Source organism: Candidatus Thiodictyon syntrophicum (assembly GCF_002813775.1).
GTDB classification, from domain to species: Bacteria; Pseudomonadota; Gammaproteobacteria; order Chromatiales; family Chromatiaceae; genus Thiodictyon; species Thiodictyon syntrophicum.
The window spans coordinates 2,861,208-2,918,422 of record NZ_CP020370.1; the positions used below are offsets into that span (position 1 = coordinate 2,861,208).

46 protein-coding genes and 1 pseudogene (1 of these 47 only partly in view) are annotated in these 57,215 nt (G+C 68.7%); 23 read left to right on the forward strand and 24 right to left on the reverse strand.

The genetic code is table 11. The features are described 5' to 3' along the window. A protein-coding gene (locus tag THSYN_RS12065; protein WP_100919368.1) for an alpha-2-macroglobulin family protein crosses the window boundary here: on the forward strand, positions 1–2,453 show its 3' portion. It extends 3,238 nt beyond the left edge of the window; only the last 2,453 of its 5,691 coding nucleotides appear in the window; the start codon falls outside the window, past its left edge; it ends in the stop codon at positions 2,451–2,453. 163 nt (positions 2,454–2,616) lie between these two features. Here the strand turns inward: THSYN_RS12065 and THSYN_RS12070 are convergent, their stop codons facing one another. The 4 genes from THSYN_RS12070 to THSYN_RS12085 all read right to left on the reverse strand — a co-directional run bounded on the left by THSYN_RS12070 (position 2,617) and on the right by THSYN_RS12085 (position 4,277). Beyond that, positions 2,617–3,054: a type II toxin-antitoxin system VapC family toxin gene (locus THSYN_RS12070; RefSeq protein ID WP_157817616.1), complete on the reverse strand. Its 438-nt coding sequence runs from the start codon at positions 3,052–3,054 to the stop codon at positions 2,617–2,619. After that, the gene (locus THSYN_RS12075) at positions 3,051–3,308 is read right to left on the reverse strand and encodes a prevent-host-death protein (protein ID WP_100919370.1); all 258 of its coding nucleotides are present in this window, start codon (positions 3,306–3,308) and stop codon (positions 3,051–3,053) included. Before THSYN_RS12075 ends, THSYN_RS12070 begins: the two co-directional genes overlap by 4 nt. 549 nt (positions 3,309–3,857) lie before the next feature. Continuing rightward, positions 3,858–4,040, reverse strand: a complete 183-nt coding sequence (locus tag THSYN_RS12080) for a hypothetical protein (protein ID WP_157817617.1) — start codon at positions 4,038–4,040, stop codon at positions 3,858–3,860. 15 nt (positions 4,041–4,055) lie between these two features. Then, positions 4,056–4,277, reverse strand: coding sequence for a hypothetical protein (locus THSYN_RS12085; RefSeq protein ID WP_100919372.1), 222 nt, complete (start codon positions 4,275–4,277; stop codon positions 4,056–4,058). 56 nt (positions 4,278–4,333) lie between these two features. Here THSYN_RS12085 and THSYN_RS12090 point away from each other — a divergent pair, with 56 nt between their 5' ends. From THSYN_RS12090 to THSYN_RS12100, 3 genes are all read left to right on the forward strand, one after another. Beyond that, positions 4,334–4,573: a hypothetical protein gene (locus THSYN_RS12090; protein WP_100919373.1), complete on the forward strand. Its 240-nt coding sequence runs from the start codon at positions 4,334–4,336 to the stop codon at positions 4,571–4,573. A 422-nt stretch (positions 4,574–4,995) separates the two neighbouring features. Then, positions 4,996–5,367 (forward strand): hypothetical protein, encoded by a 372-nt coding sequence (locus THSYN_RS33750; RefSeq protein WP_157817618.1) that lies wholly within the window; start codon positions 4,996–4,998, stop codon positions 5,365–5,367. Next, on the forward strand, positions 5,367–5,546 hold the full coding sequence (locus THSYN_RS12100; RefSeq protein ID WP_100919375.1) for a hypothetical protein: 180 nt from the start codon (positions 5,367–5,369) through the stop codon (positions 5,544–5,546). The genes THSYN_RS33750 and THSYN_RS12100 overlap by 1 nt, the downstream gene beginning before the upstream one ends. 252 nt (positions 5,547–5,798) lie before the next feature. Here THSYN_RS12100 and THSYN_RS12105 read toward each other — a convergent pair whose 3' ends face one another. The 9 genes from THSYN_RS12105 to THSYN_RS12150 form a co-directional block, all read right to left on the reverse strand. Then, positions 5,799–6,905 (reverse strand): PP2C family protein-serine/threonine phosphatase, encoded by a 1,107-nt coding sequence (locus tag THSYN_RS12105; protein WP_100919376.1) that lies wholly within the window; start codon positions 6,903–6,905, stop codon positions 5,799–5,801. A 184-nt stretch (positions 6,906–7,089) separates the two neighbouring features. Next, positions 7,090–8,631 (reverse strand): FHA domain-containing protein, encoded by a 1,542-nt coding sequence (locus THSYN_RS12110; RefSeq protein WP_100919377.1) that lies wholly within the window; start codon positions 8,629–8,631, stop codon positions 7,090–7,092. A gap of 46 nt (positions 8,632–8,677) precedes the next feature. Continuing rightward, positions 8,678–9,115, reverse strand: coding sequence for a DUF29 domain-containing protein (locus THSYN_RS12115; RefSeq protein WP_100919378.1), 438 nt, complete (start codon positions 9,113–9,115; stop codon positions 8,678–8,680). 372 nt (positions 9,116–9,487) lie between these two features. Continuing rightward, positions 9,488–11,572, reverse strand: a complete 2,085-nt coding sequence (locus THSYN_RS35870) for an SUMF1/EgtB/PvdO family nonheme iron enzyme (protein ID WP_236848875.1) — start codon at positions 11,570–11,572, stop codon at positions 9,488–9,490. A gap of 102 nt (positions 11,573–11,674) precedes the next feature. Next, on the reverse strand, positions 11,675–12,268 hold the full coding sequence (locus THSYN_RS12130) for an FHA domain-containing protein (RefSeq protein WP_100919379.1): 594 nt from the start codon (positions 12,266–12,268) through the stop codon (positions 11,675–11,677). 260 nt (positions 12,269–12,528) lie between these two features. After that, positions 12,529–13,833, reverse strand: coding sequence for a transposase (locus THSYN_RS12135; protein WP_100919380.1), 1,305 nt, complete (start codon positions 13,831–13,833; stop codon positions 12,529–12,531). Between the two features lie 333 nt (positions 13,834–14,166). Continuing rightward, entirely contained in the window at positions 14,167–14,892 is a 726-nt protein-coding gene (locus THSYN_RS12140) for a PP2C family protein-serine/threonine phosphatase (protein WP_100919381.1), read from the reverse strand. Then, on the reverse strand, positions 14,889–16,232 hold the full coding sequence (locus THSYN_RS12145) for a trypsin-like peptidase domain-containing protein (RefSeq protein WP_100919382.1): 1,344 nt from the start codon (positions 16,230–16,232) through the stop codon (positions 14,889–14,891). The genes THSYN_RS12140 and THSYN_RS12145 overlap by 4 nt, the downstream gene beginning before the upstream one ends. Beyond that, positions 16,229–17,620, reverse strand: coding sequence for a polysaccharide deacetylase family protein (locus tag THSYN_RS12150; RefSeq protein ID WP_100919383.1), 1,392 nt, complete (start codon positions 17,618–17,620; stop codon positions 16,229–16,231). The genes THSYN_RS12145 and THSYN_RS12150 overlap by 4 nt, the downstream gene beginning before the upstream one ends. Before the next feature lie 264 nt (positions 17,621–17,884). Between THSYN_RS12150 and THSYN_RS12155 the strand changes: the two genes are divergently transcribed. The 3 genes from THSYN_RS12155 to THSYN_RS12165 all read left to right on the forward strand — a co-directional run bounded on the left by THSYN_RS12155 (position 17,885) and on the right by THSYN_RS12165 (position 24,490). Continuing rightward, positions 17,885–19,690: a hypothetical protein gene (locus tag THSYN_RS12155; RefSeq protein WP_100919384.1), complete on the forward strand. Its 1,806-nt coding sequence runs from the start codon at positions 17,885–17,887 to the stop codon at positions 19,688–19,690. Beyond that, a complete protein-coding gene (locus THSYN_RS12160) occupies positions 19,683–23,831 on the forward strand; it encodes a DEAD/DEAH box helicase (RefSeq protein ID WP_100919385.1) in 4,149 nt (1,382 codons plus the stop codon). The genes THSYN_RS12155 and THSYN_RS12160 overlap by 8 nt, the downstream gene beginning before the upstream one ends. Positions 23,832–24,163: 332 nt before the next feature. Next, complete coding sequence (locus THSYN_RS12165) at positions 24,164–24,490, forward strand: RpnC/YadD family protein (RefSeq protein WP_172965267.1); 327 nt, start codon at positions 24,164–24,166, stop codon at positions 24,488–24,490. 224 nt (positions 24,491–24,714) lie between these two features. Here THSYN_RS12165 and THSYN_RS12170 read toward each other — a convergent pair whose 3' ends face one another. The 3 genes from THSYN_RS12170 to THSYN_RS12180 all read right to left on the reverse strand — a co-directional run bounded on the left by THSYN_RS12170 (position 24,715) and on the right by THSYN_RS12180 (position 28,195). Further along, on the reverse strand, positions 24,715–25,023 hold the full coding sequence (locus THSYN_RS12170) for an MTH1187 family thiamine-binding protein (protein WP_100919387.1): 309 nt from the start codon (positions 25,021–25,023) through the stop codon (positions 24,715–24,717). 190 nt (positions 25,024–25,213) lie between these two features. Further along, the gene (locus tag THSYN_RS12175; RefSeq protein WP_172965268.1) at positions 25,214–26,623 is read right to left on the reverse strand and encodes an SUMF1/EgtB/PvdO family nonheme iron enzyme; all 1,410 of its coding nucleotides are present in this window, start codon (positions 26,621–26,623) and stop codon (positions 25,214–25,216) included. A 270-nt stretch (positions 26,624–26,893) separates the two neighbouring features. After that, positions 26,894–28,195 (reverse strand): hypothetical protein, encoded by a 1,302-nt coding sequence (locus THSYN_RS12180; protein WP_100919389.1) that lies wholly within the window; start codon positions 28,193–28,195, stop codon positions 26,894–26,896. A 337-nt stretch (positions 28,196–28,532) separates the two neighbouring features. Here THSYN_RS12180 and THSYN_RS12185 point away from each other — a divergent pair, with 337 nt between their 5' ends. Next, entirely contained in the window at positions 28,533–29,717 is a 1,185-nt protein-coding gene (locus THSYN_RS12185; RefSeq protein ID WP_100919390.1) for an ATP-binding protein, read from the forward strand. A gap of 96 nt (positions 29,718–29,813) precedes the next feature. On the opposite strand, the gene THSYN_RS12190 is transcribed toward THSYN_RS12185, so the two are convergent. Next, a complete protein-coding gene (locus THSYN_RS12190; RefSeq protein ID WP_100919391.1) occupies positions 29,814–30,764 on the reverse strand; it encodes an NmrA/HSCARG family protein in 951 nt (316 codons plus the stop codon). Between the two features lie 486 nt (positions 30,765–31,250). Here THSYN_RS12190 and THSYN_RS12195 point away from each other — a divergent pair, with 486 nt between their 5' ends. The 8 genes from THSYN_RS12195 to THSYN_RS36830 all read left to right on the forward strand — a co-directional run bounded on the left by THSYN_RS12195 (position 31,251) and on the right by THSYN_RS36830 (position 39,663). Beyond that, complete coding sequence (locus THSYN_RS12195; RefSeq protein WP_100919392.1) at positions 31,251–31,709, forward strand: PAS domain-containing protein; 459 nt, start codon at positions 31,251–31,253, stop codon at positions 31,707–31,709. A gap of 370 nt (positions 31,710–32,079) precedes the next feature. Then, positions 32,080–33,762: an MBL fold metallo-hydrolase gene (locus tag THSYN_RS12205; RefSeq protein ID WP_157817619.1), complete on the forward strand. Its 1,683-nt coding sequence runs from the start codon at positions 32,080–32,082 to the stop codon at positions 33,760–33,762. 102 nt (positions 33,763–33,864) lie between these two features. Beyond that, complete coding sequence (locus THSYN_RS33755; RefSeq protein ID WP_157817620.1) at positions 33,865–36,753, forward strand: hypothetical protein; 2,889 nt, start codon at positions 33,865–33,867, stop codon at positions 36,751–36,753. 45 nt (positions 36,754–36,798) lie between these two features. Further along, positions 36,799–37,224 (forward strand): RpnC/YadD family protein, encoded by a 426-nt coding sequence (locus THSYN_RS12220; protein WP_100919393.1) that lies wholly within the window; start codon positions 36,799–36,801, stop codon positions 37,222–37,224. 1 nt (position 37,225) lies between these two features. Then, complete coding sequence (locus tag THSYN_RS12225; protein WP_157817621.1) at positions 37,226–37,528, forward strand: UPF0175 family protein; 303 nt, start codon at positions 37,226–37,228, stop codon at positions 37,526–37,528. A 31-nt stretch (positions 37,529–37,559) separates the two neighbouring features. After that, the gene (locus THSYN_RS33760; RefSeq protein WP_157817622.1) at positions 37,560–37,763 is read left to right on the forward strand and encodes a PIN domain-containing protein; all 204 of its coding nucleotides are present in this window, start codon (positions 37,560–37,562) and stop codon (positions 37,761–37,763) included. Positions 37,764–37,881: 118 nt separating this feature from the next. After that, positions 37,882–38,574 (forward strand): DVUA0089 family protein, encoded by a 693-nt coding sequence (locus THSYN_RS12235; RefSeq protein WP_100919396.1) that lies wholly within the window; start codon positions 37,882–37,884, stop codon positions 38,572–38,574. 24 nt (positions 38,575–38,598) lie between these two features. Next, positions 38,599–39,663 carry a DNRLRE domain-containing protein gene (locus tag THSYN_RS36830; RefSeq protein ID WP_100919397.1) on the forward strand — a complete coding sequence of 355 codons (1,065 nt, stop codon included), beginning with the start codon at positions 38,599–38,601 and terminating at the stop codon, positions 39,661–39,663. A 214-nt stretch (positions 39,664–39,877) separates the two neighbouring features. On the opposite strand, the gene THSYN_RS12245 is transcribed toward THSYN_RS36830, so the two are convergent. The 5 genes and pseudogenes from THSYN_RS12245 to THSYN_RS37265 form a co-directional block, all read right to left on the reverse strand. Next, the gene (locus THSYN_RS12245) at positions 39,878–40,090 is read right to left on the reverse strand and encodes a DUF4351 domain-containing protein (RefSeq protein WP_100919398.1); all 213 of its coding nucleotides are present in this window, start codon (positions 40,088–40,090) and stop codon (positions 39,878–39,880) included. Between the two features lie 116 nt (positions 40,091–40,206). Then, positions 40,207–40,407 (reverse strand): DUF2283 domain-containing protein, encoded by a 201-nt coding sequence (locus THSYN_RS12250; RefSeq protein ID WP_100919399.1) that lies wholly within the window; start codon positions 40,405–40,407, stop codon positions 40,207–40,209. Beyond that, positions 40,404–40,676, reverse strand: a complete 273-nt coding sequence (locus THSYN_RS12255; protein ID WP_100919400.1) for a DUF4258 domain-containing protein — start codon at positions 40,674–40,676, stop codon at positions 40,404–40,406. Before THSYN_RS12255 ends, THSYN_RS12250 begins: the two co-directional genes overlap by 4 nt. Positions 40,677–40,777: 101 nt before the next feature. Beyond that, positions 40,778–41,425: an Rpn family recombination-promoting nuclease/putative transposase gene (locus THSYN_RS12260; RefSeq protein WP_216644739.1), complete on the reverse strand. Its 648-nt coding sequence runs from the start codon at positions 41,423–41,425 to the stop codon at positions 40,778–40,780. Then, a pseudogene (locus tag THSYN_RS37265) lies at positions 41,418–41,492 on the reverse strand (hypothetical protein); the annotation flags it as partial. The gene THSYN_RS12260 and the pseudogene THSYN_RS37265, both read right to left, overlap by 8 nt. A gap of 395 nt (positions 41,493–41,887) precedes the next feature. Between THSYN_RS37265 and THSYN_RS12270 the strand changes: the two are divergent. Together THSYN_RS12270 and THSYN_RS12275 are read left to right on the forward strand one after the other, a co-directional pair. Continuing rightward, on the forward strand, positions 41,888–43,324 hold the full coding sequence (locus THSYN_RS12270; RefSeq protein ID WP_100919403.1) for a sensor histidine kinase: 1,437 nt from the start codon (positions 41,888–41,890) through the stop codon (positions 43,322–43,324). 88 nt (positions 43,325–43,412) lie between these two features. After that, positions 43,413–44,066, forward strand: coding sequence for a response regulator transcription factor (locus THSYN_RS12275; RefSeq protein WP_172965269.1), 654 nt, complete (start codon positions 43,413–43,415; stop codon positions 44,064–44,066). 14 nt (positions 44,067–44,080) lie between these two features. On the opposite strand, the gene THSYN_RS12280 is transcribed toward THSYN_RS12275, so the two are convergent. Both THSYN_RS12280 and THSYN_RS12285 read right to left on the reverse strand, forming a co-directional pair. After that, positions 44,081–47,158: an efflux RND transporter permease subunit gene (locus tag THSYN_RS12280; protein WP_100919405.1), complete on the reverse strand. Its 3,078-nt coding sequence runs from the start codon at positions 47,156–47,158 to the stop codon at positions 44,081–44,083. Further along, entirely contained in the window at positions 47,155–48,267 is a 1,113-nt protein-coding gene (locus THSYN_RS12285; RefSeq protein WP_100919406.1) for an efflux RND transporter periplasmic adaptor subunit, read from the reverse strand. Before THSYN_RS12285 ends, THSYN_RS12280 begins: the two co-directional genes overlap by 4 nt. 228 nt (positions 48,268–48,495) lie before the next feature. Here THSYN_RS12285 and THSYN_RS12290 point away from each other — a divergent pair, with 228 nt between their 5' ends. The 5 genes from THSYN_RS12290 to THSYN_RS12310 all read left to right on the forward strand — a co-directional run bounded on the left by THSYN_RS12290 (position 48,496) and on the right by THSYN_RS12310 (position 57,147). Further along, on the forward strand, positions 48,496–49,260 hold the full coding sequence (locus tag THSYN_RS12290) for a class I SAM-dependent methyltransferase (protein WP_418219919.1): 765 nt from the start codon (positions 48,496–48,498) through the stop codon (positions 49,258–49,260). A gap of 690 nt (positions 49,261–49,950) precedes the next feature. Beyond that, entirely contained in the window at positions 49,951–52,062 is a 2,112-nt protein-coding gene (ovoA, locus tag THSYN_RS12295) for a 5-histidylcysteine sulfoxide synthase (protein WP_100919407.1), read from the forward strand. A gap of 439 nt (positions 52,063–52,501) precedes the next feature. After that, on the forward strand, positions 52,502–53,677 hold the full coding sequence (locus THSYN_RS12300) for a MalY/PatB family protein (protein ID WP_100919408.1): 1,176 nt from the start codon (positions 52,502–52,504) through the stop codon (positions 53,675–53,677). 311 nt (positions 53,678–53,988) lie between these two features. Then, entirely contained in the window at positions 53,989–54,780 is a 792-nt protein-coding gene (locus THSYN_RS12305) for a Uma2 family endonuclease (protein ID WP_216644740.1), read from the forward strand. Between the two features lie 198 nt (positions 54,781–54,978). Next, positions 54,979–57,147 (forward strand): NACHT domain-containing protein, encoded by a 2,169-nt coding sequence (locus THSYN_RS12310; protein WP_100919410.1) that lies wholly within the window; start codon positions 54,979–54,981, stop codon positions 57,145–57,147. Positions 57,148–57,215 lie beyond the last annotated feature (68 nt).

Consider the following 57,215-nt stretch of genomic DNA (forward strand, 5'->3'; position numbering starts at 1 on the left):
CGGTCCTCTACCGGCCCATGGACCTGGAGGCCCGGCGGATGCCCGGGCGCGCCATCGGCCTGGCCTGGGCCGGGGTGGACCCGCAGGAGCGGCGGCTCGCCATCGAGCTTGCGGTGGAGCCCGGCCAGCGCCCCCGCGGCACCATGCCGGTGCGCGTGGCCGTCACCAATCTGGAGCCCGGCACCGAGGCCTTCGTGACCCTGGCCGCGGTGGATCAGGGCATTCTCAATGTCACCGGCTACAAGCCGCCGGAGCCGGACGCCTGGTACTTCGGCCAGCGCCGCCTGGGGCTGGAGGTCCGTGACCTCTATGGCCAGTTGATCGACCGGATGCAGGGCGCGCCGGGGGTGGTGCGCTCCGGCGGTGACGGCGGTCTCGCCAAGCTCCTGGCCCCGCCCCCCAGCGAGGAACTGATGGCCTATTTCTCCGGCGTGGTGCGGCTCGACGATCAGGGCCAGGCGGTGATCCAGGTCCCGATCCCGGACTTCAACGGCACCGTGCGGCTCATGGCGATGGCCTGGACCGCGGTCGGCGTCGGCCACGGCCTGGCGGACGCCCTGGTGCGCGACCCGGTGGTGGTCAGCGCCAGCCTGCCGCGCTTCCTCGCCCCCGCCGATCGCAGCCGCCTGCTGCTCGGCCTCACCCTGGTCGAGGCCGAGGACACCGCGGGCGCCGCGCCCCAGGGCGGTGAGGTAACGGTCGCGGTCAGCACCGAACATGGACTCATCACGGCCGACCCCGCCGCCGCGACCCAGCGCCTGACCCTGGCCCCCAGCGTGCGGACCGAGGTACAGGTCCCCCTGACCGCCGACACCGTCGGCGACGAGACCATTCTGGTGCAGGTCACGACCCCCGCCGGCCAGGTCCTGACCAAGCATCTCAAGCTCGGCGTGCGCACCAATGCCCCCGCGACCTTCAGCAGCACCGCGCACCTGCTGGCCCCCGGGGCCGCGCCCCTGACGCTGACCCCGGACCTGCTGGGCGATTTCGTGACCGGCACCGGGGCCGTCCTCGCCTCCGTCAGCCGCGCCGGGCGCCTGGACATCGCCGGCATTCTGCGCGGGCTCGACCGCTATCCGCACGGCTGCACCGAGCAGCTCGTGAGTCGCGCCCTGCCGCTCCTGTACCTGGACCAGGTCGCCCTGGCCGCGGGCTTGAGCGGCGATCCCGCCGTGCCCCCGCGCATCCGCGAGGCCGTCACCCGGGTCCTGGCCAATGCCGGGGCGGACGGGCGCTTCGGCCTCTGGGCGCCGGGCGGTGAGGACCTGTGGCTGGACGCCTTCGCCACCGACTTCCTCACCCGGGCGCGGGAGCGCGGCTTCGAGGTCCCCCAACCGGCCCTGGACGCGGCACTCGATAACCTCAAGAACGCCGCCGCCTACAGCACCCCGACGCCCTCCGATGTCTATGCGCTCTATGTGCTGGCCCGCAACGGCCGCGCCTCCATCGGCGACCTGCGCTACCTGGCCGACGAGCGCCTGAAGGACCTGGGCAGCCCCATGGCGAAGGCGCAGGTGGGTGCCGCGCTGGCGCTCTACGGCGACCGCACCCGGGCGGACGCGGCGCTCACGGCCGCCGCCGCGGACCTGGACCGCTCGGTCCCGCTGGTCGGGGCCGGGACCTGGCGCGCCGATTACGGCTCCACGCTGCGCGACGCCGCCGCAGTGCTCGCCCTGGCGGCGGAGTCCGGCAGCGACTCCGTGGATCTCCGCGCGCTCGCCGGCCGGGTCCAGGACGGTGTCGCCCGGGCGCGCTACCGCAGCACCCAGGAGGACACCTGGCTCCTGCTCGCCGCGCAGGCGCTCAACAAGGGCAAGGACGGCCTGCGCCTGGAGGTCGACGGCAAGCCGGTCGAGGGCGCCTGGTTCGGCCGCTTCGACGCGGCGCGCCTCGCCGCCGCCCCGGTCCTGATCCGCAACCTGGGGACCAAGCCGGTGGACGCCATGGTCGCGGCGCTCGGCGTGCCGCGCGTCGCCCCGCCCGCCGGGGGCAACGGCTATGTCATCGAGCGCGCCTACTATGACCTGGACGGCAAGCGGGTCGAACTGACCGAGGTGCCCCAGGGCAAGCGGCTGCTTGCGGTGGTCACGGTGCGGGCGGACGCACAGGGTCAGGCGCGGCTCATCGTCGATGACCCCCTGCCCGCCGGGCTGGAGATCGACAACCCCAACCTGATGCGCTCCGCCGATGTCGCCCGGGTCCCGGGGCTCGACCTGCTGGAAAACCCCGCCCACCAGGAGTTCCGCAGCGACCGCTTCGTCGCCGCCATCGAGCGCGACGCCGATGACCCGGCCGAGTTCCAACTCGGCTACCTGATCCGCGCCGTCACCCCCGGCACCTACGCCCAGCCGCCCGCGTCGGTCGAGGATATGTACGACCCCAGCCGGCGGGCCTGGACCGAGGCCGGGAGTGCGAGCGTGGTGGGGAGCGTGGGCGTCCCGCCCGCGCGGTAAAGGTGGTACTCGTGACACCGCTCCAGCGGTGTCACGTCTGTGTCAGGCGCTGTGCGCCCTGAGGCTAAGGTGCCGACCGAACCATGGCGGGCGCCGCTTCGCCCGGGCCGCACAGCGGCCAACACATGGGTGACACCGCTGGAGCGGTGTCACCAGAACCCAATCACGCCGAACCGGCACCCCCGATGTCCCCAAGAACGACGAGGCTCAATCCCGCCACACGGTCGAAACGCTTGTCGTTGGTCAGGAACAGGCAGCCGCCTTCCGGCACGGCCAGGGCGCAGGCGGCCTGAATGGCGTCCGGGGTGCGCAATCCAGTCTGGGAGCGGACGCGCAATGCGGCCTCGATCACTTCGGGCGTGATCTCCACGAGGCTCAGATCGCGGGCTGCGAAAAAGGCCCGATAATCGTCGATCAGACCCTGGTCGCCGTCACGTAGTGGTTTGACCAGACATTCGAGTACGCTCAGACGGGACATCGCAAGCCGCGCCCGCGGATGGCGCTCATGAGCCTGGCGAAGCGCCGCGACCACCTGACCGTGAAAAGGCTCCTTGGCCTCGATGAGATAGATCAAGGCGCAGGCGTCGAGAAAGATGGTCACGGCGTCGCGTCCCAGGCATCACGCTCAGCGCTGAGGTCCGCGTCGATGGCCGATTTGTCCCGGGTGGCGCGGCTCGGCCGTTCGAGCCAATCCCAGGCGCTGGGGCCTGCGGTCAGGCGCTCATAGTCCTCGGTGCTCAGGACGACATAGCGTGCGCGTTGGTTCTCTATGACCTGAACCGGGCCTTGTCGGAGCAGTTCGTCCACGGCAGACATGCCGCGGCGCTGGATTTCTTGTGCGGGGATGCTGTTCATTGTTCCCGACTCGTTGGGGGCGGTCGCCCGAAGTGACCTGTCGCTACGAGGATACCAGATACAACCCGTCCTTCCTGGTCACCAAGCGCCGATGCGTGCGATCCAAACCGATGTGGTCGCTCGAACGCCGTAGGATGGGCAAAGCCCGCGCGCAATGGTTGGGTTCGGCATCGACGTTGCGCGGGCGGGCCCATCCTGCCCGCGCCGACGCCTGGAGGATGGGCACGCTGCGCTTTGCCCATCCTACAATCTTGGCGTCACGACTGCTGATTGTGGGTTTATTGTGGTACGTCCCCTATTTCGCACCTGACCTTGCAGTACCCGATCACCTACAACGGCGACACCCTGGAGGTGCTGACTCGTCGGAACTGCTGGACCTGGAGGTGCAGGAGCTTTTGGCCTGGCACGCGCAGGCGCGGCGCCTCGCGGCGGCCGGGCGGCGCTAGAAGGGGCCGAACCAGAGGAACAGCAGGCCGGCGATGAGCAGGATGGAGACGCAGGACAGGAAGGAGTTGAGGGCGTCGAGCAGGGTCATGTGGGGTTCATCCTTCAGCGGGGCTTCCACCTCGTGAGGGCGTCGCCGATGATTCCGGCGAGGCCGATGAGGAGCGCCAGGAGGCCGGTGACGACGCTCACCAGGACAACCATGCCAACGGCGTCCCCCAGGCCGCGCGCCTGCGGCAGGTGGTGGGCCAGTGGGACCAACCAGAAGATCGCTAAACCGTACCGCATGAACTGCCGCATGAATCACCCTTTGGACGAGGGATGTTGGAACACGGGGCGCGACCGTCCGCGGCGCCAGAGTAGACGCGCCACCCCGGCAGCCGCGCGCAGGTAGAGGCCAAGGACGCCCACGAGCAGCAGGCCCAGGAGCACGGCCTGCCAGGAGATCAGATAACACAGGGCCAGGGTCGCCGGGACGGCGCCCCAGAGGGCGAGCGACGGGCTGTTCATCCAGGCGTGACGCATGGTCGCGCTCCTCTTTCACCGACCCGCGGCGCGGGTCCCGATCCTGAGTATAGGCGATGTCCGCGGCCCTGAATCTGGCGGTAGTCCTGACCCTGACAGACCAGCTATCGGCGGGTCTGCAGGGTATCAGTGAGCGCTTGACGCAAGTGGGCGTGGCCGGAGCCGGGATGCTGGCGGCGATGCGGGTGCCGATCACGGCCTTTGCGGAGGCTGAGGATTCGATGACGCGGCTGAAGGTCGCGATGATGCAGGCGGGCGGGGTGGTGCCCAAGGTCTTCGCCGACATCAGCGCGTAGGGCGGAACGCGATAGCGGTTCCGCCTTTCGACGTGCGGGGAAGGCAGAACCGCCTGCGGCGTTCCGCCCTGCGGACCTACAACAGGCGGGGCTGATCGACTACAGTTATCGTCTGGACCCCGGGCGCGCGGCCTTCCTTACCAGCGAGGCCGGGCCGACCGCCGCCATCGTCAACGCCATCGCCGCCGCTATCCGCCGAAACCTATGATTCTTATCAGCCCACCAGAAATCGCCTCCGGCTTGCCCGCATGGAAGGCCTTCCTTGTCCGGCTGGACGCGAAGCCGTTGCCCGAAGACCAAGGATGGCGCAAGGCCAGGGCTGATGCGGTCGACAACATCGCATGGTTCGAGTCGTTGCCACCAGACGCGCCCGCGTGGCTACGGCTGGGGCCGACCGCGGTCGCGCCATTTAAGGGTGGAGTATGATCGAGCCACCAGGCTCGGGGCTGCTGATCGTCATCGACGGGATCGATGGTGCCGGCAAGCCCGCAGGGCGATCCGCTATCCCCGACGCAGGGGATAGCGGAACCGCCTGCGGCGTTCCGCCCTACGGACCTGGCCAACCGCAACCTATGACGACGATTCGCATCAGTCTCAGTGAGAACCCGGACGGCAGCATCCACGGCTATGGCGGGTGGGTTGAGATGGACGGGGTACGCTACCGCGTGTCCTGGGACGTGGGACCGGATCACCGGCTCCAGGATGGCGTGACCTTCGAAGCGTTGCTGGCGGCGGCCCGCGCCGGGCAGTGGCTGTATGTCGATGATGACAACCACTGGCGGATCGGCGACTGATGTCCGGCGCCGGCATCCGCATCGATGTCACGGTCCAGGACCAGGCGCTGCGCGCGGCGCTCGCGGAGCTGATCGCGAAGGTCCAGGACCCGGCCCCGGCGCTCCTGGAGATCGGCGAGGAGCTGTTCATCTGGAGCGCAGCGAAATCCAGGTCTTCGCTGCAACTCGCCGATATCTGATGTGTCCGCGAGGCCGCCCTCGGATTCCGCTGCGCTCCATCCGGGCTACGGCTTGGTCATTCTTCCGGCCACCTTTGCGGGTGTTGCCCGTCGCGGCCGGGGGGCCGCTCCTACGCCGTAGGAGCGGCCCCCAGGCCGCGACGGGTTGCCGCAAGGGCGCGTGGCCGCAGTGATGATCGAGGCGCGAGTCGGCCTTGATCACAAGTCCGGCCATCCCGTGAGACGAGAGGTCGGCGGTCCGCGCAGCGGACCCTACGGGTGGGCTCTGCGCGCGGAGGTTCCGCCGGGCCTGGGTTCCGCGGGACCAGCGGCGGGTCTTTCAGTCGGCTGATCCGGCGTCGCTGGCGACAACGCCGGATCGGCGGCTGACCCACTGGTCTTGGGCTGACCCTCAGCCTGGGGCGGATCAGACACCGCGCCCGGGGCGGCCGGCTGGAGATACTTCCACCCGAGAGAGAGGCCGAGCAAGGCAGCGAGCAGGAGCGCCAGGAGCGCCGCGATCACCGGGCGTCTGCGCCATGCCGGGCGGGCGCCGGTGGCCGGTGCCGCCGGGCGCGCCGGGCGGCCGGGCGCGCTCCCGCGCTCATGCCCATCCTCTGCCAGCCCCAGCAGCGCGGCGGTGGCGTTGTCCTGCTCGGGCCGGGCCAGGGCCCGAACCGCCTGGATCAAGGCGTCGGCGGCGGCCTGCGGGTCTTGCCGCACCAGGGCCTTGAGGTCGGCCTCGGGCAACACGCCGTAGACGCCGTCGCTCACCAGGAGCAGCCGGTCGCCCGGGGCCAGGTGTACGGGGTGCAGGTTGCGGTCGATCGCCGGGATCTGCGCAAGCCCCAGGAAGCTCGCCAGGGCCTGGCGGTCGGGGTCCCCGGCCGCCGCCTCCGGGCTCAGGGTGCCGGCCGCGACCTGGCGTAAGAGTTGGTTGGCATAGGTGTGGTCATCCGTGCATTGGATCAGGGTGTCGTCCGCGGCCCGATAGTGATAGAGACGGCTGTCGCCCACCCCCACCCAATGCAGTTCGGCCCCGCGCGCGACCAGGGCCACCAGGGTGGTGCCCACCTCACCCTCGCCCTCGCGGGCGCAGGCGAGTGCATAGACCGCCTGGTTGGCGGCCTGCAGCGACCGCTCCAGGGCCCGGGGGATGGACTCGTCCGCTTGCTTGGCCCCATAGGCGGCCATCATCCGCTCCACCGCCAGACGGCTCGCCTGGCGCCCGCCGCTCATGCCGCCCATCCCGTCCGCCAGCACCAGCAGGACGCCGCCATGGGCACGCAGGGCGGGGTGGTCGAAGCCGAGGAAACCAAAGGCGTCCTGCTGCTCGTCGCGGGTCCCTTGCCATTGCGCGTTGCCGGGTTGGATGTCCATTGGATGTTTGGGTTAAACCTGGTAAAGAGCGGTTATCCACAGATGGACACAGATTATCACAGATTATTCATTGACTTACACTTGGCCGGGGGGCTCATCTTGTCGGTGATCGTGCCATCAGCGATAAGCGCATGACAATTCAAAGAAAATCTGTGCTCATCTGTGTTCATCTGTGGATTTTAGGCTAGAGCGCGACGCGCAGTTCGGTCTGGCCGATGCCGATGACATCGCCGTCGCGCAGTGGATGGGCGGTCTCGATGGCGATGCCATTGAGCCGGGTGCCGTTGGTGGAGCCGAGATCGCGCAGCACCAGACGGCCGTTCGCCAAGACCTCGATCTGCGCGTGCCGGGAGGACACCTCCGCGTCCTCGGTCAGGATCAGGTCGCAGCCGGGGACGCGCCCGAGCACGGCGCCGGGGGACGCCGTCAGGGTAACCTGCTGGCCGCGCCGCGGGCCGGTCATGAAGGTGGCGCGCAAGGTGGCACGCGGTACGGGCGGTGCCATGACCGGCGCCGCGACCGGGGCCGGATCGGACGGGGGCCGGGGGCCGCCGTCTTCGATCTGCGGGGGCAGCGGGGCGGCGTCGTCGATGATGGGCGCGGGCGCGACCTTGCGCCGCCGTGCGAGCACCCAGGCAAGGGCCAACACCGCGAGCAGGGCCGCGCCGCCGGCGAGAGAGGGCCAGGGGAGCCTTGCCGCCGGTTCAGGCGGGGCCGGGGTTGGTACCACGGGCGCGGGCTCTGCGGGCGGGCCCGGGGGCGGCGCGGCGACAGGGGCGGCGGGTTCCGGCAACAGCCGCAGGTCGGTGCCCGCGGTCAGGGTCAGGCCCGCGTCGCGCAGGTCGATCTGAAGGCGATGGCGGTTGCCGTCCAAGGGGCAGTCCGGGCACTGGAGCTCGGCCCGATAGACCTCCGCGATGCGTGTGCGCATCGCCGCGAAGGCCGCGCCCGGGTCCTCCCGGCCGCCGTCGACGAAGACCCCGCCGGAGCGGCGGGCGAAGCCGCCCAGGGCGTTGAGCCCCGCCTCGCGGCGGGCGCGGTCACTGACGCTGCTGAAGCCGACGGCATAGATGGGGATCGGGCCTTCCGCGAGTGCCGCGTAGACCTCCTCGGCACTGATCCCGCCGGGGGCGTCGTCGATCCCGTCGCTCAAGGTCACGATGACCCGCCGCTCCGGCAGGCCCGTTGCCTGTTGCCGCCCCAGCGCTACGGCGCGGGCCAGGGCCTGATGCAGCGCGGTATGCCCATCGGCAGGCGCCAGACCCGCGATGGCGGCGGTGAGCGCCGCGGTGTCGGCCGTCGGTGCGACCAGGACCCGAACCTGGTCGCCGAAGCCGATCAGGGCCGCCCGGTCCCCGGTCCCCAGGGCGCCGACCCAATCCTTGAGCGCCTGGCGGATGCGTGCGAACCGCGGCGCGGACAGGGAGCGCGAGAGATCGACCAGGAACAGATAGACCACCCCGGTCGGTGCCGCGGCGAAGGGGGTCAGGGTGCGCACCTGGGCCGCGTGCGCGCCGACGGTGGCGTGAAGTTGCCCGGCATCGATCCCGGCCACCGCCGCCCCCGCCTCGTCGCGGACATCCAGATAGACGCGGATCTCCCGCCCGGCGGCCACCGCCTGGGAGATATGCAGGCTCGCCGGCGGCCCGGCCGCCGCGGTCTGGGCAAGCAGTGCCGCGAGCAAGAGTGCGCAGCCAATCAAGAGCAAAGGTCGGGCGGCCGGCATTTGGGGTGTTCTCCGTGTCTCCGTGAGAGGCATTCTTGGGTTCCTATTAAACGGGCCAGAAATCCCGGCCCAGGATCTCCTCGGTCGAATAGGGGCAGGCGCTTGGAAAGTCCTCGTCTGCCAGCCCCGTTTCGTCCGCCGCCCATTCCACGGCATCCGGATAGGCCTGCGCCAACTCATCGCTCAGAAAGCGGCGCAGGCTGGGGGTCTCTCTGAACAACCGCGCGAGGTCGTTGCGCTGGATGCGGATCGTCCCCCGCCAACTGTTGCAGCGCCCCGCGGGTTGGAATTGCCATTTCAGCAAATGGGCGACCAGCACCCGCAGGCGGCGATAGAGTTCCCGGCGTTCATTGCCCATCTCGGACTCCAACTCCGCGATCAGGTGCGGGACGTCCAGCGCGCCGAGATTGCCGGCTTTGAGCAGGCGCGCCTGTTGTTCAAGCCAGGCGAAGCGGTCGACCTCATGCAGGATCACGGCAGTCATCGCGTCAGCCTCAGTTACAGTAAACCTAAATCCGGCAGTTGCTCACGCCAAGGCGCCAAGCTCGCCAAGAAATACAATACGGCAGTCAGGTCGGGTGGACAAGCCAGGTAGGGTGAAAAGCGCAGCGCAGTCCACCAGCCACCGCGCGGTGCTCGCCAAGAAAGCCCATACGGCCGCCTGGCAATTCCAAGTTTGGGCGGTATCGCGTACACCTGGACGCGGAGCGCCCGCTCGACACTCCCACGCTGGAGCGTGGGAGCGAGACGGGCGCCCCCGGGTGGTTGCGGGGGGTGGCGGTGCCCGGCTGGAAACCGCCCCGGCTCCGCCCGGGGCGTTTCCAGCCAGGCCCCGCCACCCCTGCCTGCTTGCCGATTACTGGCCCCGGCCGGGCGGGGAAGACCCTCGGGACAGCCGAAAGCCGAAGAAGTCGTAGCGGCGGCCGGGATCGTCGCCGCCGCGGATCGCCGACCGGCAGCTCCTGCCGTCGCTGGTCCAACCGCCGCCACGCAGCACGCGCTCGCGGCCCCCAGCGTCCTCCCAAGCACTGCCATCGCCCGGTGCACCCTGATAATTGGTGTGCCAAGAATCCTGCACCCATTCAACGGCGTTGCCGTGCATATCGTAGAGGCCCCAGCGATTGGCCGGGTAGCTGCCGACCGGCTGGGTCTTTTGCAGCCAGACGCCGGTCTTGGCGCCGCAATCGGCATAGTCGTAGTTGCCGTTATAGTTGGCCTGTGCGGTGGTGATGCAGTTGCCGGTGCTGAAGGGGGTCGTGGTCCCCGCCCGTGCGGCGTATTCCCATTCGGCCTCGCTTGGCAGGCGGTACTGCTTGCCGGTCTGGGTGCTCAGCCACTTGACATACCCCTGTGCATCGTCCCAGGAGACGTTGACGACCGGGCGGGTGCCGCGGCCCCAGCCTTGGTCCTGGGGTCGGTGCGTGCAGCCGCCGGCGCTGACGCAGGCATCCCATTGGTCGAAGGTCACCTCGTATTTGCCCAACTCGAAGGCCGGGACCTGCACGTGGTGCTGCGGGCCTTCGTTATTGTCGCGCTCCGGTTCTCCCCACGGTGAGCCCATCAGGAAACTCCCCTCGGCAATGCGAACCATCTCGGGCTCGAAGGGGAGCCGCGCGGGCGGGTCCGGCGCGATGGATTCGGGGGTGACCACGGGTGCGGGTGGGATTAGCGCCGGTGCCGACGTGTCTGAGTTCGGTGCGGCCACTACCGGGGCCGTGATCGGCGCGACCGGCCCGGCATCGCGCGAGGCGACATAGGCCACCGCGGCGATGCCGGCGAGCCCGAGGGCGCCGCCGACGACCCAGGGCCAGGGTCCGGGACCGCCCGACGGCGGCGGTGAACGGCCGGTCTTCCCGCCCTGTCGAGGCGGAGGCGGTAAGCGGCCGGTCCTCCCGCCCGGACGAGGCGGCGCGGGCGGCGGCGGGGTCGGCCCCGGCCCTTTCTCCACTGCCACCCTGCCCGCGGTCCCGGCCAATGCCTGCTGCAAGGCCGCCACGCTCTGCGTCCGCTCGTCGGCCGCCATCGCCAGCGCCCGATCGAGCGCGGCGCTGACCGGGGCACTGATACCGAACGCCGCCGCCGGGCGCAGTGGCTCGCCCTGGGTCCGGTCATGGGCGTCCGGCGGCGTGGTGCCGGTGAGCATCCGGTAGAGCACCGCGGCGACCGCGTAGACATCAGTCCAGGGGCCTTGATGGCCGCGGCGGCTGTATTGCTCCAGTGGGGCATAGCCCGGGGTCAACAGCACCGACAGCGAGCGGCTGCGCTCGCCGGCGACCTGGCGGGCGGCGCCGAAGTCGATCAGCACCGGGCGGGCGTTGCCGCCGCGGGTGGCGGCGAGATAGATGTTCTGGGGCTTGATGTCGCGGTGTAGCAGGCCTTCTGCATGGACCGCGCGCAGGCCGTCGAGGATCTGCTGCATCAGGGCGAGCGCCTGGGCCTCGGGCAGATGGCTGCCCGGTTGACGGTCCAAGTGCTCGGCGAGTGTCAGCCCGGGGTAATACTCCATCACCAGATAGGCGGTGCCGTGGGCGGCGAGGACCTGGTGGATGCGCACGATGTTGGGATGGTCGAGCCGGGCCAGGGTGCGGGCCTCGGTCTGGAATTGCTCCAGGCCGTGCCGGAAGTTCTGCGCGTCGTCCGTCGAATCGGGGCTGACGGTGGTGCGGTCGGTCTCGCGCCCGGCGATGTCGCGCGGGAAGTATTCCTTGATCGCGACCCGCCGGTGCAGCCCGAGATCCCAGCCGAGATAGGTGATGCCGAAGCCGCCGGGCTTGCCGAGTACCCGGCCGACCAGGAACTGCCCGTGCAGCAGGGTGCGCGGGGCCAGGGTCTTGGCCGGGCGCGGCGCCTGCTCGTCATAGCCGCAGTGGGGGCAGGGGGTGCTGCCGCCGGTCTCCTTGAAGCAGCCGGGGCAGAGGGTCGCCGGGTTGGGGGTCGTCATGCCGCGGTTACTCCTGGTGCATTCGTTTGCGATGGTGGACTGCGCTATCGCTTGTCCATCCTACGGGGTCACGGGGCTTGTCCACCCGCAGGACCGCGGCGCTCAGCCCGCGGCGGGCGGGGCCACCGGCCAGGTGAAGCGCTCACCGCAGAAGGGGACGAACAGGAGCTTGCTGGCGCCGAATTCGATGGTGTCGTAGGGGGCCAGGGGCGCGGCGGCCAGCAGTTCCTCGTCGTTCAGATAGGTCAGGCCGCGGCCGTCGCCGGGGGCGAGGTTGAAGGTGTGACGCTTGGGGTTGTAGCTTAAGACCGCGTGGTTCTCGCGGCTAATGCTGGTGTCGCCGGCGATGACGATGTCCATGGTCGCGTCGCGGCCGATGAAGTTGCGCTCGCCGTGGACGCGGTAGTCGCGGCCCCGGTCCGGCCCCTCGATGCAGACCAGCCAGCCGACCACCGGGTCGAGGCCCAGGCGTTTTCTGAAGATGCCGACGGTTTCTTCCGGGTCGCGCCGCGGGCCGCGGCTGCCGGCGGCGCGGGTCTTGGGGAAGTCCTCGCCGACGGTCTCGGGTGATACGCCGACCGCGTCGGGCGGCCTACCCACGGTTTCCCCGAGATCGATCGGGACGCCGCAATAGGGGCAGGTGGAGTGGGTGCGCTCGTCGTAGAAGTGTCCCTTGCCGCAGGATTTCATGCCCATGGTGTCGCCCCTCGTGTGTCCTGTGTGCCGTGCGTGTTTCTCGCGGGATTTTAGGGGATAGCGGGGGCGGAAGAAAGAACGTCTCTCACGGAACAGCAATTCCCGCTCGGCCGCCGCGAGGTCAACCGGGGCGAGCACGCGGCGGCAGGGCGCACAGCCAGGCACAGCAACCCCTCACCGACGCACGGCGATGTTGAAACGGTTGGCTGACGATCCCCCTCAAGAACGGCGCTTCGCGCACCCGCGGTCACGGCCGGCGCCTACGAGGTGTCGGCGCCCAGGGGGAGCGACGGCGGGGTAATAATGGAGCGGTAGAGGGTTTCCCAGTCGGGGATCAGGCACAGGTCGAAGCGGGTGCGCAGCTTGCGCCAGAAGCGGGTCTTGCTCTTGGCGGCCGTCACCGCAGTCTGGAACAGTCGGCAGCAGCGTTGCTGGATCTGATCGATCAGAAACGCCAGCATCATCAGGTGCATGAGCACGGTGCTGAGGTGCTGTTGACCGTGACCGAAGTTGTGCTCGAAGTGGTAGCCTTGGTTCTTGAGGGTGTTGAAGGTCTCGTTCTCGATCTTCCAGCGTGCGCGGGCACCTCGCATCAGGGTCATGAGGTTGGTCGGCTCGATCCGAATGTCCGTGACCCACGCGAAGTGGGTCACGGTGCCGTCGGGGGCGTGCTCCCAGTACTCAAGGAAGTTCACCTCGAGGTCGAAGTTGGCATCGTTGAGGGGCGCGCCGTTGAGGTAACGGAAGCGGTGGCGGAATCCCTGCCGGTCGGTGAGCGTGGCCTCAGCGGTCTGCGCGGTGGCCTCGACCCAGTCGAACAGGAACGTATGGTCGCCCTGCTTAGCGCCGAGAATAAATCGCAGATCAAGTGCTTGCAGATGACGGATGTGCGGCGCGTTGGAGGCCAGCCCGTCTTCGACGACGATCAGCTTAAGGTGCGGATGCACCCGGCGCAGCTCGCTGAGCAGGCGCTTGGCCGCATTGCGCTCACAATCGTTTTTCGTCGCTCCGTCGGGTTTGAGGATCGGCTCGGGCGCCAGCGGAAAGACCTCCCGGTGATCCGGATGCACCAGCACCGCCCCGAGCATTTGATGGTAGTAGGTCGTGGTGCCGTCGCGGTGATGCTTCTCTGCACACTGCGGGCAGTGTACCTTCTGCGAGGAGAAGTAGCCGGTGCCGTCGAGCGAGAGCAGGTAGTGGCCGTCGAGGTACTCAAACCCCTCCAACCCCTTGCCGCGCTGTAGCTGACTAAACAGGGCCTTGTAGAGCGGACACAGCTCGCTCGGTGCGACCGCATCAAGGCGTTCGCGAAAGCGCGTGTCACACGGCGCGCGTTCGACCCCGTAGAGCGCCCGGAGGTTCGCCCGCGTCGTGACCTCCTGGCGGTCGTGCTCGAACTGCAGCAGGGAGGGGTATTTCAGGCCGAACAGGGCCAGCCCCGACATCAGGTGATCGACCAGCGGGATCGCATGGCCGGGCTCGTCGGGGATTTGGGCAAACACCCGCCGCGCTTCGCGCAGCAGCCCTTCGGCGCTGAGGTGTTTGCGGGAGAACGGCGCACTCATCGATACCTGCCTCGCAACCTGAGGTGTGCGCGGCAGTATACTGATTCGCAGCAGAAAGTTTACGAAAAACTATTTTTCAGGCATTCCCAAGCCTCTGTTGTATCGAAAAATAATCTAGCGGCGGGAATTGCTGCTCACGGAGACACAAAGGCACGGAGAAAGACAGTTCCGGATCTCCGTGGCTCCGTGTCTCCGTGAGAGGCTTCTTCTCAGCCACCGCGAGACTTCGGGTGCGGATCTGCCACTGGCCGGAACGATGATCGAGGGCCGCTCTCGCTCTTGCGCCCCATCTGTTGATTTCGCGGTTAGGGCGGCGCATTCGCTGCTCCTCGGTCAGGCGGCGAAGACGGCCGTGGCGGTGTAGTTGTCGTGGTCCGGCGCAGCCCGCGCCAACAGGCGTGCGGCCAGGGCCGCCAGCCAGTCGTCGGCGCTCGCGCTCTTGGCCAGCAGCACCTCCATCTCCCCCTCGGTGACGTACTCCCAGAAACCGTCCGTACAGAGCAGAAAGGCGTCGCCGGACTCCATTGCCACTGGCGTCTCGAGCACCGTGGGCCGCGCCTCGCCCTCGTTGCCCAGGGTGCGCAGGAGTCGGTTGCGGTCCTCGTGGAAGCGGATCTCGTCGGGGCGGATCTCCCCGGCGCGCGCCAGGGCCTGGGGCACGCTGTGGTCGGCGGTCTGAAACCGCAGGCGACCGCCCCGGAAGTGATAAAGCCGGCTGTCGCCCACATGGGCCCAGCGCGCGCGCTCGCCGTCGCTCACCAGCAGCACTAGGGTGGTGCGCATCCGCTCCAGGCGCGGGTCGCGCGCCTGGTGCTCCTGGATGGCCCGATGGGCGTCCGCGATGGCCTGGGCCAGGGCCGCGCCGCTCGGCAGCGGCGCCCCGGCCAGCGCGCCCAGCACCCGGTCGACGGCGATCCGCGCGGCCACCTCGCCGCCCGGATGACCGCCCAGCCCGTCGGCGATGACCCAGCAGCCGTCGCGGTGGGCGGCGGCGTCCTCGTTGGCGTCGCGGCCGCCGGCGCGGCTCAGGGTGGCGGTGCTCAGGGTCAAGGCGCTCATGTCATCCGGACCTCGAAGGCGACCGCGGGCGTGGCCAGGTGAAAACGGTCGCCGGGCTTCAGCGTCACGCGCGCTCCCGCGGGCAGGGGCGCGCCATTGAGGAAGGTGCCGTGGGTGGACCCGCAGTCTTGCAGGGTGAAGACCCGGCGGGTCCGGTCATAGGCGACCAGGGCGTGACGCTTGCTGACCCGCCCCGCCGCGGGCGGCAGCACCAACTGCACCTGGGCCGGGTCGCGGCCGATGGCGATGGGACCATCGGCCAATGGCAGTTCGACCCCGGCATAGGGCCCGGCAATGCCGCGCAACAGCGGCGTACCGGCGGCCGGCGGTGGTGCCGCCGAGTTGGCCGCTGCGATTACGCGCGGTGGGCGCGACAGAGCCCGGGTCACCCCGTCGCGCACCGCCGCGCGCCCGTGCGGGGTGGCCGCCAGGGCCACCGCGGTACCCGCCAGCAGCAGTAAGAGCCCGAGCGCCGTCACCAACAGCGGCTCACGGTGCCAGAGGTCGCCCAGCGCGCCCACCCGGCCGCGACTGACCTGGTACGGGACGCCGAGCCGGTCCAGCAGCGGGAACAGCTCGTCGGCCGCGACCGCCCAACCGATCCCCTCCCCCAAGGGGACCCGGTCGACCGCGGGCTTGCCGTCGGCACCGACGGTCACCACGACCGCCAATGGTTTTTGGGTGTTGATGCCGATCACGCGGCCGTAGTCGTCGAACAGGGGGCCGCCCGAGTTGCCGGGATTGATACTGGCGCTGTGCTGAATCAGTTGGGCCACGCCGGCATTGGTCGGTCTGGGATAGATGCGGGTGACCACGCCCGGGTTGGCGCTGGCGTCGAACGGGTCGGCACCCGCGGAATCGTCCGCGGCACCCGGAAAGCCGTAGGCCCGCACCGGGTCAAGCTTGGCCACGGTGGCGACGGCGGCGAAGCGCACCGCCGGCCGCCCGAGCGGGCGTTGCACCTCAAGCACCGCCAGGTCGCGGTCGGCGTCGTGGGCCTGGACCCGGGCCTCGATGATATTCGCGTCGCCCTGGCCGAGCAGCACGGCGACCCGGCCGCCCGCCGCGGTGCAGTCCACCACATGCCAATTGGTCGCGACATAGGCGCTGCCCCCGCTACCGACGACGAACCCCGACCCGCTGCCGCTCTTGGCCGTATCGCCGCCGGCGGCCAGGCAGACCACGCGCACGGTCGCGGCGTCCATGTCCGTGCGCCCGCCGGCGGCAACCGGACCCGCGACCAGCAAGGCGCAGGCGAACAGGCTGCCGAGCAGCCCCGTCGGGTGGACCAGCGCAACGCAGTCCACCACCCTGACGGACTGATCTACCCGGCGGGTCATTCGGTCCCCTTCCCGAAGAGCTTGTCATAGCGGTGATTGTCGCCGGGTTTTTCCTCATAGCATTCATCGACCAGGTGCGGGGTGCCGGCAGCGATCAGCTCGCTGACGGTGACGAGGTCGTAACCGCGTTTGCGCAGCGCCGGGATCAGGGTCTTCATGGCCTCCGCCGTGTGCCAGCCGCGGCCGTTGCCGTGGGCGACGACGATGGCCCCGGGCTTGAGGCTGGCCAGGACCCCCCGGACGATCTGCGCCGCGGACTGACCCGCGGCGGGGTCGCCGGTGACGATGCTCCACTGCACCGGATAGAGCCCGGCGGCGGCTACGGCCGCGAGTGAGGTGGCGTTACAGGTGCCATAGGGGTAGCGGAAGGTCTGGGGCAGGACGGGGATACTGTCGTGCCCCGCGGCGGCATGGGGCTGGGCGCAGGGGCGCGCCAGCAGGTCCTCGCGCAGCAGTTCGTATTGGGCCTGGGTCCAGTGGATCTGATCCTCCATTTCCCGACCATCAAGGACGCGCAGGTTGCCGTGGGTCCAGGCGTGGTTGCCGAGCTCGAACAGGGGGTCCGCCATCAACTGCCGGGTGCGCTCGGGGTGGGAGCGCATCCACTTGCCGCCGGCGTAGAAGGTGGCCTTGGCGTTGGCGGCGCGCAGGGTGTCGACCAACTCGCCGTCATAGCCGGTAACCTCGTTCGACTGTTCGCACAGGTCGAAGGTGAGGGCGATGAGCTTGCGGCCGTTGACGGGTGTCACCGAGCGCAGGGAGCGGGCGAACTCGCCCCCGAGCGGCGGATAGGGATGGCGGGCCAGCAGCCGCTCCGGCGGACTGTGGTCGGCGGGCAGCCGCTGTTTGATCTTGCGCTCGCCGGGGCGGCCCTTGAGTTGCTCCGGCGTCCAGCAGGCGGCGAGGATGGCCGCGGAGCCGGGTCCGGAGACGGGTTCTGCGACCTGGCCGAGGGGCGGCGTCACCGGGTCGGGCGCGGGCGCACTCAGGGACTCGGGTGCAGGCACCGCCGTCGACGGCGGGACGGGTTGGACCCTCAGGTCGAGGGACCCCTGGTGCCGCGGGGGTGGGGCCTCGACGAGCGGCGCAGTCACCGTCGCGGGTGCGGGCACGACCGGAACAGACGTAGGTGCGGGCGCCCAAGGGTCGGTCGGGGCGGGGCTCGCGATCGGCGGATCACCCGCGGCGGGCGTATGGCCCGCGACCGCTTGGTAGTCGCTCGCGACGCTCGGGTCATCCGCCGCCATGGCCGGTCCCCACAGGGCAGCCAGGAGCAGGGTCAGGGTTCGGGCGCGTCGGGCCGCCGCGTAGCCGCAGTGGGGGCAGGGGTGCGTGCCGCCAGGGTCGGTGAAACAGCCGGGGCAGAGTGCGTCGGGGGTTGGGTCCATTTCACCGTCCTCATTTCGTTTCGGGTCCGTGGGCTATTGTAGCTGAGGTCCAGTCGCCGTCGGATCGTTGCTGGTCGCGGGGCTGTCGGGCTGGGTTAGAATAGCGGGTTGCCAAGGCCGTTCGCCCGCTCGTCGGGCGGGGTCGTTCGGTCGGCATGAAGGTCGACCTGCACTGCGCAGGCCAGGCGGGCGAGCGGATGACCAAGCCGCCGCCGTGCCGCTCCAGATAACCCCCAGCCCGAAGACCAGCCGGCCGAACGCACAATGAACCTGCACGAAACCCTCGAAATCCTGACGGCGAGCGACCTGAAGCTGCTGCGCAAATTGACCCCGATCGCCGACCGCTCCACGCGCAAGGGGGACTTGGTCGCCGCGCTCGCGCACTACCTGTTGTCCGGCGACCTGGGCCTCGTCTGGGGGCGGCTGTCGGAACTGGAGGTCCAGGCTATCGCCGAGGCGGTCCATTGCTGGGGCGGGTCCTTCGATGCGGCCCGCTTCGGCGCCAAGTATGGGGCGGTGCCGGGGTTCTTTCAGGTGCGCACCTATTGGTCGACCGCGCGGGGGGAGGACCCGGAGCCGCCGAGCGTCCTGCCGCTCTTCTTCTATCAAGGCGAGATCCCGGAGGACCTGCGTCCGCGCCTGGCCGCGCTCACCGCGCCGCCGACGGACCGGCCCATCGCGACCCTGACCAATGCGCAGTTGCCCGCGACCCTCCCGTCAATGACCCGGGACGCGGATGGGTCCGAACCGCTGCGGCGCGTCGATACCGAGGACCTGGTGCGGCATGACCTGCCGGCGGTGCTGCGCCTGATCGGCCAGGGTGCGGTCGCGGTCGGGGCCAAGACCGGGCTGCCGGGCAGTGCCGCGGTGGCGCGGCTGGAGGCGGTCCTGCTCGGCGGCGACTGGTATGCCGCGGGCGACGATCAGGGCACGGAGCGCTGGGCCGGCGGGTCCATCCGTCCGATCCGCCCCTTCGCCTGGCCGCTGTTGCTGCAGGCCGGGGGGCTGGCGAAGCAGGAGGGCGGCAAGTTGACCCTGACCCCCCGGGGTAACAAGGCACTGTCGCAACCGCTCGCGCAGATCGTCCCCCACCTGTTCGAGCGCTGGCAGCTCAAGGGTGCCCCGGACGAGCTTCGCCGTGTGGACCTGATCAAGGGTCAGACCGCCAAGGGTGCGCGGATGAGCGCGCCGGCCGAACGCCGCCAGGTGATCGCCGCGGCGCTGCGCGACTGCCCGGTGGGTCTGTGGATCGACATTGACGAATTCTTCCGGTACATGCAGGCCCGCGGCCACTCCTTCGCCGTCACCGACAACCCTTGGGGTCTGTATCTCTGCGATCCCCAGTACGGCAGCCTGGGGAGGGGATTCGCGATCCTCGAGGCGCGCTATTGCCTGGCCTATCTGTTCGAGTATCTGGCCACCCTCGGTATGATCGACGTTGCCTATACCTTGCCCTATTTCGCGCGGGCCGACTATAGCGGCGCCTGGGGCACCGACGAGTTCCAGTTCCTCAGCCGCTACGACGGGTTGCGATTCATCCGCATCAATCCGCTCGGCGCCTTTTGCCTGGGTTTGGCCACGGATTACCGGCCGGCAGTGCAGGAGCGGCGGCCGCTGTTCACGATCGGTCCGGACCTCGGGCTGACCCTGCTGCGCGCGCCGGAGCCCGGGGAACGGCTGCTGTTGGAGCGGGTCGGCAAGCCGTCGTCGGCGGACCTCTGGGTCCTGGAACCGGACGCGGTGCTGAGCAACAGCGCCGATCCGGCCGAGCGCGACCGGATTCGGGATTTCATCGAGTCCGCGGCGGACGCGGCCCTGCCGCCGCAGGTCCGTCACCTGCTGGACAGCGTCGGGGAGCGCGCCGGCGCGCTTGCCGATGCCGGACCCGCGCGCCTGATCCGGTGCCGGGACCCCGCCATCGCGGCGATGCTGGCGTCCGACCCGGTCACCGCGCCCCACTGTACCCGCGCCGGCGAGCGCTTGATCTGCGTCCTGGAGCCGAAACTCGCGGCCTTCCGCAAGGGGCTCGCTAAGCTCGGCTTTGTGTTCCCGGAGACCGCCCGTGGCTGATCCGCGCACGCGCTACGACGCCTTGAGCCCGGACGAGCAGCGCATCCTGCGTGTGCTGTCGGTGGTTTGCGAGCCGATCAGCCAAACCGTCCTGCAGAAGGTCCTGGACGTCCTGGGCTGGCGCGGCCAGGACCGCGCCCCACTCTCCCGCCTGATGGGCAAGGCCTTGCGCGAACGGCTGCTGGGAGAGGGGCTCATCGAGAAACGCCAGAACAACCTGAGCTGTCACCCGGACCTGCTCGAACCACTGACCCGCGAGAGCGTCGCCGACGGGACCTTCCCTGCCATCGCCAAGGCGGCGGAGCGCAGCGTCCCGATGGGCCCGAGCTGGATGCAGCCGAGCGAGGAGCGCCGCTTGCGCACCCTGCGCCTGGCACTCTACGCCGGGCAGGAGAAAAAGGTGCTGGAGCTGCTCGGGCTCACGGGCAGCGAGTCCGCGAGCCAGGTCCGCTACTCCCAGGTGGCCCTGCTGACCGGGGTCTGCACCCGCGCGGCGGACCCGCAATGGCTCGCCGGGCTGGCGCCCCGGCTCCAGATTCTGGCCCTGTGCCCGTTCCTGCGCGAGGCGGCGTTAGATCTCATCGCCAGCCCCGCCACCGATGCGCTGGCGCAGCGCCTCCTGACCCCCCTGGCCGCGGCCCATCCGGACGCCGCCGCGGCCCTGGTCGAGCAGCGACTGCTGCGCGGCCGTCTCACCGAGGTCCCCGCCCTGCTCACCGGGCGCAGTGACCCCGAGGCCCTGACCCTGCACGGCTGGCTGAGCTTCATGCAGGGCGACTATGCCCAGGCCATCGAGCGCTTCGCGGCCGCGGAACTCGCACTGCGCAAGGTGACCCGCAAGCGCAACTTCTATACCCCGGGCATCCCCGGCGTGCTGTACCTGATGGCGCTCCTGCGGCGGGGTGGGCGGGCTGACTTGGAACTGGTCGGCAAGCAGGTGACGCTCTGTCTGCGGGCCAACGTCACCGATCCGGTTGCCTACGCCTATCGGCTGATCGGCGACCTGGCCGCGGTCCTGGCCGGGCAGATGCGGTTGCAGGAGAGCGTCTGGCTGCGCGATACCCTGAGCGTGCAGGGCGCCTTTCCGATCCTGTGTCAGGCCCTGGTGCTCGGCTGGCTCGGCAAGCCCCTGGCGCCGGAGGCGGAGCCGGCCCTGGTGGCTTGCGCCCAGGCGGCGGCCGGTGCCGGACTGCATTGGTACGCCCATGAGGCCGTGGCGGCACTGCGGACCGGCGGTTACAAGGGCGAACTGCCCGCGCTGGGTGAGCCGCCCGCCGGCCTGGTCCTGATGACCGGACTGCTGACGCCCAAGCCGGCCTGGGAGATCGCGCTGGAGGCCCTCAAGGGGCTCGGCGCCCAGCCGGCCGCGGGCGAGACCGACGCTGGGCCCGCGTCGGAATTCGACCAGCGCATGGCCTGGCTGCTCGATCTGCACCCCGACTGGGTGACGCTGGACCCCCGGGAGCAGAAGCGCATGAAGCGCGGCGGCTGGACCCCGGGCCGGGCCGTTTCGCTGATGAAGCTCACGGAGGAGACGGACGGCTTTGCCTACCTGACCCCGCAGGACCGGGCGATCCTTGCCTGTATCGTCAAGGAGCAGGAGCAGACCTGGTACGGCGGCGCGCAGCGGACCGTCTACCGACTCGACCAGGACCGCGCCCTGCTGGCCGCCGTCGGGCACCCGCTGGTGATCCGCGCGAGCGCCCCCGATACCCCGGTGGAGTTGACCCGCGGCGGCCCGACCCTGGCCGCGGTGCGGCGCAGCAAGGACATCCGGGTCAGCATCGAGCCCTTCCCGCCCGCGGACCGTATGGTCCTGCCGGTGGAGGAGGCGCCCCAGCGCATCCGGCTGGTGGCGTTCGACGCCCGGCACCGGCAGATCGCCCGTATCCTGGGACCCGACGGGCTGCTGGTCCCCAAGGGGGCCGAGGCGCGGCTCCTGGAGGGGCTGACCGCGGTGGCACCCCTCCTGACGGTCCACTCGGACATCGGCGGTGGCGCCGCCGGCAGCGCCGAGACGGTCCCCGCGGACCCGCGTCCGCACCTGCATCTCGCCCCCAGCGATGCCGGCCTGAGCCTGGAACTGCATGTTCACCCCTTCGGTGAGACCGGCCCCGAGCTGCGCCCCGGCCAGGGCGGCGCGACCCTGTTCACCGAGCGTGCCGGCCTCACCGTGCGCTGCACCCGCGACCTCAAGGCTGAGGTGGCCGCGGCGCAGGCCGTGCCGGCGCGCTGCCCGGAACTGGCCGGGGCCGATGGCTGGAGCTGGTATCTGGACGACCCGGAGCAGGCACTGACCGCCTTGGAGCAGATCCATGCGCTGGGCGACGCGGTGGTGTTGGACTGGCCCCAGGGCAAGCGCATCGCGCTCAGCGCCGAGGCCCACCTGGGCCAGATGCGCGTCGCGGTCAAGAAGCAGGGGGACTGGCTCGCCATCGGCGGCACCCTGACGCTCGCCGACGGCCGGGTGCTCGCCATGCGCGAACTGCTGGAACTGGCGGCGGCGGCCCGCGGGCGCTTCGTGCGGCTGGGCGAGGACGACTTCCTGATCCTGAGCAATGCCCTGCGGCGGCGCCTCGAGGGCCTGCGCGGCCTGACGGAGGCCGGGCGCTTCCATCCCCTGGCGGCCCCGGCCATCGCCGAGTTGGTCGAGGGCATGGAGGTCGAGAGCGCACCCGTCTGGAAGGCGCTCCTGGCGCGCCTGGCGGCCATGCGCGACCTGGAGCCGCAGTTGCCCTCGACCCTCCAGGCGGAACTGCGCGACTACCAGGCGGAGGGTTACCGCTGGCTCGCCCGGCTCGCCTACTGGGGCGCCGGGGCCTGTCTCGCCGACGACATGGGGCTCGGCAAGACGGTCCAGGCCCTGGCTCTGATCCTGGCGCGGGCGCCCCAGGGCCCGACCCTGGTGCTGGCGCCGATGTCGGTCTGCGCCAACTGGATCGTAGAGGCGCAGCGTTTCGCCCCGACGCTGCGACCCCAGCGCTTCGGCCCCGGGGACCGCGCCGCGGTGCTGAAGGAGGCCGGCCCCTTCGACCTGATCGTTTGCAGCTACGGGCTCCTGCAGAGCGAGGGCGAGCGCCTGGCCCAGGTGCAGTGGGAGACCATCGTCGCCGACGAGGCCCAGGCCTTCAAGAACACGCTCACCAAGCGCTCCCAGGCCATCATGCGGCTCACCGGCGGCTTTCGCATGATCGCCACCGGCACCCCGATCGAGAACCACTTAGGCGAGATCTGGAACCTGTTCCAGTTCATCAACCCCGGCCTGCTCGGCTCACTGGAGAGCTTCAACCGGCGCTTCGCCAACCCCATCGAGCTGAACAAGGACCAGGGCGCCCGGGCGCGGCTGCGCCAACTGCTGCGGCCCTTCATCCTGCGCCGCCTGAAAAGCGAGGTCCTGGCCGAACTGCCGCCGCGCACCGAGATCACCCTGCAGCTCGAACTGAGCGAGGGCGAGATGGCGTTGTATGAGGCCATGCGCCGCCAGGCGATCGAACGGCTGGAGCAGAGTCCGGAGGCCAACGCCGGCCAGCAGCGGATGCAACTGCTCGCCGAGATCATGCGGCTGCGCCGCGCCTGCTGCCACCCGCAACTCGCCCTGCCCAACAGCGAACTGCCCAGCGCCAAACTCGACGCCTTCGCCGAGATCGTCGAGGACCTGCTGGAGAACCGGCACAAGGCCCTGGTCTTCAGCCAGTTCGTCGACCACCTGCGCCTGATCCGCGCCCACCTGGACGCCCGCGGCATCCGGTATCAATACCTCGACGGCTCGACCCCCGAGACCCAGCGCCGCGCCGCCGTCGCCGCCTTCCAGGCCGGGGAGGGCGATCTCTTCCTGATCAGCCTGCGCGCCGGCGGGGTCGGGCTCAATCTGACCGCCGCCGACTACGTGATCCACATGGACCCCTGGTGGAACCCCGCGGTCGAGGACCAGGCGTCGGACCGCGCCCACCGCATCGGTCAGGAGCGCCCGGTCACCGTCTACCGACTGGTCGCCAAGGGCACGATCGAGGAGCAGATCCTCAAGCTCCATGCCGCCAAGCGGGACCTGGCCGACGGGTTGTTGGAAGGGGCCGGGGACGGGGGGCGGTTGAGTTATGCGGATATGTTGGCGTTGGTGCGGGGGGTGGAGGGCGATGCTTGAGGGCGGGGCCTGGAGGATCGAGCGGACCCGCGGGACCCGGCGGGACGGGGTTTGAAACCCCGTCCCGGACGTTTGGACCCCGTCGCTAACGCCGTGGCGACCCGGAGCGCTCCAAACGTTTCGGACGGGGCGAATGCCCCGTCCGGCCGGAGGTGGGCTTGCAGCAGTGCCAGGTTCGGTGACCAATCAGCCTTGCTCGGGCAACCGGGCCGATGGTGGATGCGCTGCGCTTATCCACCCTACCGACGCAGGGCGATCCGTCGCGGCGCCTGGCGTCCAAACTGGCGCTGACGCGACGGCTGTACCGGCATGGACTGAGTCGCCGTGACGTCGTGAACCTGTATGCCTTTATAGACTGGCTGCTGGTGCTGCCGGAGGCGTTGGAAACGGCGTATCTGGAGGACATCGAGCAGTTGGAGGAGGAGACCAAGATGCGGTACGTAACCAGTGCGGAGCGGATCGGGATTCGCAAGGGGATCGAATTGGGCCGACAAGAGAGTCAGCGAGAACTGTTGGAACACTTGCTGGTCGCGCGGTTCGGGCCCTTGCCGGGGTCCTTGGCGGTCCGGGTGGCGGGGGCGGAATCCGCGCAACTGTCGGCCTGGTTCGAGCGGGCGCTGACGGCTGACTCGCTGGATGCCGTATTCGCGGCTGCTTGAGCGGCGACTTCCTCCAAGGTGCCTTGATCATCGTTGCGGCCGTAGGGTGGACAAGCGCAGCGCAGTCCACCGAATCTCGCGTCGCCGCTGGTGGACTGCGCTGCGCTTGTCCACCCTACTGGCTGCGGTGCCGCATGGCCGGAAAGGTGACCAAGGCCCGCCCGCGCCTCGATACCTGATGTCCCAGGGTGGCCACCGTTGGCAGATAGCGTCCGCGCCGCTGCTCAGTTTTGGTCTGCCAATTTCGCCCGCACGCTGGACAGCTTCTCAGCCATCCGCTGCGGCCGATCAGTGCGTGTCCCGAGCGTGACATTGGTCGAGATGCGCGGCACCCCCATCCCGTGCAGGGTCTCATGACAGCGCTTGATCGCGTCCATGACCGCCTCCCATTCGCCCTCCAGGTTGGTCCCATTGGCGTGCATCTCATAGGTCAGTCCGGTCGCTGCCAGGACGCGTTCGCAGGCTGCGACATAGCCTGACAGCGAGGTGCCGGTGCCGATGGGGATGAGGGTGAATTGGGCGATGACGTTCATTGCTCGGTTCTCGGTGATTGTTTGGTCTTGCTACGGGCGAGATAGGCATGCCGGTCGGGCCTTGAAACCCCGTCCGGAACGTCTCGGCGGCAAATGCGATCGTTGCGGCAATCCAGCGGTCCTGAAGTATTGCGGACGGGGCGACTGCCCCGCCCGCATCGCGGAATGGCCGGTCCTGCGTGAGAAAGAGTCACGGAGCAAGCGTCCTGGCGACACGAAAACCACAGAGGCTATCCCAGGTTAGATGTTCCGACGAACCACGGATCGATGAGCCATTCGCCCACGCTGGACCGCTCCACGCGCCACCGCGAAGCACCTGTCGCTCACATCCCAAATAGCTTCGGTTCGTCAGCCAGGCGCTCCCATCGCCCGGAGCACCATTGTAAGTTTCGTTCCAACAGTCCTCCACCCATTCGCACACGTTGCCGTGCATATCATAGAGTCCAAACGGATTTGCGGGATAACTGCCAACCGGTTGGGTATGGCCTAAGTTCACGCCCGTGTTGGCCCCACAATTGCTGGGATCCGACCAGGTGCCATCGTAATTTGCTTGTTCGGTACTAATGCACTTGCCGGTGCTGAAGCGAGTGCTTGTCCCGGCCCGCGCGGCATACTCCCATTCAGCTTCACTCGGTAAGCGGTAGGGCTGACCGGTCTTCCGAGCGAGCCAAATCAAATACTCCTGGACATCGTTCTGGGAGATATTGAACACCGGGCGATTGCCGCGACCCCAACCGCGATCCTCCGGTATCTTCTTACACCCGCCATCGGCCGTACAGGCATCCCAGTCGGCGAAGGTGACCTCGTATTTACCCAAATCGAAGGCGGCAATCTGGACGCGATGGACGGGCTTCTCCCACGGATCGCATAGATCCTCCTGGCATCCCATCAGGAAGTTTCCGGCGCGTATTCGAACCATGTCGACCTTCACTGCCGCGGTCTTGACCGTCGGCGCCAAGGTCAGACGCGTGCCCGGTACATCGTCCAGCCGGGCGGCTTTGAGCTTCCCATCGGGGGCGAGTTCGAAAAACACGGGATAATTGGGTCCGCCCTGGTAGAGCGTGCGCGCCGCGTCACGCTCCAACCGAACCTGCGGTTCGGTGACATCGGCCAGCCCTCGCGACCAATCCTTCAGCTTCAACTCCACCGGAAACTTACCGGTCTGAATGTCGTAGCCGTCCTTCACCAGGGTCGCGGTTCCGGCCGTAAAGGCCGGATCGCGGGCCGCGGACCGGGTATTGAAGGTCTTAATCAGCGCCTGCCGACGAGCCGCGAATTCGGGCTCGGTCTCGAATGCGTCCCGCTTGGGGTTGAGGTAGGTCTCGGGGCGGTCCTGCTCGGCGATGGGCACCGGGACCGGGATGTCGCGGGCGAGTTGCAGTTCCTTGACGACCATGGCCCCGTCGCCGACGAAGACGGTCTCGCGCGCCGGTTTGTAGCCGGGTTTGCGGGCCTCGAGCTTGTGCTGGCCGGGGCTGACGTGGAGTACCGCCGGGGAGCCGTTGGCCTGGCGATTGCCGTCGATCAAGATCTCGGCGTCGCGCGGGTCGGTCTTGACGGTGACGACGGCATCGGCGGCGAGGGCCAGCCTGGGCAGCATCAGCGGCCAGCCAAACGCGAGGTATGGCAGCAGGGCACAGAGGCAGCGGAGGGTCCTCGGCATGGTTAAGCTCCTGGTTCGGGCGCAGTGGCGGTGGGTCCAGTGGGGGTCATGGATGAGATTTTGGGCGTGACGCGGCGGTGCGGCAAGGTCGCAATCGGCGGCAGACTCGGCAGGGCACGGACCGGGCGGTCCGCTCGCCTCGCGAGCGGGTTAATCGCGGCGGGACGCCGCTCCCACGGGGGCGGAGAATGGCCCGATAGCGAATACCTATTTGCACGGGCTGAAGAAGCCGTAGCGACCTTTGCGGGTCAGTTCCTCGTTGCAGCGCCGCGCCAGGTAGCCCTGTCGGCTCGCTTGTTCCTGGGCCTTGCTGAACAGGCGCTCGTTTTCCCAGCGGGCGTCGGCGGCGGCGCGGTCGATGGCCTGGGTCTGATCGCCGACCGCGCTGCCGATGCGGGCCAGCCCGGCATTGAGGTTGCCGTAGACTTCGGCGAGGCGTTGGTCGCTTGCCTGCTGGACCTGGGCGATCCGCGCGCCGGCCTCGCGCAACCCGGAGTCGAGTGCGCCGCTGACCGATTGCAGGCGCTCGTCCAGCACGCGGTTGTGGTCGGCGATGGCCGACTCCAGCCGTTGGGTCTGGGCCTGCACCCCGACCTCCAGGTGGCGGGTCTGGGCCTCGATGGCACCGATCACCGCAGTGGCGAGGGTGCCGAACGCGGCCTCGACCCGTTGCTGATGGGCCTGCTGGGCGACCTGCCAGTCGAGGCGTTCGGCGCGGTCGAGTTGCTCGGTATAGGCCGGGGTGTCGCGGAACAGGTCCAGGGCGAGCAGGCGCTGCTTGCGGGCGGCGACCAGGGTGTCGCCAGTCTTCTCGGCGCGGCGGGCGTCGTTGAACAGGCGCCGGGCGGTGCGGTCGCGCTTGTCGTCGGTGACGAAGGGCAGGGGCAGCCCGCCCGGACCGGTGTGCAGATCCTGCTCGCAGGCGAGCCGCTCGGCCTGGAAGGCGAGCTCCACTGCCTCCGGGACCTGACGGGCCGCCGGGAAGGCGCGGACATAGGCGTCGTAAACGGCGGGATCGTCGGGCGCACGGGCGCGTGCGAAGGCGATCTCATGGATGCGCAGCAGGGCCTCGACCGACTCGACGCTGCCCGGGAAATCGGCCATGAAGTCGCGGTAGCCCTCAATGGTGTCGAGCTCGCGGCGCAACAGGAAGACGGCGCGCACGGCCACGGCGTTCTGCGGCGAGGCCGGGTCCAGGGTCATGAAGTCCCGGTAAACGGGCTCGGCGTTGCGCGAGCGGGCCTGCTCCCAGGCACCCCGATAGGCGCGGTGGTCGGTATCGAAGGCACGGTAACCGCGGTTCTGATACAGCGCACGCCAGGTCTGGTAATCGTTGGCCCGCTGTGCCTCGGTAAGCGTCAGGGGCCAGGCGGCCTCGTATTCGCCCAGCGCCTCCAGGGAGCGGGTGACCTCGGAATCGGTCAGGGCCAGAGCGGAAGGGGGCTGCGCGACCAACACCACGAAAAGCAGGCAGCCGAATGCCAGGGGATTCCAGGTGCCAGCCAGCATAGCACGGCGGCGCGCGCGAACGCACCAGAGATGGCCGTGGCGGTCAGCTCCGCAAGGCAAGGCAACAGGCCGATGGCGCCGACAGCCGACGAGGCGTTTCTCGCCGATGATTTGCAAACTCGGTTTCCTTCAAGGTTAGTCGCATCAGTCAGGCCGGAAGTCGCGGCTCAGGACTGGGCAAGACCCGGTAAGGTCCCCGCCGCCCCGCCCGAAAACTGTCGAAAGTCCAGTGAAGATTACTCTTTTCCTTAGGTAAGCCAACCTCCTAAGTGCCCCATCGCCTAGAGTTAGAGTCAGTAACTTGATAAATGCAGAATCATCGTGTATTCTGCAATGTATGTATATCAGAAGGCACGCAGAGAACGCGCTTCAGGCCATCCTGGCCGGCGACAAGGTCGGCATCATCCTGGGTGCGCGCCAGGTCGGCAAGACGACCCTGGTGGAGCATGTGCTGGCCGACCAGGGGCCGGGTCAGGGCGCGGTCTTCCTCAACCTCGATATCGAGGTCGACAAGGCGCGGTTCCGCGCCGCCGCCGCCTTGGCGCCCGCCGACGGCCTGCGCTCCCTGGGCAATCCCGCGGTCCTGGCGATCGACGAGGCTCAACGCCTGCCGGAGGCGGCGCGGATCATCAAGGGCTGGCACGACGCGCGGCTGCCCGCGAAACTCCTCCTGCTCGGCTCCTCCTCGCTCAACCTGCTCGATCAGGCGGCGGAGAGCCTGACCGGGCGCAACCGCAAGCTGGTGCTGCCGCCGCTGTTGTTCTCGGAGACCCTGGCGACCCAGGTGTGGGCCGGTGGCGATGCTGCACCGGACCATCTGTGTGCGCATTTCGCGCCGCAATTGCGGGCCTTCCTGATGCAGCGGCTGGCCTTCGGCAGCTATCCCGAGGTCGTGACGAGCGACCGTCCGGCGCAACTGCTGCGCGACCTGAGTTCCGATTATCTGTGGAAGGACGTACTGCAGACCGGCCTGGTCAAGACGCCGGACCTGATCACGCGGCTGCTGCTGTTGTTGGCCCACCAGGTCGGCGCCGAGGTCTCAGTGAGCGAGTTGGCGACCCAACTGCAGATGGCCCGGGCGACCGTGGACCGCTATCTGGAACTGTTGGAGCAGACCTTTGTCATCTTCCGGCTGCCGTCCTTCAGCACCAATCCCCGTAAAGAGATCGCCAAGAGCCGGAAGGTGTTCTTCTGGGATACCGGTATCCGTAACGCCCTGCTCAATGCCTTTTCGACCGACGAATTTCGGCCCGATATCGACGCCTTGTGGGAGAGTTGGTTCATCGCCGAGGTCGCCAAGCGCAATGCCCTGCTCGGCTCACCGGGGGAGCTGTTCTTCTGGCGTACGCGGGCGCAGTCGGAGGTCGACCTTGTGGTGAAACAGGCCAGCGGCCTGCGCGCCTTCGAGGTCAAATGGTCCGCGCGAAGGGTCTCGGGTCGGGCTTTCCGCGATGCCTATGGCGTGGCGGTGGAGCCGGTCGGGCCGGAGAACCCCTTCGTGCTGGACGTCATCAAGGAATAGCAAGGGCGGGTTTGAAACCCGCCCCTACGTGGGCGCGTCGCGGCTGAAGCCGCTCCCACCAGGTTCCGACCTGACTTTCACGGTAGAGGTGTCAGCCTAGGCGGCTGGAATCCGATCCTTGTTGCGCGCAAGCCAGGTGCGAAAGTCCTGCAGCCGCGGGTTCAGGGCGCGGGACAGGACCGGGTCGCGGGCGGCGCAGAAGTCGGTCTCGAAATCGGCCTTGAACTGGAACATGTTGCCGAGATCCTCGGCGCCCGGGAAGCCGAAGCCGCGGAATTGGGCCGGGGTGACGGCGTCATAGACTACCTCCTGGCCCAGGGCCTGACCCAATTCCGCGGCCATCTGGGCGCCGGTGAGCTGCTCGCCGCAGATGCCGAGCGTCTTGCCGATGTACTGGGCGCCGCCCTGGAAGATGCCGTAGGCGCAGCGGCCGATGTCCTCGGCGGCAATGCCGGGGAGTTTTTTGTCGCCCATGGGTAGGGTGAAGGCGAGGCGGCCGTCGGGGCCCGGCTTGGGGCCCATGCCGAAGTGGATCAGGTTGTCCCAATAGAAGGAGGTGAGGAGGAAGGTGGTCGGGACGCCAAGCTCCGTGAAACAGGCGTTGGATTCGCCCTTGGCATCGAAGTGGGGGACCTTGTATTCGCCCATCAAGGTCGGCATCCGGTCATCGTCAAGCGGAACCCAGCGGCGGGTGTCTTCCAGGGTGGACCAGATGACGTGGTTGAGTCCGGCGCCCTTGGCGGCCTGGGCCAGGGCGCGTACCTGGGCCTTTTCCCGCTCCGGGGAAAAGTGCTCCCAGAAAAAGGTGACGAAATAGGCGCCGTGGGCGCCCGCGAGCGCCAGTTCCATGCTTGCGGAGTCGTCCAGGTCGGCGCCGACCACCTCCGCCCCCATGGCGGCGAGGGCCTTGGCCCGCGGGGTGTCCGGGTCGCGGGTGATGGCGCGGGGGGTGAAGCCGCCGTGCGGATCGTCGAGGATGGCCCGGACCAGGCCGCCGCCTTGGGCGCCGGTGGCACCCAGGATTGCGATGATCTTGTGTTCAGACATGGTGGTTTGGCTCTGTGGGTAATTTAACCTAAATCCGGCAATTGCTCTCACAAAGACACAAAGAACACAAAGAAAAACAGACCATTGAAGGCGTTGGGCCGATCGCCGCCCGGGTGCCTCTTCGACCGACATGTCGCTTTGAAGATCTTTGTGATCTTTGTGTCTCTGTGAGAGAACTGCTCTTTCTTAGGTTTAAGGAGGAGGGGGGCGTCGGTGGCCGGCTGCGCGCGGCCTCCCGGGCGCAGAGGGCAAGGCGGGCCCGCCGGGGTGCCGGGGATCTCGGTGCGGCCGGGGCCGAGAACAAGCCGGGTTCCCGGTGCGCGGCGGCGCGGACCGCGGTCGGCCGCGGGCTTTCCGGCCTGCCCCGGCGGTGCTAGTCTCAGCGCCGCCCACCTCAGCGCGACCGGCGTCGGCGGCCACGGGGCCGGCGCGGGTGCCGGTGCGGCGCGATCCCTGCGGTGTCATCAAACTTATTCGGAGACAGTCATGGACTTCCTGTTCGAGAACGAGGTCGGCGAGATTCCCTATGTCATCTCCCAGATCCTCGATACCTGTGTCAACGGTATCACCCTGTCGGACCCCAACCAGCCGGACAACCCGCTGGTCTACGCCAATGCGGCCTTCGAGTTGATCACCGGCTATGACCGGCAGGAGATGCTGGGGAAGAACTGCCGCTTCCTGCATGGCGACGACGTGAATCAGCCGGAGCTCGAGCGCATCCGAGTCGGGGTGCGCGACCACCAGTCGGTGACCGTCACCCTGCGCAATTACCGCAAGGATGGGAGCATGTTCTACAACCGCTTCACCATCCGTCCGCTCTTTGACCGCCAGGGGCGCCTGCTCTACTACCTCGGCATTCAATATGACGTGACCGAGTCGGTGCGCGCCCGGGAGGAATTGGCGAGCCTGAATGCCCAGTTGGAAGCGATGGGGGAGACGCCCTGAGACCCCGTTTCGGCCGTCGCGCTCGCGCCGGCCTTGATCATGGTTCCGGCCCTAGGGTGGACAAGCGCTAGCGCAGTCCACCGAATCCCGCGCCGCCGCTGGTGGACTGCGCCGCGCTTATCCACCCTACGATGCCCGGTGGCCGGAATGATGACCAAGGCCCGCGAGCCGTCACGGCGCGTCGGCCCCGGGGTCCGCCCGCCCGGGCCTTTTGGCCCTTTGGGGTCATAGACGCCGGCGAAACTTTCGCTACGCTAGGGTCGCCAGGGCCGGAGACGCCAGGGCCGCCACGCGGCGGTTCCTGGGGTACCTGACCAAACGACAGGGCCTTGGCCGGCCCGACCCGACGCGCAGCCCAGGGGGCACGACCATGAACGATAGCGATTCCGACACCAAGACGACCGAAGAGCCCGGGGGGTTCACCAGGCGCGAGGCGCTCAAGGTCTCCGGCCTCGCACTGGGGGGGCTCGCCCTGGGCACCCTGGGCGAGCTCGTCCCGGACTCGGTGCAAGCGGATAGCCAGTGCCGTGCGGACCCCACGGATTGCTGCCCCCCGGGTCCGCGCGCCAGCTTCGCCGACAAGGCCAAGGCACAGCGTTACTCGTATTTCGACAGCCTCCCGCCCTTCTACCCCTTTCGCGCCGCCACCGCGGTCAATACGGGCCAGGGGTCGGGCATCGTTCCGCTCGGCGCGACCGAGATGCGCATCACCTTCCTGGGCTCCTCGCTCCCGCCCCGGACCCTCGGCCAGCGGATGATGAGCATCTTCGTGGAGGTGGGCTGGGACAGCACCCGGGGCCAGCCCTTGGACCAGTTCGTCTTCGACTGCGGGTCCGGGGTCGCCGCCAACTATGGTGCCATGAATATCGGGCCCGGACGGATGGACAAGATTTTTCTGACCCATCTGCACGCCGACCACATGAGCGACCTGGTTCACATCTATTGCTTCGGCCCCCCCGCCGACCGCAAGTCGCCGCTCTGGGTGTGGGGGCCGGGCCGCTCGGGGGTGCCCAACCCCGATTATCCGGATAAGAGCAGCACCCAGTATTACGAGGACGGCACCAATGACTTCTGCCAGCACCTGCGCGAGCTCTGCCGCTGGCATTCGGAGAGTATGAGCTTTGAGACGACGGCGTACACGGCATACACGGCGCCGACGAACTGGACCCTGCCCCAGCCCGTGCAGCCAGTGGGCGGGGAGCCGACCAACGATGGTTATTCCATCATTCCCATGGAACTGGACTGGGACCAAGGGCAGAGCGGCGACCAGGTGGCCTACCATAACCCCGACACCGGGGTGACGATCAGCTTCTTCCCGGTGATCCATACCCGCAAGGGGTCCATCGGCTACAAGCTGGAATGGGGCGGGCTCACCATGATCTTCAGCGGGGACACCAAGCCCGAGCAGAACTGCCTCAATCAGGCCATCAATCGGCCGCCGAACGACCCCAATGCCCCCGGGCGGGGCGTCGATGTCTTCATCCACGAGATGGTCCCGGCGCCACAGATTTGGGCCATGAAGTCGAACAACCTGCCCAGTCTCCCGGATGAAAACAGCCCAGGGGTCAAGTCGATGGTGACGGTGCAAAACAGCTCCCATACCCCCCAGGGGGCCTTCGGTTACCTGCTGAGCCAGATCTCGCCGCGCCCGCGCCTGACCGTCGCCACCCATTTCCCGGTGGCCGACGACACGGTCGAGAGCGCGCTGGCCAGCGTCAAGGCCCATTGCAAGGTCTATCGGGGCAACCAGCGGCCGGCGGGCGCCGCGGACGCCGCGCGCCTCACCTGGTCCTTCGATCGGATGGTGATCACGGTCTCGAAGGATCGCATCGTCGAGCAAAAGGGCGTCGCCGATCCGTTTGGGTACAGTGCGAACTACCAGGCGCCCCCGGGGACGGGTTTGGACGGCAGCGGCTTCCTGACGCCTAAGTATTGGTGCACCGACCCAGCGACCGGCACGCCGGTCGGGGACCCTTATGCCCAGATCGACACCAGCACGGAGATCAATCCGTGCGGGACCGATGGGTGCCACTACGCCGTTGACGGCTATTGACCCCGCCGCCAGGCGGCGCCCCCGCCTGGGAGGACCCTTGGCCGCGGGACCGCCCTGGCAGGTACCCGCGGCCCGCGCACGCACCGCTTGAGGCCACCGATCATGTCGACACCACGCTTTTCCGCCTTCCTGGCCGCCGTCCTGGCCCTGGGCCTGGCGAGTACGCCCCCGCTCTTCGCTGTCACCGATAACCAGTTCGGGGACCCCGGCACGCCCGGTACGCCAGGGACCGCCGGCGATCCGGGCAGCACCGGGGGTCCGGGTGGCTCGGGCGGCGTTGCCTCCGCCAGCGCCGTCGGCGCCGATCCGACCAACGGCGCCACCGCCCTTGGTGGCGACGGGGGCTTGGGCGGCGACGGGGGGGGCGGCCTGAGCGCCGACGCTGATGGCGGGGCCGGCGGTGTCGGCGGTCTTGGCGGCGACGCCACGGCCGCGGCAGCCACGACCCTGGGCGCGGGCGATGGGACCGCCGTGGCGCAAGCGACCGGGGGCATTGGCGGCACCGGGGGCGACGGGGGCTCTCCGGCCGGGAGCGGGACCCCGGGTGTCGGCGGGGTCGGCGGGGCCGGGGGTAACGCCGCGGCATCCGGTTCCGTCGCCGCCGAGTCGGGGACGGCCGACGCACAGGCCCAAGCGACCGGCGGGTCCGGCGGACCCGGCGGGCTCGGCGCGACCGACGGGGACGGCGGCAGCGGCGGTGCCGCGACGGCGGGCGCCACCGGCTCCGGCGCGGGGACCGTCGCCGTCGCGGCCCACGCGACCGGCGGCGACGGCGGATTGGCCAGCGGCAGCGGTGCGCGCGGCGGCACGGCCGGCGCCGCCAGCCTGGGCACGGTCGCCGCGACCGCGAGCGACACCGGCAACGCCTCCGTGGCGGCCGGCGCGCTCGGCGGTCAGGGCGGGAACGGGGACTCCGGGGGCACGGGCGGTGCCGCGGGTCTCCAAACCGGGGTCGGATCGGCGACCGCCGCCACCGCCACCGGGTCCGTCTGGGTCGACCTGAGCGTCACCGGCGGCGCCGGCGGGGCCGGATACGCCGCCGCCGGGGGTAACGGGGGCGAGGCCAGGCTCGACCCGGGGCTGATCGGTGGATCATCCACCGGCGGGGGCTCAGTCGGGGTATACGGGAGCGCTCAGGGCGGGGCCGGCGGCTCGGCCAGCGGGCTTGGCGCGGCGGGCAGCGGTGCCTCGGTCACCCTGTCCGACGCGGTGACCGGCGCGACCGGCGGCGAACTCTTGCTCAGTCAATTCGCCTTCGGCGGTGCCGGCGGGGGCGTCGCGGACGGGATCAGCGGGACCGCCGGCACCGCGGCAAGCAGCCTGGGGCGCAGCACCAGTGCCCAATCCCTGACCCTGATCTCGGCCGCGCGGGGCGGCCTGGGCGGGGACCGCACCTCGGCGAGCGGTACCGCGTCTGCCGGCGGGGCGGCCACGGCGAGCGCCGACGCAACCAACGACGCGGGCAGCGCCCAGGCCGGCACCGGCCTGTGGTCGGACGGCGCCCTGGGCGGCGATGGCGGCTCCGGCTTCGGCGGGGCGAGCGGCGGTGTCGGCGGGGCCGCGGTCGACACGGCCGCCGCGGATACGACCGGCGACGCCCAGACCGCCACCGCCTACGGGTACGCGACGGGCGGCAACGGCGGCCAGGTCAATTTCGGAACCGGGGCCACCAGCCTCGGCGGGGCGGGCGGGACCGCGCGCAGCGGCGCCGATGCCGGTGCCACGGGGGACAGCCAGGTCCTGGCGAACGATACGGCCATCGGCGGGCGGGGCGGCGATGCCGCGGGCGGCACCGGCAGCGGCGGCGCCGGCGGGTCCGCGGACTCGACTGCAATCGCCGGCGGCGCGGGGACCCAGCCGGTCGCGGCCGATGCCAGCGCCACCGGGGGCGACGGGGGCAGCGCACTCGCCCCCGACGGGACCACGGGCAGCGGCGGCGTCGGCGGCGGGGCCCAAGCGCAGGCGCAGGGAACCGGCGACGGGCCAGTCGCCGTCTCGGCCGCCGCGGCGGGCGGGGCCGGCGGCTCCGGCAACAACGGCGGCCTCGGCGCGCGGGGCGGGGACGCGGTTGCCGCCGCGACCGGCGTCGCGACCGGCGCCGCACCAGGCACCGTCTCGGTAAGTGCAACTGCCCAAGGGGGAACCGGGCATGGCGGCACTGCCGGCTCGGCCATCGCCACGGCGCAGGGCAGCGGGAACGGCGGAACCGCCAGTGCATCGGCCAGTTCGGCACAGGACAGCGGCCTGGCGCTCAGCATCGCCGGCACCGCCTCGGCCCCGGTGGACGGCCAGGTCAAGGCCATGGCCAGCAGCGCCGTGGGCGGGCCCCTGCCGAGTCCCGACGCTGTGTCCGGGAGCCAGGCGGTCGCCTACGCGACCGGCGCGCCCACCGCGGTCTCCGGGCGCCTGCTCGCCAATCCCACGGTCACGCTCGCCCTGCCTGCCGCGTCGGACATCCTCGCCTACGGGGTCCTCGGCGGGGCCTACGCCACCGGGACCCCGAGCGGCTCGGCGCAGACCTACCAAGGGGAAAGCACCCTGAGCTTCGACACGACCCAGATCGCCAATCCGCCCCAGCACCTCTTGATCGGGCTGCTCGACCCAGTGGGTCTCGGGACGGTGCTCGGGGGTTTCGACTTCGCCATCGTCGAGGAGGGGGCCACGGTATTCCAACGGACCTTTACCGACCTGGCCGCGGCCCTCTGGTTCTTCAACGATCGCGTGCTCGACCTCGGCTCCTGGTCCGATCGCGTCTCCGCCGACGGCGTACTCGATCTCAGGCTGAGCTTCACCCTGCTCGAATCCCAACCGGATTCCGGCTTCTACATGGATTACGTGGTCGCCGACGGCCCGGCCGTACCCCTGCCGTCGGTGGCCTGGTTGCTCGGCGCGGGGCTCCTGGGTTGGTCGGCGGCGACCCGCGCCCGCGCCGGGTCGAGCGCCGGCGGGCCGGCCCACCGCCGGGTCGGCCCCAGGGTCCCGTCAAAGTAGGTTGCGTGGAGGGGCAGGAACGGCGCCCGGCTCAACCTGCCGAGCATGCGCTACGTGCCCGACCGCAAGCTCGCGGTCTACGCCGCGGCCGTCCGGGGCCCGGTCGAGCTTGAGCCAGACCTCGAAAAGAAACTGAAATATCTCGATTTTATAGACATCTACGCGGACCTGGACGACAATGAGCGGGCCAGATACCAACGCGAGTACCCGCAAGAGGCAGCAACCATGGGCACTTTCTCGGAACGCTTCCTCCAGCAAGGGCTGGAGCAGGGGCTCGCGCAGGGCGAGCACATCGGCGTGCGCAAGGGCGAGGCCAGGGTCCTGCTGACCCTGCTGCGGCTCAAGTTCGGGACCGTTTCGGAGGCGGTCGGGGCCCGGATCGACCAGGCCGATGCGGATACCCTCCTGCGCTGGTCCGGGCGCGTCCTATCGGCCGGCAGCATTGAGAAAATTATCGGGAGCGACGGCTGAAATGTTGTCCACCAAAGAATTCGTCGATGCCCGGCTCTATCCGGATGAGCCGACGCTGATACAGGACGCGCTGCGCCACCTGGTGCGGGCGCGGCCGGAATTGCGGATCGACCTGGCCGTACACAAGTATGGCGCGGGCGATATCTCGCTTGCCAAGGTTGCGGAGTTGGCGGGGATCAGTTGGGCGCAGATGAAAGATGTCTTGCTGGAAAAGGGTGTTGCCCCGCGTCTGGGGCCGGATGACACCGATGAAGCCCGCGACGAGGCGGAGGTATTGCGCGCGGCCAGCCGGACCCTGCCGTGAGCGTCATCGTCAATACCACGGTCATCGGGGCTTGATCTTTCTGACCGACGATCGCGCAGCACGCAAGGCGGCGCGACGGCACGGCATCCCCATCTCCGGTTCCCTGGGCTGCCTGGTCGCCTGCGTCGAGCGCGGCCTGGCGGACGCAGATCAGGCCAATCGTTGGCTGAACCGGATGATAGAACAGGGTTTCCGCTCGCCGGTGCGGGATCTCCGAGAGTTGATGGAGAGCTGAGATAATGCGGATAGACAGAACAGCGTAGCCTCTGAGTACACCAGCGACATTTCAGGCTTACCCCGTAATCTTTCATAAGTTATCGGGATCATAATAGATGCGAACGGAGAACGATCTTATGAGACCTTCGCCGCGCCGTTACGCGCTCATTGCGCTGCTGCCGGTCCTATGCGGCCCGGCCTCCGCCGCCTACGTCTTCAGCGGCAACCTCGCCGCCGACGACAGCGTCCGTTTTTTCACCTTCACGCTGTACAACCCCGGGCACGTCCTCGTCGATACTACGGGCTGGTCGTCGAACGGATTCTGGCCGGCCGTCTACCTCTGGAATGCGAGCGGCACGGCCCTGGATGCCGCCATCGGCGGCAATGGCGGCGCCCCGGGCGATGTGCAACTGGATATCGACCTCAGCTTCACGGTGCCCGATCCGACCGGGGTCTATTACCTCGCCCTGTCTGAGTACCCCAACAACTCCGGCGGGGTGGACCTGCCGGGCGGGCTGCCGACGTCGGCGATCTTCGACCATGACGGGCTCGGCAATTTCACCGGCCTGGCCGCGACCGGCTTTTGTTCGGAGGATCGGGCCGGGGCCTTTTACGCGCCGGGTCCGCTGGACTGCGTGCAGGGCTCCGGCGCCTGGGGCCTGAGCATCGCGGTCGCGGGCGGGGCTCTGATCGGCACGGTCAGCCCCTACCCGCTCACCGTGCCTGAGCCCGCCACCCTGGCCCTCGCCATGGGCTGGCTCGCCGGCCTGCCGCTCCTCGTGCGCCGACGCCGGGCCTCACGAGCGCCGGCCTTCCCATTCCCAGCCTAGACACACACCACAGATCGGGAGTCCATGATGAAGGTCGGATGCCACGCACTCCGTGCCGCCCTTTTGGCGGTCCTGTTCCCGGTCGCGGCGGGCGCAGTCAACGCCCCCGTGGCGGCCGACGCTTATGTCCTCGCGACCGCCCCCAACACCAACTACGGGGGCGCGGCCAATGGCACCAGCCTCAAGATCAACCCCGCCGCCCGCGCCTTACTGCGCTTCGACCTCTCCGCGCTGCCGGCGGGGTTCGCCTCCTTCGAGGTCGCCAAGGCGACCCTCTATGTTTGGGTCAGCACCCTGCTGGCACCCGGCGGGCTGGAGGCGCGTGCCCTCGCCGATGCCTGGAGTGAGACCGGGGTGACCTACAGCAATGCTCCCGCCGAGGGACACCCGATCGCCTCCAGCGAACTCGCCGTCGCCCCCGCGGGCCGGTACCTGCGCCTCGATGTCACCGCTCAGGTGCGCAGTTGGGTCGAGACCCCCGAGGGCAATTTCGGGCTCGCGCTCTCGTCCGACCAGAATAGCCCCGAGGCCTCCCTCCTTATCGACGCCAAGGAAAATACCCAGACGAGCCACCCGGCCTATCTCGACATCGCCCTGGCGGGACCGGCGGGGCCCGCGGGCCCCCAGGGCGATACCGGCGCGGCGGGCGCGACCGGACTCCAGGGCCCCAAGGGCGATACCGGTGCGGCCGGCGCGACCGGATTGCAAGGCCCCAAGGGCGATACCGGGGCGACGGGCGCCACCGGACTGCAAGGTCCGGCGGGACTGGGGTACGACCCCTTAAAGATCGGCATGTTGCGGTGGTATAAAGTCGGCATGCCGAGCACCGTTTTTGTAGGTCGGAACCCACAGGCCATCGCCTTCGACGGGGCGAATGTCTGGGTCGCGAACTGGTCGGGTGACACGATCACGAAGCTTAGGGCTAGCGACGGCGCCGTTTTGGGCACCTATACGACGGGGTTGGGTCCGTCCGCCGTCGCCTTCGACGGCGCGAACGTCTGGGTGGCGAACTCGGGTAGGGGAACCGTAAAACTTATAAAAACGGGGCGCCGATCGCTCCGGGAGTTCCGGGGACAGTTTACGCAATAGCGCCGATCTCTCCCAGCCTGAACGCTCAGCCCCCCTGCTTGCCGGGCGGTGCACCTGTACGCTCAGCGCCTCCCGCCGTGCGCTACCTTGTGTACCGCTGCCGCAGTGGACCGCGGGGTCCAGTGGACCGGAGCCAGGTCCTGCAATCAAGCATCGGGGACAGGATGCAAGAATGCATGATTGCAGGATCTGACCGCGGCCCCGCGGATGGCGCTCAGTGCAGCACCGCCTCCACGTCGTCCGCGGTGAGGATGCGCTCAGACCAGGCGAGTAGGATTTCGGGGTCCGCGCTGGCGATCCGCTCACGCACCGACTCGCTCGGCGGGCCGAACTTGCGCTCGACCAGGCGTAGCAGCACTGCGGCTCCACCCTGCTGCTTGCCCCGCTCGACGCCCTGTTCGATGTAACGATCAAGAAAAGTTTGCATGGAGATAAGGGATCAGGCTCAATTAAAGGTTAACGGGCCTCTGAAAGCAAGGGATTGCGACCGATTACCAAGCGGAGCTTGACAAGCGGGCAAAAGAGCCAATCGACTTTACATGGTCAAGCCGCATCCGCGACGACCTGCTCGACCTGCACCGGATAGATGCCGAGCTTGCGGGCATCCAGAATCGTCATTTCTCCGATCCCTTCGGCCGTATAGCCGATATTGACGTTCCAGCTCACCGATTCATCACGTACGATCTCGCCCGTCGTGAACTCGATGAACAGGATGTCGTCGTTCTCGTAATAGACGATCTTCATGCCTCCTCCCGCTCCCGCCAGTTGATCATGATGGTCTTGACGACGATTGCCTGCCGATTCGTGACCGCGGCGCAGACCAGGTTGTCTGCGCGGCCATCGAAGCGGCGAAACAGCCAGCCGTCATCTTTGCCATTGCCAAGGTAAGCGCCCTGCTCGATCAGCACTTCAACCTCCGCGAGTGTGACGCCCCGCTTCTTCATGGCCGCGAGCGCATGGTCGGTTAGCCAGACCCGCTTGCCGAATCTGGCACTTGTGAATACTTCACTCATGGTGGCGTCCGGCTTGCGACAATGGTAGCTCTCTTCGAGAGCTCGGCGGACAGTTTACGAAACATGATTGCAGGACCTGACCGCGGCCCCGCGGATGGCGCTCAGTGCAGCACCGCCTCCACGTCGTCCGCGGTGAGGATGCGCTCGGACCAGGCGAGCAGGGTTTCGGGGTCCGCGCCGGCGATCCGCTCACGCACCGACTCGCTCGGCGGGCCGAACTTGCGCTCGACCTGGCGTAGCAGCACAGCGGCTCCGCCCTGCTGCTTGCCCCGCTCGACGCCCTGTTCAATGTAACGATCAAGAAAAGTTTGCATGGTGGTGTCTCCGACCGGGGTCTCACTCAACAGCGTCCGGACCAGCTCTTCGTCCAGACGGATGTTCGCCTGAACATAGTAACGCAGAAGGGTGGACAGGATTTCAGTCGCCTGGGTCTGGTCGCCGATCTGCCGGATCAATGCCAGAAGCTCCCGCAGCGGCTCGACGGGTTCTTTGCTGTAGATGTGGCGCATCGCCAGTTGCACCAGTCGGGTCAACACCTCGCCCTTGATCTCGGCGTTGGTCCGCGCGGAGATGTCGTGCAGGGCATAGCGAAACTGGGGGACGTAGGGGACCAGAGCCTCCGGCAACGGCTCGACGAGATCGTGGAAGCTGGCCGGCACCCGCCACTGGCGCTCGCCATGGTAGAGCACCAGTAGCGAGGTCGACCTCGGCCAGCAGCGCCGCGGGGAGGTTGTGGAGCAGGAAATCACGGGCGATATCCAGCCGTCCGAAGCTCTCGCGGAAGTAGCGGTCGTGGGGGGTGCCAAGCTCGTCCATGACTGGGCAGGCTAATGCGTCTGCGTTCGTGGGGCAAGTGCCTCAGGCCGATGCCCCCAGTAGGCTCGGTCCCGCGCTGCCGAGACCGGCCGGCGCTAAGCCGACAAGCTGGTCGCGGTCGCGCGCCGGGACGGCAGCCCCGCTTGGGTGCTGGTGCATGTGGAGGTGCAGGGCGAGCCGGAGGCGGCCTTCTACGGACCCCTGCAGGGCCTCGAAGTTGCTCTACGCAACGCCATGCATGGCCAGCTTACCGGGCTCAAAGGGCTACGCGGGAACGCGACGGAGTCCTGGAGTCGGCCCCGTCGGCGTTGCGTTGCCCGCGCGAGCGATCTAGCATCCCGTTCTCCCCGGCCGACTCGCTCACGACTGCAACCCGATGGGGCTCCGATCGCCCGATGATCTTCCATGCCCGCACGGGCTTTCTCTTCGCGAGCATCCTCAGTCTGGTGATCGGGTTGGCGCTGTGGGCGGCCCTGTGGAGCCAGCGGAATGCGGCGCTGCATCACTGGTGCGGCGGCAGTCTCGCCGCCGCGGCGGCGTCCCTGCTGATCGCCCTGCGCGGGTTGGTGCCCGAGGTGCTGGGTTTCACGGTGCCGATCGCCCTGGCGGTCCTGATGCTGTCGCTGAAGCTCCAGGCCATCCGGCTGGAATTGAATGCCCCCGAGCCCGTTCATCGTCCGGCCCTTCTTCTGCTGGCTGCGCTGACGGTGTACGAGCTATTGCGCCAGGGGGGCGACGATGGAGTCGGCCATGGTCTCGGTCATTATGCGCATTCCCTCTTTGCCTTGCTCGTTCTATCGCTCATGAACGCCCGGATTGCCTGGTGGGCAAGTCGCCTGGGGCGTCGGCGAGGGCAGCGCAGCGCGTACTGGATTGCCTGGGCCTTCGGTCTCATGGCCGCCGCGTACGGTTTTCGCCTCGTGAACGGTACTCTGGGCGGCTTCGATCCGAATCCGCTAGGCCAGCAGGGGTACGACGCATTGCTGCTGGGCCTGACCTCGTTCGTCGGCATCATCGTCAGCAATATCGCCTGGCTCAGTCTGGCGCTCGAACGGCTGATCCGAGCCCAAGTGGTGGCCGCGGCCACCCAGGCGCGCGCTGAGGAAAATCGGATACTGAGCGAGCAGATCGTCCAGCTCGAGCGTCAGCGCAGCCTGGGCCTCTTATCGGCATCGCTGGCGCACGAGCTCAATCAGCCGCTCACCGCCATCCTGACCAACGCGCAGGTTGTGCGACGTGGGCTCGGCAGCAAACGCATCGAGCTGACGCAAGCGCTGGAGTTGCTGGACAAGGTTGTGTACAACACCCAGCGTGCCGCTCGCATCCTGGAGCATATCCGCGGGCTCATTCGCCCGTCGCAGATGCGCCGGCAGCCCGTCGATCTCGTTGCGGTCATTCAGGAAGTGGTCGAACTGGTCGCCGCGCAGGCCCGTGCGCAAGCCTGTCGTCTGGACTGTTCCTTGCCGCAGCGCCCGGTCCGAGTCGCGGGCGACCCGATACAGATCTCCCAACTCGTGCTCAATGTATTGCGCAATGCAATCGAAGCCACCGCCCTGAGTGCGAAACGCGAGATCGCGGTCCGGCTTTGGGAGGAGGACGACGGTGCCCGCCTGCAGGTCCAGGATAGCGGCCCCGGTCTGTCGGCCGAGGCACTTCAGAAGGCCGGGGAGCCGTTCTATACCACCAAGGCGCAGGGTCTGGGTCTCGGCTTGTCGATCTCACGCACGATCGCCAGGCACCATCACGGGGAACTGACCCTGAGCAACACGGCCGGGGGCGCGCTCTGCGAGCTCAAGTTGCCGCTGCAATCCATCACATCGCAAACGACCTGAACCGATGCCACCAGTACCACCTGTTCGCCGTACGGTCACCACCGAGGACCTGCGATGGGGCGAGCGCTGCTCCCGTGGACTCGTCCTGGTGGTGGACGACGATTGCGAAATCCTCGCCGCCTTTCGTGCCCTGCTCGAGCTTGAGGGCTATGCCTGTGAGACCTACAGCTCCGCGCTCGCCCTGTTGAAGACGCTCGACCACCCCAGTCCCTGCTTCCCTGGTCCCTGTTGCATTCTTTGCGATGTCATGTTGCCCGAGCTGAACGGGCTGGAGCTTCAGCGCGCGCTCGCGGCGCTGACGGATACACCCATGCTGTTGATGAGCGGCGTCAGCGGCGCCGCGGAAGTGGCCAGCGCGTTTCGCGCCGGGGCCCTCGATTTTCTGATCAAACCCATCGACGCGGAGGTCTTGCTCGACGCCGTTGCGAGGGCTTTGGCGGTCAGTTCCGATCGGCAACGGCAGCAGGCGCGCAAGGGCGAACTGGCGCGGCGCTTTGCGTCGCTCACCAGGCGCGAGCGCGAGGTTGCGCGTCTGGTGGCCCTGGGCCAGCGCAATCAGGCGGTATGCGATGGGCTTGGGATCTCGCTGCGTACCGTCAAGCGACATCGCCATCAGGTCATGGAGAAACTGGCGGTCAGCACGCTCGCCGACCTCGTCCGCGCGATGGACGAGGTGGATGAACCTCAATCCGGCAATTGCTCTCACAAAGACACGAAGACACAAAGAAACACAGATTATTGAAGGCGTTGGGCCGATCACCGCTCGGCGGCCGGCGGCAGTTCCGTCGCCAGCCCGGGTGCGCGATGCACCGCGGGGGAGAGCAGCATATAGAAGGCCGGCACCACGAATAGGGTGAAGAGGGTGCCGATACCCAAGCCCGTGACGATGACGAGTCCGATGTCGAAGCGGCTGACGGCCCCGGGGCCGCTGGCGATCAAGAGCGGCACCATGGCGACCAGCATGGAGACCGTGGTCATGAGGATGGGCCGCAGGCGGATGGTGGAGGCGCGCTCGACCGCCTCGCGCTTGTCCAGGCCCTCGCGCGCGCGCAATTGGTTGGAGAACTCGACGATCAGGATGCCGTTCTTGGTCACCAGGCCGATCAGGGTGATGAGGCCCACCTGCGTATAGATATTGATAGTAGCGAAGCCCAGGAACAGGAAGGCCATAGCCCCGGCGATGGACAGCGGGACCGACATCAGGATGACGAAGGGGTCGCGCCAGGACTCGAATTGGGCCGCCAGCACCAGATAGATGATCAGGATCGAGAGGAAGAAGGTGACCTCCAGGGCCGTGCCCTCGCTCTTGAACTGGCGTGATTCACCTTTGAAGTCGAAGCGCACGCCCTGCGGGAAGATGGCCTTGGCCTGTTCCTCCAGATAGGCGAGGGCCTCGCCCAGTGGCACCCCGGGCGCCTGGACACCGGAGACTGTGATCGAGTTCAATTGCTGGAATTGGGTGCGCTTGGAGGGTTCTACCTCGTTGCGGATCTTCACCAGGGTGCTCAATGGGACCTGTTCGCCGGCGCTGGTGCGTATGTAGTAGTCCTTCAGGTCGGCCGCGGCGTTGCGGAAGCGCTGTTCCACCTGGGGGATGACCTTGTAGCTGCGCCCTTCCAGGCTGAACCAGTTCACATAGTCCTCATTCAACATGCCGGCGAGGCTCGCGCCCAGTTCGGCCATGCTGATGCCCATGGCGCCGGCCAGGTCCCGGTCCACCTCCAGCACGCTGCGCGGGCGCTCCAGCTTCACGTCCTTGGACAGGAACATGAACTTGCCGCTGGCCATGGCGGCGCCCAGGAGCTTGTCCACCAGGCCGTCCAATTCCTTATAGTCGCGGTCCGAGACGATGACGAAGTCCACCGGGATGCCGTTGCCCGGGGTCGGCAGGCTGGGCAGCGGAAAGACCACGGTATTGAGGCCGGTGATCTGCGCGAGCTTCCCCTGCAATTCCGGCAGAATGGCGTCCTGGCCGCGGGCGCGCTCGGTGGCCGGTGTGATCTTGAAGCCGCCGAAGGTGTTGGACTGGTCGCCGCCGAAGCCGGCGACGATGAACGAGTCCGTGTGTTCCGGGATGGACTCGAAGATGGGAAACATCTCCTTGATGTAGTGCACATCGTAGTCGATGGTCGCGGTCTGGGGCGCGGTGGCCATGAAGAACAGGATGCTCTGGTCCTCGGTGGGGGCCAGTTCCTTCTGCGTCATGCTGTACATGGCATAGATGGCCCCGATGACCACCAGGGCGACCAGCAGCGTCAGCGACGGGAAGCGCAGCCAACCATGGAGCATGGCGCGGTAGCCGCGGGCCAGGGACTCGAAGACGTGCTCGACACGCAATTCAAAGCGGGTCTGCTCGCCCCCGGGGCGCAGCACCAAGGCGGAGAGCATGGGCGAGAGGGTGAGCGCCACCACGCCGGAGACCAGCACGGCCCCGGCCAGCGTAAAGGCGAATTCGGTGAACAGGGTGCCGACCAGCCCGCCCATGAAGCCGATGGGGGCATAGACGGCGACCAGGGTGGTGGTCATGGCGATGATGGGCAGGGCCAGTTCGCGCGCCGCGTCCACGGCCGCCTGGACGTTGGATTTGCCCATCTCCAGGTGACGGTGGACGTTCTCCACCACCACGATGGCGTCGTCGACCACCAGGCCGATGGCGAGCACCATGGCGAGCAGGGTGAGCAGGTTGATGGAGAAGCCCATCAGCAGCATCAGGAACCCGACCCCGACGATGGACAGCGGCACCCCCACCGCGGGCACCAGGGCGGCGCGCAGTGAGCCCAGGGACAGGAAGATCACCAGCAGCACCACGAGCACCGCCTCGGCCAGGGTCTTGAAGACCTCCCGGATCGAGGCCTCGATGAACTCGCTGGCGTCATAGGGGACGAAGACCTTGAGCCCCTGTGGGAAATCGGCCTGAAGCTTGGGCAGCAGATCGCGCACCCGCTTGGCCACGTCCAGCGGGTTGGCGCCGGGGGTCTGCTCCACCGCGATGAAGATGGCCGGGTTGCCCTTGTAGAGGGTAGTGGAGTCGTAGTCCGCGGCGCCCAGTTCGACCCGGGCGATGTCGTCCAGGCGCACCAGGGTGTCGGCCTCGGAGCGGATCACCAGGCGGCGGAAGTCCTCGGCCCGGCTCACGTCCGTGGTGGCCGACAGGTCGATCTGGACCAGGTCGCCCTTGAGCTTGCCGACGCCGGAGAGATAGTTGTTGGCGCGCAGGACCCGGGTCACGTCGTCCCCGGTCACCCCGAGCGCGGCCATGCGCGCCGGGTCGAGCCAGATGCGCATGGCGAAGGTCTTGTTGCCGAGCAACTGCGCCTTGGCCACCCCTTGCAGGGCCTGCAATTGGGGCTGGATCACGCGCAGCGCATAGTCGGTGATCTGGGGCAGGTCCATCTCGCGGCTGTAGAGGGCCAGATACATGAGCGCGGTGGAGTCACCGGTGGTGGAGTCGATGACCGGGTTCTGGGAGGTCTCCGGCAGGACGTTGATGCGGCTCGCCACCTTGGCCTGGATCTCGGCAATCGCCGCCTTGGGGTCATAGTTGAGGCGCATGTTGGCCTCGATGACCGAGACCCCGGCGGTGCTGGTGGCGGACAGGAAGTCGATGCCGTCGGCCTCGGCGATGGCCTGTTGCAGCGGGGTGGTGATGAAGCCCTTGACCAGCTCGCTGCTGGCCCCCGGATAGGCGGTGGTGATGGTCACCACGGTGTTCTGGGTCTTGGGGTACTGGCGGACCTCCAGATCGATGAAGGCGCGCACCCCCAGGATGAAGATCAGCAGGCTCACGACGCTCGCGAGTACCGGCCGGTAGACGAAGATGTCGGTGAACTTCATTGCGGCTTGGTCCCGGCCGGTGTCGGCGCCGGCGCCGTGCCCGCGGCGTCCTTGATCTGGACCTCCTGGTCGTTGCTGAGTTTCACCTGCCCGGCGGAGACCACGAGATCCCCGGCCTTGAGCCCGCTCGTCACCGTCACCTCGTCGCCGCGCACCTGGCCGGTCTCGATCTGGCGCCGCTGCGCCTTGGGCTTGCCGTCCTTCGTCTCGACCAGGAACACCGAGTCGCCGTAGGTGTTGAAGGTGATCACCTCCCGCGGCAGGGTCAGCACCCGGTCCTGCGTCGGCAACAGCGTCTCGACCCGGGCGAACATACCGGGGCGCAGTTCCAGCTTCGGGTTGGCGAAGCGGGCGCGCACCTGTACGCTGCGTGTGCCCTTGTCCACCCCGGGGGTGATGGCGGCGATGCTGCCCTGGAAGGCCTGGTCCGGGTAGGCGGCCACCCGCACCCGCACCGGCTGGCCGACCCGGATGCGGCCGATCTCGCGCTCCGGCAGTGAATAGTCGACATAGAGCGGGTCCAGGGCCTGCAACAGGACGATGGGGGTGCCCTCCTTGAGGAACTGGCCCAGGTCGACCTTGCGGATGCCGAGCTGGCCGTCGAAGGGGGCGCGGATCACCTTCTTGTCGATGGTCGCCTGCTTGGCCTTGACCAGGGCGCGGGCCTGGTCCATCTGGGCGGTGGTGTCGTCGACATCGCCCTGGGAGACCACCTTGCCCTTCAGCAGCGAGCTGTTGCGTCCGAGCTTGAGGGCGGCGAGCCGCTCCGCCGCCTTGAGCCCCTCCAGGTCCGCCTGGTCGACATCGTCATCCAGGCGCACCAGGATATCGCCCTGGCGGACCCGCACCCCGGAGTCGAAGCGGATCTCCTGGACCTGCCCGGCCACCTGGTTGCTGACCTCCACGCCCTGGACCGCCTGGACCGAGCCCACCGCGTCCAGGGTCGGCTCCCAACTGGTCTCGCGCACCGGCGCCACCGCGACCACGGGGGCCGGCATGGGCTGCGAAAACATGGCGATCTGGCCCTGGATCTGGCGAAACTTGACAAAGGCCAGGGCGCCGATCACGGCGGCCAGGATCAGGAGTACCAGGAGGAAGCGTCGGAGCATGGGGGGCCTTTGGGGGTCGGTAAATCGCGATGGTCAAAGAACGTCGTGCGGCGAATGAATGCAAACGGGCGCTGAGGCTGGCGCCGCTCTGACCCCCGATTATACGGCCTGGACCTTGCCGGGTCGCCGTCGGGGTTGTTGTCGGCGCAGCACGTCTCGCTTCGGACCGGCCGCGCTGCCCCCATGTTCCTGACTCTGTTATCTGGCTAACGTGTGGAGACCTGTGTGATGACCGACCTGCGGTGCGATCTTGAGGCGAGCGCGATGCGTATCCATCCGGCGGGCGAGTACCGCGCCATGGAGGAACTCGAGGTCATCCGGGAACTCGTGGCGGTGCGCGGCCGGAGGGTCCTGGAGTTGGGCTGCGGGGCGGCCTGGATGACCCGCCTGCTGGTGGACCCGCTGGGGGCGGCGGCGGTCACGGCGACCGAGGTGGACCGCGTCCAGCACGCGAAGAACCTGGCGCTGGGGGACCTGCCGTCGGTCAGCTTCCGCCTCGGCGGGGCCGAGGCCATCGCGGACCCGGACGGGGCCTATGATCTGGTGTTCCTGTTCAAGTCGCTCCACCATGTCCCGCCGGAACTGATGGACCGGGCGCTGGCCGAGATCCATCGGGTGCTCAAGCCGGGCGGCCTGCTCTACTGCTTGGAGCCGGTCTACCAGGGTCCCTTCAATGACGTGATGCGCCTGATCCAGGACGAGAAGGAGGTCCGTGAGGCGGCCTTCGCGGCCTTGCAGCGGGCGGTGGGGCAGGGGCGCTTTGGCCTGGCGGCGGAGGTCTTTTTCGCGTCCGCGGGGACCTTTCCGGATTGGCCGAGCTTCGAGTCGCGCTTCGTCGATGTGACCCACAGCGAGCGCAACCTGGATGCCGCGCGGCGCGCGGTCATCCGCGCTGCCTTCGAGCGCCATTTGACCCCGACCGGTGCCAGGTTCAGCAAGCCGCATCGGGTGGACCTGTTGCGCCGGGAGGGCCCGGGGTGCGATGAGAACTGATGTGGTGACCGAGATCCCGGGTACGTTGTCGTTGTCGTTGTCGTAATCGAATAATCCGACCACGATTACGACAACGACAACGACAACGACAACGACGCCCGGTCCGTGAGAACGTCCGGTAGCGGTAGCTGTAGGGTAAACCGATGCGTACCCTCACGAAGCCCGTGTCCAAGGCATAAACCTCGACCAAATGTATAGTACGGTAGCAGGATGTGGCGCGTAACCCCGGCCTCGATCGTCGTTCCGGCCGCGACCGGCGATCGGCGTAGGGTGCGCCGCGCGCACCTTGTGCTGAGACGCACCGGCATCGCGGTGGCACGGGTGCGCGCGGTGCACCCTACGGGCTTTCCGGCCGGAACGACGAGCGAGGCCCGTGTGACCCCGAACTGCCCCCGCCGCCGGCCCCGCCAGAGGCTTAAGTCACCAAATGCGAGGGGCGAGGCAGCGCCCGCGTCTCCAGACACCAGCCGACCGACCCGCGGCGATCCCCAGACCGCCGCCGCCCGGTTGCGGTGAAGGCCCTCAATCAGCATTATGGGCGGATCGGCGTCGATCATCGCCCCGGCGATCCCGCGAGCGGCGGGGTCCCCGGGCGATTTCCGGAAGGCCTCATACGAAAAGGAGCGCGGGCGTTCCGCCCCCGGTGGTGAAGCCGTCGGGGCGGGACGCCCCGACTCCCAAGGAACCGACATGACCACACCACTGCTGACCCGCACCCCCAGGCTCGACGGCGACGACCCGCAGGCCAAGCGCCTCGAGATTTACGACCATTTCATCGCCACCTTCGACCGCTACGAGTCGCTTTTCGACACCCTGGCGACGGCGGACGCCTACTACCGCAAGCCGATCGCGCTGCGGCACCCGCTGATCTTTTATTTCGGCCACACTGCCACCTTCTTCGTCAACAAGCTGGTCCTGGCCGGACTCCTGGAGCAGCGCATCGAGCCCCGGTTCGAGTCGATGTTCGCGGTCGGCGTGGACGAGATGGGCTGGGACGATCTCGACGAGTCCAACTACGACTGGCCCTCCGTGCAGGCGGTGCGCGACTATCGCAACCGGGTGCGGCACGTGGTCGGCGGGCTGATCGAGCGCCTGCCGCTCACCCTGCCGATCGGCTGGGACAGCCCCTGGTGGCCGATCCTGATGGGCATCGAGCACGAGCGGATCCACCTGGAGACGTCCTCGGTGCTGATCCGCCAGCAGCGCCTGGACCTCGTGCGCACCGACCCGGCCTGGGCCCCCTGCCGGGAAACCGGTGAGCCGCCGCCCAACCAACTGCTGCCGGTTCCCGCCGGCACCGTGCAGTTGGGCCAGGACCAGGCGAGCGACCCCTGGTACGGTTGGGACAACGAGTACGGCACCCACGAGGCGGAGGTCCCGGCCTTCGCGGTGGCGCGGATGCTGGTCTCCAATCGGGAGTTCCTGGCCTTCGTGGAAGCCGGCGGCTATGAGGACGACGGCTGGTGGACGGCGGAGGGCCTGGCCTGGCGTCAGTTCAGCCTGGCCCGCTACCCGAGCTTCTGGGTCCCGGAGCCGGCCGGCTGGCGCCTGCGCCTGATGCTGGAGGAGGTGGCCATGCCCTGGAACTGGCCGGTCGAGGTCAACTATCACGAGGCCCGGGCCTTCTGTCAGTGGCAGTCGGCGCGGACCGGCGCGGCGGTGCGCCTGCCGACCGAGGACGAGTGGTATCGGCTCTATGACGCGGCCGGGGTGGCCGAGGTGCCGACCGAGGGGCCGGGACCGGCCAATCGACACCTGGACCACTGGGCGTCCTCCTGCCCGGTCGATCGCTTTCGGCACGGGGACTTCTGCGATGTGGTCGGGAATCTGTGGCAGTGGACCGAGACCCCCATCTATCCCTTCGCCGGGTTCCGCGTCCACCCGCTCTATGACGACTTCACCACTCCCACCTTTGACGGGCGCCACAACCTGTTCAAGGGCGGGTCCTGGGTGTCCTGCGGCAACGAGTCGCTGCGCAGTGCCCGTTATGCCTTCCGTCGCCACTTCTTCCAGCACGCCGGCTTTCGCTATGTGGTCGGGGAGGCCCCCGGCCTGCCGCCCGCCTCGCACTACGAGTCGGATCGGCAACTCTCCGAGTACGCCGAATTCCACTATGGCGCCGAGTATTTCGGCGTACCCAACTTCCCCAAGGCCGTGGCGGACCTGGCGTTGCGCTGTGTCGGTGACCGGGCGCTGGGCCGCGCCCTCGACCTGGGCTGCGCGGCCGGGCGTTCGTCCTTTGAACTGGCGCGGCGTTGCCCGGACGTGATCGGCATCGACTTCTCGGCCCGGTTCGTCGGGCTGGGCGTGCAGATGGCAGGGGAGGGGGTCTTGCGCTACACCCTGGTGGAGGAGGGCGAACTGGTCTCCTGGCGCGAGGTCCGGCTCCAGGACCTGGGGCTCGAGGGGGTGCGCGAGCGGGTCGCCTTCGTCCAGGGTGACGCCTGCAACCTCAAGCCCCAGTTCGTAGGCTTCGACCTGATCCTGGCCGCCAACCTGATCGATCGGCTTTACAGTCCGGCGCTGTTCCTGGGCAGCGTCCATGAGCGGCTCAATCCCGGCGGACTGCTGGTCCTCGCCTCCCCCTACACCTGGCTCACGGAGCACACCCCGCGGGAGGAATGGCTGGGCGGCTTCAAGCGCGACGGGGAGAACGTGACGACGCTCGACGGGCTCAAGGCGGTGCTGGGCAGCCATTTCCGACTCATTGAAGGGCCGGTGGAGATCCCGTTCGTGATCCGCGAAACCCGGCGCAAGTTCCAGCACAGTCTCTCCGAGGTGACGGTGTGGGAGCGGCGGTGAGCAAAGCGCAATACCGCTACGCTGCGGTGTCGCCTGTGATGGGTTCCGCTGCGCTCTACCCATCCTACGTGTCCAACCGCTTTGTCCCATGCGGGCACCGGCGCCCGCAACCGGCGGCATCCGCAGCCCCGAAGGCGCCCGACATACCAGCCCAGGGCAGCGCCCTCACTGCCGTTAAGTTAAGCCTCACTTGCACTCCGGCCCGACCTGGGAGCGCCGCACCCCAGTGCGGCGCGATCTCGCAGACAACCCCGCCGGTGTGGTTTGAGCAGAGGCCGCGCCGCACTGGGGTGCGGCGCTCCCAGTAGCCGTTGCGGCTTAACTTACTGGCAGTGAGGGCAGCGCCCTGGGTGCGTGGTAGCGGTACGTTCAGCCCTGAAAGGGCGTGACAGCGGCGCCAATTTTCGGGCCTGCGAGGTCAATAATTATAGGATTTGCTATGAGCCATCAGGCCCCTGATTTCGACCAACCGATCAACCGCGAGGGCACCGCCTCGCTCAAATGGGACGGGCGCGCCGGTCAGTTCGGCGACCCCGGGGTGCTGCCGCTGTGGGTCGCGGACATGGACTTTGCCGCGCCGGCGGCGGTCACCCAAGCACTCGCCGAGCGGGCGGCGCACCCGGTCTATGGCTACACGCTCTTCCCGGACGCGCTGTTCACGGCCATGGCGGACTGGCTGCGGGACCGGCACGGCTGGGTCATTGAGCGCGACTGGGTGCTCATGGCCCCGGGGGTGGTGCCCTCGCTCAGCGCAACCGTGCTGGCCCTGACCGAGCCGGGGGAGGGGGTCATCATCCAGCCGCCGGTCTATGCGCCCTTCTTCTCGGTGATCCGCGCCAATGGCCGGCGGGTGGTCGAAAATCCGCTGCGGTGCGAGGCGGGCGGCTACACCTTCGACCTCGAGCACCTGGAGCGGTGCGCCGCCGAGGCGCGCCTGCTGATCCTGTGCTCGCCGCACAACCCGGTGGGCCGGGTCTGGAGCGCGGATGAGCTCGGTGCTGTGCTGGCCATCGCCCGGCGGCACCGCTTGGTGGTCCTGTCCGATGAGATCCACCACGACCTGTGCTTCCCCGGCGAGGTCCACCGGCCCCTGGCCTCCCTCACGGACGAGCCCGCCGCCGTCATCACCGCGCTCGCCCCGAGCAAGACCTTCAACATTCCCGGGCTCGGGCTTTCCGCCATCATCTGCCCGGACCCGGAGCAGCGCCGCGCCCTGAGGCGCGTCTTCGACAGCTTCCATGTGAGTGCGAGCAATCCCTTCAGCGTCGCCGCCTTCACGGCCGCTTACCGCGAGGGTGGCCCCTGGCTCGATGCCCTGATGCCCTATCTCGTGGTGAACCGGGACCTGGCCCTGGACTTCATCGCCCGCCGCCTGCCCGGCATCACGGCCGTGCGGCCCCAGGGGACCTATCTGCTGTGGCTCGACTGCCGCGGGCTGGGACTGACCGACGCCGCCCTGCGCGCCTTCTTCATCGAACGCGCCGGCCTGGGCCTGAGCCCCGGGACCATCTTCGGCACCGGCGGGAGCGGGCACATGCGGCTCAACCTGGGCGCCCCGCGGGTGGTGATCGAGCGGGCGCTGGGGCAACTCGCCGCGGCGCTGGGGGCGGCTTAGCCCTGCACCCTGCGCGTTGGTTGGCCGGAACGACGATCAGGGCCGGGAGGGGCCTTGATCAGGATTCCGGCCACGGGCGGGTGTAGGTCGCCCTTCAGGGCGACCAGGCATCCGGTTTCCTGAAATCGCGGTCTCTCCCCCTTTGAAGTCGGGGAATTAAGTATACTGTCCCAGGAATTCCGGCTGAAGCCGCTCCGGGGGCTGTCGCTGGGAGGCCGCCGCCAGGCCCTGGCCGCGCCGCCCGTCCCTTGCGCCGGGCCGGTTCCCGCGTATGCTTCAGCGGCAGCGAACCCCTTGTCAGGTATCCGCCCATGTCCGTTCCCGCGTTACAGATGCCCGTCCTGCCGCGACTGCCCACCGAGGACGATCTCCCCTACGAGGACGGTATTCCGATGGAATCCGCGCGCCACTTTGCCCAGCTTGAACTGCTGATCCAGACCCTGCTGCCCTGGGCCAGCGCGCGCGGCGACGTGGCGGTCGGCGGCAACCAATTCGTCTATTTCAGCGGCGAGCAGGTCCGCGGGCGCCATTTCCGCGGCCCGGATATCTATGTGGTCACCGGGGTGCGCCGTCGCGAGCGCAAGTCCTGGGTGGTCTGGGAGGAGGGCAAGGGCCCGGACGTGATCGTCGAGCTGCTCTCCGAGAGCACCGCAGCCTTCGACAAGGGCGAAAAGCGGCTGGTGTATCAGGACCAGTTGCGGGTGCCGGCCTACTACTGGTTCGACCCCTTCAACCCCGCGGACCGCGCCGGCTTCGTCCTGCGTGGCAGCCGCTACCGCCCCATCATGCGTGATGCCGACGGCAACCTGCCGGTGGCGGTGCTCGGCCTCAAACTGGTGCTGTGGGAGGGCGAGTTCGACGGCATCGCCGCGACCTGGCTGCGCTGGGCCGATCGGGACGGATTGCTGCCACTGCCGGTCGAGGCCGCCAGCCGACGGGCCGCGGCGGCGGAGACGCGGGCCGAGGCCGAACAGGCACGGGCCGAGACTGAACGCACGCGCGCCCAGGCCGAGCGGGAACGGGCCGAGCACGCCGAACAGGAACTCGCCCGCCTGCGTGCGCTGCTGGCCGGGCCGGGCAATTCGGACCCACGGCAGGGGTAGGGTTTCACGCCGGCGCCGATACGCAACCCGCGCTGGCGGACGAGCCTTGATCCCAGAATCGGCAATTGATCACGCAAAGACGCAAAGAACGCAAAGAAGAACACAACCTTGCAAGCGACGGTCCCGTCACCCGGCAGGTGAGCCAAGCGACAGAACTATCGGCTACAATCCGTCCACCCTTGAGCGGCGGAGCGGACGATGCGCGATCTCTCTTCCTGGCGGTGGGTCCTGGTCGCGGCGCTGGCGACGGCCTTCGTGTCGTCCTTCTGGTGGGCACCGCCCTTCATGGTCTGGCTCGATGCCCACGGCGACCAGGCGCAAAGCCTGGACTCGCTGATCCAGATCGTGCTGGCGCTGATGACCTTCACGGTGGCGTTTGCCCGCCGCGGCCCGGCGAACGATGCGGCGCAGATCCGGCGCGCCCTGGCGGAGGAGCGCCGGGGGCTTGCGATCCTGCGCCGCCGCTGCGCCCAGGAGGTCGAGGAGCGGCTCGCGGGCTCGCTCTACGCCCAGGTCCTGATCGCGCTCGGGCGCCGGATCGAGCCGGGCGCGGTGGCCGTCCCCTGGGCGCGCGAACTGGAGCGCCCGGGCGAGGGTCCGCGCCCCCTGCCGCCCGAGACCCCGACCGCGGAGGTCTTCGACCAGGTCGGCGGTGCGCTGCTGATCCTGGGCGAGCCGGGCGCGGGCAAGTCCGTGGAGTTGCTGACGCTGGCGCGTGCCCTCCTCGCGCGCGCGAAGTCGGAAGCCGGGTCGGACGCCGGTTTGGACTTGGGGCACCCGGTGCCGGTGGTCCTCAACCTCTCCACCTGGGCCCTGTCCCGCCTGCCGCTCGACGCCTGGCTCGCCGAGGAACTGTGGCGCCGGCACGAGATCCCCCGCAAGATCGGCGCCGACTGGGTCGCGCGCGACCGGGTGCTGCCGCTGCTCGACGGCCTGGACGAGGTGCGCGCCGAGTGCCGCGCCGACTGCGCCGCGGCCATCGACACCTTTCGCGCCGCGCATGGGCTGACCCCGATCGCCGTCTGCTGCCGCAGCCAGGAGTATCGGGCGCTGCCGGCGCTCAAGCTCCGCGGGGCGCTCGCGATCCTGCCGCTCGACCGCGGCCAGATCGAGCGCTATCTGCGCGACGCCGGCCCCGCGCTCGCCGGGCTGCGCCAGGCGCTCGCCGCCGACCGGGAACTCGCCGGGCTCGCCGAGACCCCGCTGATGCTCAATGTCATGAGCCTGACCTATGAGGGGATGCCCTGCGCGGCCATCCTCGCCGAGTCGCGGCCCGGGACAGGCGCGAGCCCCGCGTCCGATCCCGGATCAGCGCCCGGCCCGGACGGTGCGGCGGGGCGCCGCGATGCGCTCTTCGCCGCCTATCTGGAGCGGGTCTTCACCCGCAAGCCGCCGGACGGGGCGCGCTGGTCCCAGGCGCAGACCCGGCGGTATCTGGTCTGGCTCGCCGGGCAGATGCGTCGGCATGGGCTCAGCGTCTTTCGGATCGAAGACTTGCAGCCGGATTGGGGGAGACGGTGGGTGTTGGGGGTGGTGTGGGTGGCGGTTGTTGCGCTGTTTTTCGTGATCGTCGGCTTCTACGGCGGCGGGTTGGTGGGGCTCGCGCAATGGCCGCTGGCCGGGCAGTCGCCGGACTGGATCGGGGGGCTGATCCGCTCGGCCGAGGTCGGGGCTCTTTTGGGCCTGGTGATTTCTCTGGTCTGGGGCTCGCAACGCATCGAGCCGATGGAGCGGGTCTATTGGTCTTGGACCAAGTTTCGCCGGGATGCGCCTCGGTTGGTGCCCGGCTCGGCTCTTGTCGGTGCCCCGCTCTTAGGTTGCATCGCTTGGTTCTTTCTTGGACCGGACCAAGCAGCCTGGGGCCTGCCCCTCGGGTCGTTCCTCGGGACGGTCATCGCGTCGGTCGTGGCCGGACTGGGCAGCCGCGTCTCGGACAGCCGCTCGCGTCCAAACCAGGGGTTCCGGACCTCGCTACGCAACGGCCTGCGGCTCGGCATCCTGGGCGTGCCGCCGCTCCTGCTGGTCGTCTGGATCTCGGGAATGCTGCTGCCGGCGGATACGCCTCTTCAGACGCCGCGCGGCTTGCAGTCGGTCCCTCCGCTCGCCGTCGCGGGATTCGCTGTCGGCCTCATCATTCTCGGCGGATTTGCAGCCCTCCAGCACTACAGCCTCCGCCTCTCGCTCCGACTCGAAGGCCGCCTGCCGCTACGCCTCGCCGACTTCCTGGACCATGCCGCCCGGCTTGTCATCCTGCGGCGCTCCGGCGGCACCTGGGACTTCATCCACCGGCTGCTCCTGGAGCACCTCGCGGCCCAGGCGGGGACCGACCGCGACCAGACCCCGCCGAGGCGGGACGAAGGACCGTAGGTTGGGCTGAGGAACGAAGCCCAACAAGGACTCTCGCGAAGCCCGCGCACTGTTGGGCCTCCTTCGTC

Excerpts from the sequence above, each read along its gene's own strand:
- THSYN_RS12075 (WP_100919370.1), bottom strand. The coding sequence starts at position 3,308 with ATGAACAGCATCCCCGCACAAGAAATCCAGCGCCGCGGCATGTCTGCC.
- THSYN_RS12080 (WP_157817617.1), bottom strand. The coding sequence starts at position 4,040 with ATGCGGTACGGTTTAGCGATCTTCTGGTTGGTCCCACTGGCCCACCAC.
- THSYN_RS12085 (WP_100919372.1), bottom strand. The coding sequence starts at position 4,277 with ATGCGTCACGCCTGGATGAACAGCCCGTCGCTCGCCCTCTGGGGCGCC.
- THSYN_RS12090 (WP_100919373.1), top strand. The coding sequence starts at position 4,334 with ATGTCCGCGGCCCTGAATCTGGCGGTAGTCCTGACCCTGACAGACCAG.
- THSYN_RS33750 (WP_157817618.1), top strand. The coding sequence starts at position 4,996 with ATGATCGAGCCACCAGGCTCGGGGCTGCTGATCGTCATCGACGGGATC.
- THSYN_RS12100 (WP_100919375.1), top strand. The coding sequence starts at position 5,367 with ATGTCCGGCGCCGGCATCCGCATCGATGTCACGGTCCAGGACCAGGCG.
- THSYN_RS12105 (WP_100919376.1), bottom strand. The coding sequence starts at position 6,905 with ATGGACATCCAACCCGGCAACGCGCAATGGCAAGGGACCCGCGACGAG.
- THSYN_RS12110 (WP_100919377.1), bottom strand. The coding sequence starts at position 8,631 with ATGCCGGCCGCCCGACCTTTGCTCTTGATTGGCTGCGCACTCTTGCTC.
- THSYN_RS12115 (WP_100919378.1), bottom strand. The coding sequence starts at position 9,115 with ATGACTGCCGTGATCCTGCATGAGGTCGACCGCTTCGCCTGGCTTGAA.
- THSYN_RS35870 (WP_236848875.1), bottom strand. The coding sequence starts at position 11,572 with ATGACGACCCCCAACCCGGCGACCCTCTGCCCCGGCTGCTTCAAGGAG.
- THSYN_RS12130 (WP_100919379.1), bottom strand. The coding sequence starts at position 12,268 with ATGGGCATGAAATCCTGCGGCAAGGGACACTTCTACGACGAGCGCACC.
- THSYN_RS12135 (WP_100919380.1), bottom strand. The coding sequence starts at position 13,833 with ATGAGTGCGCCGTTCTCCCGCAAACACCTCAGCGCCGAAGGGCTGCTG.
- THSYN_RS12140 (WP_100919381.1), bottom strand. The coding sequence starts at position 14,892 with ATGAGCGCCTTGACCCTGAGCACCGCCACCCTGAGCCGCGCCGGCGGC.
- THSYN_RS12145 (WP_100919382.1), bottom strand. The coding sequence starts at position 16,232 with ATGACCCGCCGGGTAGATCAGTCCGTCAGGGTGGTGGACTGCGTTGCG.
- THSYN_RS12150 (WP_100919383.1), bottom strand. The coding sequence starts at position 17,620 with ATGGACCCAACCCCCGACGCACTCTGCCCCGGCTGTTTCACCGACCCT.
- THSYN_RS12155 (WP_100919384.1), top strand. The coding sequence starts at position 17,885 with ATGAACCTGCACGAAACCCTCGAAATCCTGACGGCGAGCGACCTGAAG.
- THSYN_RS12170 (WP_100919387.1), bottom strand. The coding sequence starts at position 25,023 with ATGAACGTCATCGCCCAATTCACCCTCATCCCCATCGGCACCGGCACC.
- THSYN_RS12175 (WP_172965268.1), bottom strand. The coding sequence starts at position 26,623 with ATGCTGCCCAGGCTGGCCCTCGCCGCCGATGCCGTCGTCACCGTCAAG.
- THSYN_RS12180 (WP_100919389.1), bottom strand. The coding sequence starts at position 28,195 with ATGCTGGCTGGCACCTGGAATCCCCTGGCATTCGGCTGCCTGCTTTTC.
- THSYN_RS12185 (WP_100919390.1), top strand. The coding sequence starts at position 28,533 with ATGTATATCAGAAGGCACGCAGAGAACGCGCTTCAGGCCATCCTGGCC.
- THSYN_RS12190 (WP_100919391.1), bottom strand. The coding sequence starts at position 30,764 with ATGTCTGAACACAAGATCATCGCAATCCTGGGTGCCACCGGCGCCCAA.
- THSYN_RS12195 (WP_100919392.1), top strand. The coding sequence starts at position 31,251 with ATGGACTTCCTGTTCGAGAACGAGGTCGGCGAGATTCCCTATGTCATC.
- THSYN_RS12205 (WP_157817619.1), top strand. The coding sequence starts at position 32,080 with ATGAACGATAGCGATTCCGACACCAAGACGACCGAAGAGCCCGGGGGG.
- THSYN_RS33755 (WP_157817620.1), top strand. The coding sequence starts at position 33,865 with ATGTCGACACCACGCTTTTCCGCCTTCCTGGCCGCCGTCCTGGCCCTG.
- THSYN_RS12220 (WP_100919393.1), top strand. The coding sequence starts at position 36,799 with ATGCGCTACGTGCCCGACCGCAAGCTCGCGGTCTACGCCGCGGCCGTC.
- THSYN_RS12225 (WP_157817621.1), top strand. The coding sequence starts at position 37,226 with ATGTTGTCCACCAAAGAATTCGTCGATGCCCGGCTCTATCCGGATGAG.
- THSYN_RS12235 (WP_100919396.1), top strand. The coding sequence starts at position 37,882 with ATGAGACCTTCGCCGCGCCGTTACGCGCTCATTGCGCTGCTGCCGGTC.
- THSYN_RS36830 (WP_100919397.1), top strand. The coding sequence starts at position 38,599 with ATGATGAAGGTCGGATGCCACGCACTCCGTGCCGCCCTTTTGGCGGTC.
- THSYN_RS12245 (WP_100919398.1), bottom strand. The coding sequence starts at position 40,090 with ATGCAAACTTTTCTTGATCGTTACATCGAACAGGGCGTCGAGCGGGGC.
- THSYN_RS12250 (WP_100919399.1), bottom strand. The coding sequence starts at position 40,407 with ATGAAGATCGTCTATTACGAGAACGACGACATCCTGTTCATCGAGTTC.
- THSYN_RS12255 (WP_100919400.1), bottom strand. The coding sequence starts at position 40,676 with ATGAGTGAAGTATTCACAAGTGCCAGATTCGGCAAGCGGGTCTGGCTA.
- THSYN_RS12270 (WP_100919403.1), top strand. The coding sequence starts at position 41,888 with ATGATCTTCCATGCCCGCACGGGCTTTCTCTTCGCGAGCATCCTCAGT.
- THSYN_RS12280 (WP_100919405.1), bottom strand. The coding sequence starts at position 47,158 with ATGAAGTTCACCGACATCTTCGTCTACCGGCCGGTACTCGCGAGCGTC.
- THSYN_RS12285 (WP_100919406.1), bottom strand. The coding sequence starts at position 48,267 with ATGCTCCGACGCTTCCTCCTGGTACTCCTGATCCTGGCCGCCGTGATC.
- THSYN_RS12290 (WP_418219919.1), top strand. The coding sequence starts at position 48,496 with ATGACCGACCTGCGGTGCGATCTTGAGGCGAGCGCGATGCGTATCCAT.
- ovoA (WP_100919407.1), top strand. The coding sequence starts at position 49,951 with ATGACCACACCACTGCTGACCCGCACCCCCAGGCTCGACGGCGACGAC.
- THSYN_RS12300 (WP_100919408.1), top strand. The coding sequence starts at position 52,502 with ATGAGCCATCAGGCCCCTGATTTCGACCAACCGATCAACCGCGAGGGC.
- THSYN_RS12305 (WP_216644740.1), top strand. The coding sequence starts at position 53,989 with ATGTCCGTTCCCGCGTTACAGATGCCCGTCCTGCCGCGACTGCCCACC.
- THSYN_RS12310 (WP_100919410.1), top strand. The coding sequence starts at position 54,979 with ATGCGCGATCTCTCTTCCTGGCGGTGGGTCCTGGTCGCGGCGCTGGCG.